Annotated in this window: 50 protein-coding genes (2 of these 50 running past the window's edge); 21 read left to right on the forward strand and 29 right to left on the reverse strand. The window is 64.5% G+C overall.

Annotated elements, in window-relative coordinates; translation table 11 throughout:
* From J2X57_RS00530 to J2X57_RS00540, 3 genes are all read right to left on the reverse strand, one after another.
* On the reverse strand, positions 1 to 755 hold the 5' portion of the coding sequence (locus J2X57_RS00530; protein WP_309862524.1) for a M56 family metallopeptidase. The gene continues 364 nt to the left of window position 1, outside the view; 755 of the gene's 1119 nt are visible here — the first part of the coding sequence; its start codon is at positions 753 to 755; its stop codon lies off the left edge, out of view.
* On the reverse strand, positions 752 to 1120 hold the full coding sequence (locus J2X57_RS00535; RefSeq protein WP_043694347.1) for a BlaI/MecI/CopY family transcriptional regulator: 369 nt from the start codon (positions 1118 to 1120) through the stop codon (positions 752 to 754). Before J2X57_RS00535 ends, J2X57_RS00530 begins: the two co-directional genes overlap by 4 nt.
* A 93-nt stretch (positions 1121 to 1213) precedes the next feature.
* Entirely contained in the window at positions 1214 to 2005 is a 792-nt protein-coding gene (locus J2X57_RS00540; protein ID WP_043694345.1) for an SDR family oxidoreductase, read from the reverse strand.
* 622 nt (positions 2006 to 2627) lie between these two features.
* Here J2X57_RS00540 and J2X57_RS00545 point away from each other — a divergent pair.
* Both J2X57_RS00545 and tehA read left to right on the forward strand, forming a co-directional pair.
* Positions 2628 to 2900, forward strand: a complete 273-nt coding sequence (locus J2X57_RS00545) for a hypothetical protein (protein WP_036112750.1) — start codon at positions 2628 to 2630, stop codon at positions 2898 to 2900.
* A gap of 113 nt (positions 2901 to 3013) precedes the next feature.
* A complete protein-coding gene (gene tehA / locus J2X57_RS00550) occupies positions 3014 to 3994 on the forward strand; it encodes a dicarboxylate transporter/tellurite-resistance protein TehA (RefSeq protein WP_309862529.1) in 981 nt (326 codons plus the stop codon).
* A gap of 82 nt (positions 3995 to 4076) precedes the next feature.
* Here the strand turns inward: tehA and J2X57_RS00555 are convergent, their stop codons facing one another.
* Positions 4077 to 4436 (reverse strand): helix-turn-helix domain-containing protein, encoded by a 360-nt coding sequence (locus J2X57_RS00555; RefSeq protein ID WP_081907451.1) that lies wholly within the window; start codon positions 4434 to 4436, stop codon positions 4077 to 4079.
* 380 nt (positions 4437 to 4816) lie between these two features.
* Here J2X57_RS00555 and J2X57_RS00560 point away from each other — a divergent pair, with 380 nt between their 5' ends.
* The gene (locus J2X57_RS00560; RefSeq protein ID WP_309862534.1) at positions 4817 to 10675 is read left to right on the forward strand and encodes a DUF3320 domain-containing protein; all 5859 of its coding nucleotides are present in this window, start codon (positions 4817 to 4819) and stop codon (positions 10673 to 10675) included.
* An 81-nt stretch (positions 10676 to 10756) separates the two neighbouring features.
* Complete coding sequence (locus J2X57_RS00565; RefSeq protein WP_309862536.1) at positions 10757 to 12739, forward strand: AAA family ATPase; 1983 nt, start codon at positions 10757 to 10759, stop codon at positions 12737 to 12739.
* Here J2X57_RS00565 and J2X57_RS00570 read toward each other — a convergent pair.
* Positions 12732 to 13451: an AraC family transcriptional regulator gene (locus J2X57_RS00570; RefSeq protein WP_309862538.1), complete on the reverse strand. Its 720-nt coding sequence runs from the start codon at positions 13449 to 13451 to the stop codon at positions 12732 to 12734. The genes J2X57_RS00565 and J2X57_RS00570 overlap by 8 nt on opposite strands.
* A 152-nt stretch (positions 13452 to 13603) precedes the next feature.
* Here J2X57_RS00570 and J2X57_RS00575 point away from each other — a divergent pair, with 152 nt between their 5' ends.
* From J2X57_RS00575 to J2X57_RS00585, 3 genes are all read left to right on the forward strand, one after another.
* Positions 13604 to 14434, forward strand: coding sequence for an NAD(P)-dependent oxidoreductase (locus tag J2X57_RS00575; protein ID WP_309862541.1), 831 nt, complete (start codon positions 13604 to 13606; stop codon positions 14432 to 14434).
* A 200-nt stretch (positions 14435 to 14634) separates the two neighbouring features.
* Complete coding sequence (locus J2X57_RS00580; protein ID WP_051943584.1) at positions 14635 to 16074, forward strand: HWE histidine kinase domain-containing protein; 1440 nt, start codon at positions 14635 to 14637, stop codon at positions 16072 to 16074.
* Positions 16075 to 16105: 31 nt separating this feature from the next.
* Complete coding sequence (locus J2X57_RS00585; RefSeq protein WP_239709161.1) at positions 16106 to 16489, forward strand: response regulator; 384 nt, start codon at positions 16106 to 16108, stop codon at positions 16487 to 16489.
* 92 nt (positions 16490 to 16581) lie between these two features.
* Here J2X57_RS00585 and J2X57_RS00590 read toward each other — a convergent pair whose 3' ends face one another.
* The 3 genes from J2X57_RS00590 to J2X57_RS00600 form a co-directional block, all read right to left on the reverse strand.
* A complete protein-coding gene (locus J2X57_RS00590; protein ID WP_043697861.1) occupies positions 16582 to 17064 on the reverse strand; it encodes a GNAT family N-acetyltransferase in 483 nt (160 codons plus the stop codon).
* 33 nt (positions 17065 to 17097) lie between these two features.
* Positions 17098 to 17895: a thioesterase family protein gene (locus J2X57_RS00595; protein ID WP_036112768.1), complete on the reverse strand. Its 798-nt coding sequence runs from the start codon at positions 17893 to 17895 to the stop codon at positions 17098 to 17100.
* A gap of 98 nt (positions 17896 to 17993) precedes the next feature.
* Entirely contained in the window at positions 17994 to 18809 is an 816-nt protein-coding gene (locus J2X57_RS00600; RefSeq protein ID WP_309862550.1) for a DUF72 domain-containing protein, read from the reverse strand.
* 116 nt (positions 18810 to 18925) lie between these two features.
* On the opposite strand from J2X57_RS00600, the gene J2X57_RS00605 reads away from it, so the two are divergent.
* The 6 genes from J2X57_RS00605 (at position 18926) to J2X57_RS00630 (ending at position 29180) form a co-directional block, all read left to right on the forward strand.
* Positions 18926 to 19120 carry a hypothetical protein gene (locus J2X57_RS00605; RefSeq protein WP_308846857.1) on the forward strand — a complete coding sequence of 65 codons (195 nt, stop codon included), beginning with the start codon at positions 18926 to 18928 and terminating at the stop codon, positions 19118 to 19120.
* A gap of 126 nt (positions 19121 to 19246) precedes the next feature.
* Positions 19247 to 20386 carry a hypothetical protein gene (locus J2X57_RS00610; RefSeq protein ID WP_197062398.1) on the forward strand — a complete coding sequence of 380 codons (1140 nt, stop codon included), beginning with the start codon at positions 19247 to 19249 and terminating at the stop codon, positions 20384 to 20386.
* Entirely contained in the window at positions 20386 to 21597 is a 1212-nt protein-coding gene (locus tag J2X57_RS00615) for an efflux RND transporter periplasmic adaptor subunit (RefSeq protein ID WP_309862558.1), read from the forward strand. The genes J2X57_RS00610 and J2X57_RS00615 overlap by 1 nt, the downstream gene beginning before the upstream one ends.
* On the forward strand, positions 21594 to 24683 hold the full coding sequence (locus J2X57_RS00620) for an efflux RND transporter permease subunit (protein ID WP_309862561.1): 3090 nt from the start codon (positions 21594 to 21596) through the stop codon (positions 24681 to 24683). Before J2X57_RS00615 ends, J2X57_RS00620 begins: the two co-directional genes overlap by 4 nt.
* Positions 24684 to 24693: 10 nt before the next feature.
* Entirely contained in the window at positions 24694 to 27810 is a 3117-nt protein-coding gene (locus J2X57_RS00625) for an efflux RND transporter permease subunit (protein ID WP_309862562.1), read from the forward strand.
* An 8-nt stretch (positions 27811 to 27818) separates the two neighbouring features.
* Entirely contained in the window at positions 27819 to 29180 is a 1362-nt protein-coding gene (locus J2X57_RS00630; RefSeq protein ID WP_309862565.1) for an efflux transporter outer membrane subunit, read from the forward strand.
* On the opposite strand, the gene J2X57_RS00635 is transcribed toward J2X57_RS00630, so the two are convergent.
* The 8 genes from J2X57_RS00635 to J2X57_RS00670 all read right to left on the reverse strand — a co-directional run bounded on the left by J2X57_RS00635 (position 29177) and on the right by J2X57_RS00670 (position 37137).
* Entirely contained in the window at positions 29177 to 30019 is an 843-nt protein-coding gene (locus J2X57_RS00635) for a hypothetical protein (RefSeq protein WP_309862568.1), read from the reverse strand. The two genes, J2X57_RS00630 and J2X57_RS00635, sit on opposite strands and share 4 nt — an antisense overlap.
* Complete coding sequence (locus J2X57_RS00640) at positions 30016 to 31353, reverse strand: lipopolysaccharide biosynthesis protein (protein ID WP_036112775.1); 1338 nt, start codon at positions 31351 to 31353, stop codon at positions 30016 to 30018. Before J2X57_RS00640 ends, J2X57_RS00635 begins: the two co-directional genes overlap by 4 nt.
* Positions 31350 to 32534, reverse strand: coding sequence for an aminotransferase class I/II-fold pyridoxal phosphate-dependent enzyme (locus tag J2X57_RS00645; protein WP_309862573.1), 1185 nt, complete (start codon positions 32532 to 32534; stop codon positions 31350 to 31352). Before J2X57_RS00645 ends, J2X57_RS00640 begins: the two co-directional genes overlap by 4 nt.
* Positions 32531 to 32782, reverse strand: coding sequence for an acyl carrier protein (locus tag J2X57_RS00650; protein WP_309862576.1), 252 nt, complete (start codon positions 32780 to 32782; stop codon positions 32531 to 32533). Before J2X57_RS00650 ends, J2X57_RS00645 begins: the two co-directional genes overlap by 4 nt.
* 13 nt (positions 32783 to 32795) lie before the next feature.
* Complete coding sequence (locus tag J2X57_RS00655; protein ID WP_309862579.1) at positions 32796 to 33761, reverse strand: NAD-dependent epimerase/dehydratase family protein; 966 nt, start codon at positions 33759 to 33761, stop codon at positions 32796 to 32798.
* A gap of 2 nt (positions 33762 to 33763) precedes the next feature.
* Complete coding sequence (locus J2X57_RS00660; protein ID WP_309862580.1) at positions 33764 to 35521, reverse strand: fatty acyl-AMP ligase; 1758 nt, start codon at positions 35519 to 35521, stop codon at positions 33764 to 33766.
* Between the two features lie 177 nt (positions 35522 to 35698).
* Entirely contained in the window at positions 35699 to 36415 is a 717-nt protein-coding gene (locus J2X57_RS00665; protein ID WP_309862583.1) for a hypothetical protein, read from the reverse strand.
* Complete coding sequence (locus J2X57_RS00670) at positions 36412 to 37137, reverse strand: hypothetical protein (RefSeq protein ID WP_036112788.1); 726 nt, start codon at positions 37135 to 37137, stop codon at positions 36412 to 36414. The genes J2X57_RS00665 and J2X57_RS00670 overlap by 4 nt, the downstream gene beginning before the upstream one ends.
* 145 nt (positions 37138 to 37282) lie before the next feature.
* Here J2X57_RS00670 and J2X57_RS00675 point away from each other — a divergent pair, with 145 nt between their 5' ends.
* Positions 37283 to 37987 carry a hypothetical protein gene (locus tag J2X57_RS00675; protein WP_309862589.1) on the forward strand — a complete coding sequence of 235 codons (705 nt, stop codon included), beginning with the start codon at positions 37283 to 37285 and terminating at the stop codon, positions 37985 to 37987.
* Between the two features lie 26 nt (positions 37988 to 38013).
* Here J2X57_RS00675 and J2X57_RS00680 read toward each other — a convergent pair whose 3' ends face one another.
* Positions 38014 to 38277: a hypothetical protein gene (locus tag J2X57_RS00680; RefSeq protein WP_309862593.1), complete on the reverse strand. Its 264-nt coding sequence runs from the start codon at positions 38275 to 38277 to the stop codon at positions 38014 to 38016.
* 43 nt (positions 38278 to 38320) lie between these two features.
* Complete coding sequence (locus tag J2X57_RS00685) at positions 38321 to 39484, reverse strand: zinc-dependent alcohol dehydrogenase (RefSeq protein ID WP_308846846.1); 1164 nt, start codon at positions 39482 to 39484, stop codon at positions 38321 to 38323.
* Positions 39485 to 39726: 242 nt separating this feature from the next.
* On the opposite strand from J2X57_RS00685, the gene J2X57_RS00690 reads away from it, so the two are divergent.
* Entirely contained in the window at positions 39727 to 40053 is a 327-nt protein-coding gene (locus J2X57_RS00690; protein ID WP_036112794.1) for a hypothetical protein, read from the forward strand.
* A 5-nt stretch (positions 40054 to 40058) separates the two neighbouring features.
* On the opposite strand, the gene J2X57_RS00695 is transcribed toward J2X57_RS00690, so the two are convergent.
* Genes J2X57_RS00695 through J2X57_RS00710 form a run of 4 tightly spaced genes read right to left on the reverse strand, consistent with a single transcriptional unit; the run spans position 40059 to position 43640 of the window.
* Positions 40059 to 40643, reverse strand: a complete 585-nt coding sequence (locus J2X57_RS00695; RefSeq protein ID WP_309862597.1) for an SAM-dependent methyltransferase — start codon at positions 40641 to 40643, stop codon at positions 40059 to 40061.
* On the reverse strand, positions 40628 to 41365 hold the full coding sequence (locus J2X57_RS00700) for a PIG-L deacetylase family protein (protein ID WP_309862600.1): 738 nt from the start codon (positions 41363 to 41365) through the stop codon (positions 40628 to 40630). Before J2X57_RS00700 ends, J2X57_RS00695 begins: the two co-directional genes overlap by 16 nt.
* Positions 41362 to 42510, reverse strand: a complete 1149-nt coding sequence (locus J2X57_RS00705) for an acyl-CoA dehydrogenase family protein (RefSeq protein ID WP_309862602.1) — start codon at positions 42508 to 42510, stop codon at positions 41362 to 41364. Before J2X57_RS00705 ends, J2X57_RS00700 begins: the two co-directional genes overlap by 4 nt.
* The gene (locus J2X57_RS00710) at positions 42507 to 43640 is read right to left on the reverse strand and encodes a glycosyltransferase (RefSeq protein ID WP_309862605.1); all 1134 of its coding nucleotides are present in this window, start codon (positions 43638 to 43640) and stop codon (positions 42507 to 42509) included. The genes J2X57_RS00705 and J2X57_RS00710 overlap by 4 nt, the downstream gene beginning before the upstream one ends.
* 125 nt (positions 43641 to 43765) lie before the next feature.
* Between J2X57_RS00710 and J2X57_RS00715 the strand changes: the two genes are divergently transcribed.
* The gene (locus tag J2X57_RS00715; protein ID WP_309862608.1) at positions 43766 to 44518 is read left to right on the forward strand and encodes an EAL domain-containing protein; all 753 of its coding nucleotides are present in this window, start codon (positions 43766 to 43768) and stop codon (positions 44516 to 44518) included.
* Here the strand turns inward: J2X57_RS00715 and J2X57_RS00720 are convergent.
* The 5 genes from J2X57_RS00720 to J2X57_RS00740 form a co-directional block, all read right to left on the reverse strand.
* Entirely contained in the window at positions 44502 to 44768 is a 267-nt protein-coding gene (locus tag J2X57_RS00720; protein WP_309862611.1) for a DUF3253 domain-containing protein, read from the reverse strand. The two genes, J2X57_RS00715 and J2X57_RS00720, sit on opposite strands and share 17 nt — an antisense overlap.
* Before the next feature lie 43 nt (positions 44769 to 44811).
* The gene (locus J2X57_RS00725) at positions 44812 to 46017 is read right to left on the reverse strand and encodes a GAF domain-containing sensor histidine kinase (protein ID WP_309862614.1); all 1206 of its coding nucleotides are present in this window, start codon (positions 46015 to 46017) and stop codon (positions 44812 to 44814) included.
* 117 nt (positions 46018 to 46134) lie between these two features.
* Positions 46135 to 48072 (reverse strand): glycoside hydrolase family 76 protein, encoded by a 1938-nt coding sequence (locus J2X57_RS00730; protein ID WP_309864334.1) that lies wholly within the window; start codon positions 48070 to 48072, stop codon positions 46135 to 46137.
* Positions 48073 to 48304: 232 nt separating this feature from the next.
* Complete coding sequence (locus J2X57_RS00735) at positions 48305 to 49045, reverse strand: alpha/beta hydrolase (protein ID WP_309862618.1); 741 nt, start codon at positions 49043 to 49045, stop codon at positions 48305 to 48307.
* Between the two features lie 76 nt (positions 49046 to 49121).
* Positions 49122 to 49682 (reverse strand): TetR/AcrR family transcriptional regulator, encoded by a 561-nt coding sequence (locus J2X57_RS00740; RefSeq protein ID WP_309862622.1) that lies wholly within the window; start codon positions 49680 to 49682, stop codon positions 49122 to 49124.
* Positions 49683 to 49765: 83 nt separating this feature from the next.
* Between J2X57_RS00740 and J2X57_RS00745 the strand changes: the two genes are divergently transcribed.
* Positions 49766 to 50500: an SDR family oxidoreductase gene (locus J2X57_RS00745; protein WP_036112804.1), complete on the forward strand. Its 735-nt coding sequence runs from the start codon at positions 49766 to 49768 to the stop codon at positions 50498 to 50500.
* 22 nt (positions 50501 to 50522) lie between these two features.
* Here J2X57_RS00745 and J2X57_RS00750 read toward each other — a convergent pair whose 3' ends face one another.
* Positions 50523 to 50888 (reverse strand): hypothetical protein, encoded by a 366-nt coding sequence (locus J2X57_RS00750; protein ID WP_309862625.1) that lies wholly within the window; start codon positions 50886 to 50888, stop codon positions 50523 to 50525.
* A gap of 194 nt (positions 50889 to 51082) precedes the next feature.
* On the opposite strand from J2X57_RS00750, the gene J2X57_RS00755 reads away from it, so the two are divergent.
* The 4 genes from J2X57_RS00755 to J2X57_RS00770 all read left to right on the forward strand — a co-directional run bounded on the left by J2X57_RS00755 (position 51083) and on the right by J2X57_RS00770 (position 57196).
* Positions 51083 to 52366, forward strand: a complete 1284-nt coding sequence (locus J2X57_RS00755; protein ID WP_308846834.1) for a hypothetical protein — start codon at positions 51083 to 51085, stop codon at positions 52364 to 52366.
* 50 nt (positions 52367 to 52416) lie between these two features.
* Positions 52417 to 53484, forward strand: coding sequence for a metallophosphoesterase (locus tag J2X57_RS00760; RefSeq protein ID WP_309862630.1), 1068 nt, complete (start codon positions 52417 to 52419; stop codon positions 53482 to 53484).
* Positions 53485 to 53661: 177 nt separating this feature from the next.
* Positions 53662 to 55158: an ATPase domain-containing protein gene (locus tag J2X57_RS00765; RefSeq protein ID WP_036112810.1), complete on the forward strand. Its 1497-nt coding sequence runs from the start codon at positions 53662 to 53664 to the stop codon at positions 55156 to 55158.
* Positions 55145 to 57196, forward strand: a complete 2052-nt coding sequence (locus J2X57_RS00770) for a PAS domain-containing sensor histidine kinase (RefSeq protein ID WP_239709050.1) — start codon at positions 55145 to 55147, stop codon at positions 57194 to 57196. The genes J2X57_RS00765 and J2X57_RS00770 overlap by 14 nt, the downstream gene beginning before the upstream one ends.
* Here J2X57_RS00770 and J2X57_RS00775 read toward each other — a convergent pair.
* A protein-coding gene (locus J2X57_RS00775) for a cryptochrome/photolyase family protein (RefSeq protein WP_043694268.1) crosses the window boundary here: on the reverse strand, positions 57144 to 57336 show its end. Its footprint extends 1352 nt past the window's final position; 193 of the gene's 1545 nt are visible here — the last part of the coding sequence; its start codon lies beyond the right edge, outside the window — the gene reads right to left on this strand; the stop codon is at positions 57144 to 57146. The two genes, J2X57_RS00770 and J2X57_RS00775, sit on opposite strands and share 53 nt — an antisense overlap.

The following is a 57336-nucleotide window of genomic DNA, read 5'->3' on the forward strand; positions in this document are numbered from 1 at the left end:
CCCATTGCGGTCGGGATCTTCGACTGCCGCAGAGCATCGATCAGCGCCTGGCCGTATCCGCGTCGCGTCGCGTCGTCGGTACCGAGCAGAGCGGCCTCGTCGCATAACTCTTCCCGCGCGGCCAGCAAAGCTTGATGCAGAGAACGCAGTGGTAGGCACCAGGGCATCAGCGCCATGGCCCACGATTCGAGCAGGAGATGCCAGTTGTCGCGCCTGTCCGCATGGGCGCGCTCGTGGCGAACGAGCGCCGCGATCACCGCCGGTGGGTATGCGAGCACCGATGCGGGAACGATCACGGCGGGATCGCGGTAACCGATCAGGAGTGGAGAAGGCACTTCCGCCACCAACACCGGAATATCGTCCTGCATCGACGGTACGGCTGCCCGCCTGAGCGTCCGTGTCCTACGCAGGGCACGGACGAGATGCGCGATGGCGCGCATTCCCCACAGTGACGACGCGATCAGCAGGCCGTTGGCAACCCACAGCAACCAGGTCTGTGCCGGCAGTGCGTCCGGCAGGAGCGCGGTGAGGTAACTCATCGCCTGCGTACTCAACTGCTCCGCCATGGTTCCTGGAAAGCCGCTCACGATGAGCAGCGCCGCAGGCAGCACCGCCGTCAGCCAGAAGGCTACGGTCGTCAGGCGGTAACGCGTTGCCGCTTGCAAGCCATCCTGGACGCACCTCAACGCCACGAGCATGCCGGCTCCCGCCAGCAGCGATGCCGAGAAGGCGATCACCGTCGTAATCGGATTCACGACTTGCGCTTGCGCCCGTTGAGCATGCGGTCGAGCTCGGCGAGTTCGTCCGCGTTGAGGATGGCACTACCCGTCAACGCCGAGACAGGCAGACTGCCGGGAACTTCAAGCACGTGACGGAAGAGATGCGACAGCGAATTTCCCAGTACTTCGACCTTGGTCGTCGCCGGGGTGAAGACGGCAAGACCGTGCGCCTCGCTTCGTGTGACCAGCTCCTTTGCGCGCATACGCTCGAGCACGGTGCGCGTCGTCGACACGGCCCACCCGGTACGGGCGGCGAGTTCGTCGTGAAGCTCTCGGGCGCTCAAGGGATTCTTTTCCCACAAGGCTTTGAGGACTTCCAGTTCGCTATCGGAAAGTTGCATGGGCGTTCACACGGGCGGGAAAGGCATGCTACACATGTAGCGTCCAGCCATGCAACCGTGACATCGCGGTGCTGACGCTTGGTAAATGTCCCGTCAGGTTCGGTAGCGCGTCGCAATGATGCCTTCCCGTCCCGCATCCTCCCGCAACTGGGTGAAAGCCTCGGCGAGGGTCTGGAAAGACGACGCATCCTCAAGCGTGGGAATGGTGACCTCTTCCCCAAGATCGAGTCCGCGTAGCGCGGCGTCGACGAGCTGTTCCGAGGTAATAAACGAACCCGCCGGAAACAGGGAGTCGTCGACACCCGCTGCGGCAAAGAACTCCGTTTTTACCGGACCAGGCAGTACGCATTGAAACCGTACGTTCGTTCCTCGGGTTTCCAGATTCAGCGAGCGGGTGAAGTTCAGCACAAACGCCTTCGAACCGCTGTAAGCCGCTCCACCGGCGACGGCGCGAAACGCACTGATCGAGCACATGTTCACGACGGTACCGCTCCCCCGTTTCGTGAATGCCTGCATGGCGGCGAGGGACAGGCGCGAAAGGGCGAGAACGTTGACGTTGATCAGGGTGGCCAGGTCGTCCACCTTCGTGTCGGAGAGGGCGCCAAGTTTGCCCATGCCTGCGTTGTTGACGAGAAAATCGACGCTCGCGTCATCGGCGATGACTTGCTCGACACTGCGGCACCCTGTCTCCGTGGAGAGGTCTGCCGTGAGGGTGGTGACTTTGATCCCATGGTCACGGGTGAGCTCAGCGGCAAGTTGCTCGAGGCGGTCCGTGCGGCGTGCGACCAGCACGAGATCGAAGCCGCGCCTGGCGAGTCGGTCGGCATAGGTCAATCCGATACCGGATGACGCGCCCGTTACCAATGCGGTTCGATGTTGACTCATGGTGCGATGCTCTTCGAGGGATTGTCGTGATGCCCTTATTCGACAACGGCGGCGGGTGCGCTTGGATGCGTGTGTTACGGCACTTCACCCCAAGTGGCGAAAGGCACAGATCAGCTACCCCTACAGACAACTGCAAGTTGATTTGCTACGGTTTGTCCCGTTGCCTGCGTCGATGCTCTCGAAGCCTCGCAGGCAACCATCGCTCAAAGCGGTGAGAAGCGCGGGCCAAGGGTGGTGAGACACCCTCGACCCGCTGACCAATCCAACTAAGAGACAGTTGAAATGGCTACCCCCGATCATACGGTACTCGCTCGCCCGCCGGATCCCCCCGGCGACAACCCCACCGGTCACCGGGACGTCTGCCGACCTCGCAGACACGGTTGAAGAACCGCGGCAGCGGCCGTTTAACTGAGTTTGTTCTCAGCCGTACCATCCGGCGCGTACGCGGCCGGATCGGCAAAACGCGCTGACGCCGCCACACACTTCGTCAATCACGCCGCCCCGGCGCCTGGTCACAGGCAGCCGATGAACCCGCGAATCCGTTTGATCCGCGGCACGCCTTGCTTACGCCCGGCGTGCCGCACCTGGATGCGCGGGGTGGGTTGCTACCAAGGAGAGTTTCATGAATACGTCCCAGCGCCAGTCGATGGACGATGGCCTCAGTTACCACGCGGACCCCGGAGCCACGCCGCATGACCTCATGAACGAAGCAACGGAGTGGCTGCAATATGCGCGCGGGCTGAATGGCTTGCTAGCCGACCTGATCCACGAGTCGGACGCGATGGATTGCCAGCGCGTCGCGCTGGGGATGGAAGCGATCGGCGCATTGATGCGCATGGGCATCCATTGCATGGCGCAGGCACACGTACGGATGTGCTGGGGGCAAGCGGACTGATCGCCTTTCGCGGCGAACCCATCGGAGCGGACTGTCATTACGTTCAATTTGGGAGCGTTCTTCCTAGACGTCACGGCAGGCGACCCGGATGCTGAGCAAAAAGGACCCTGTTCATGTCATCCCGTGCAACTATTCCGGCATCGTTCTTCGGTATCGTCCTCGGCCTCGTAGGGCTAGGAGGGAACTGGCGGGTTGCCGCGTCTCTCTGGGGACTGCCGGCGATCGTGGGTGAAGCGGTGATGTTCCTTGCGCTCGTCGTGTGGGGAACGCTCATCGTGGCTTACGCGTACAAGTGGTGCTTCGACCGTGCGGCGGCTGCAGAGGAAGCGCGGCATCCGGTGCAATGCTGTTTTATCGGCCTCGCGCCTTCGTCGACCGTGCTGATGGCGCTGGTGATTCACCCGTACGCGTACCACGCTGCCGTCGGCGCGCTGGTTGTCGGCGGGGTGGGGCAGGTGACGTTCTGGCTCTGGCGATTCGGGGCCATGCTGCAGGGCGAACGCGACGTCGTCACGACGACACCCATTATCTATCTGCCGTCTGTGGCCGGAAACTTCATCATCGCTATAGGATGCGGTGTCCTCGGGTTTTCTTCGTGGGGGATCCTGTTCGCCGGCGGGGGCCTGTTGAGCTGGTTCGCGCTGGAATCCATCATCATTTTCCGACTCTTCCATGCGAGCGCACTTGCCGTGCCTCTGCGCCCCACGCTCGGCATTCAGCTCGCGCCTCCCGTCGTCGCCGTGGCCGCTTGGCTTGCCAACACGAAGGGTCCTCCCGATCTCGTACTGCAGGCGATCTGGGGATACGGTCTGTTGCAGGCGCTTCTATTGATCCGGCTGCTACCGTGGATTTTGAAGCAGGCTTTCGCACCGGCTTACTGGGCCTTCAGCTTCGGCGTCACCGCACTCTCCGGCGATGCGCTTCAGATGACTGCGCGTGGACTCACGGGCGCTGTCGCCGACATGGCGCCGGTGTTGTTCGTCATCACCAACGCGGTCATGGCTGTCCTGATGGTGGGAACCGTGGTTCGGCTCGCACAGAACAAACTGATTCCGCGACCCGCACCGGTCGCGCCATTCGGACGTGCACCCTGAGGTGAACTACCGGCCTGAAGCAACGCGGTGGAAACGTCAGCGAGATGTCCGTTGATCGTCGCTATCGACAGGCATCGCGTTCCTACGCTTTGGGGCGGACACGCTTTTTCGCCAGGGCAGGCGAGGCGGTTGGCTTCATCTCGAAGAAACGAGCTTGCGCGTCGAGATCAGGGTAGTGAGGCGCGTCGAGCATCTTAATGACGTCGGAGCCATGTCCCAGTGCGAGTAACAGCCGCAGGAGATTCTCCGAAGAAACGGGGGACCCTTTCTCCGCAGCTTTGATCGTGCTTTCGGAAACGCCAGCGCGCCTGGCGAGATCGGCCTGTCGCCACGCGAACGCCATCCGCTGCCGCCGAATCCGGATTCCGACCTCGCGTGGGAAGTCTTCCGGGGAGGGCGCGGGAGGCCGCTTATTGGCAAGCAATTCCGCCAGTGATTTCATGTACTTATGATAGGTTGGCTGCTAAGAGGTTTCAATCAGCCCCTTAATAAGAGGTGTTATCAAACCTCTTAGACGAAATCTATGGCAAATAAAAACCCGCGGAGGGGACCGCGGGTTTGGGAAACATCCGTCATTGCAAAAGGCAGCAGGGGAACTGCCCGGATATGCTGGGACCGGTGCCTCTCGGCAACCTTGGGAATAAATATACTTCGCAGTACATGAATCGTACGTGAGCCCGGACCTGCGGCCAGGCAACCTTTTTGAAAAATCGTAAAACGCTTGTCCCCCAACGGCCTTGACGACCGGACGGTACCTGCGCGCGCGTTCAATGTATCGCCTAAAATGGCCAGATTAACGGTACGCGAGGAGTGTTCCCCCTAATGGACATCAGGATAGAAGCCGTCGTCGCATCGAAGACGGGCTTTGCCGCTCACCAGAACGCCGTGCCGCTCCTTCGGGACCTCTCGGTCATCCATACAGGCACGGAGGTCTTCGACAATCTCACCCTGGAACTTACGACTGATCTGCCGTTCGTGGAGCCGAAATCCTGGCGACTCGACCATCTGGGCGCGGGTGACACGCTGCGCATCGCTGATCGGGATATCCGGCTGGTGGCCGCGTTCCTGCACGACATCGCCGAGAGCATCACCAGTGAGCTCTCGATACGCCTGATCCACGGCGAGGCGCTGCTTGCGCGCGCGAACTTTCCCGTTGAGCTTCTGCCGAAGAACCAATGGGGTGGGGCTGCCTCCATGCCCGACCTGCTTGCCGCCTTCGTCATGCCGAACGACCAGGCGGTGGACCGTATATTGAAGGGGGCATCCGACGTCCTGCGCCGAGCCGGCAAGAAGGACGCGATTGATGGGTACGAGGCGCGTTCCCGCACACGCAGTTGGGAACTGGTGTCGGCTATCTGGTCGGCCGTCTGTGGGCTCAAGCTCAGCTACGCGCTCCCTCCGGCGAGCTTCGAAAGTCAGGGCCAGAAAATTCGCACCCCGACCATCGCGCTTTCCGGCGGTGTCGCGACTTGCCTGGACACGGCGTTGCTGTTCGCCGCTGCGATTGAGCAGGCTGGAATGAATCCGCTGGTTATCCTGACCAGGGGGCACGCTTTCGTCGGCGCGTGGCTGCAGCCGCAAGAGTTTTCCAGTCTGATCACGGACGAGGCGTCATCCGTCCGCAAGCGCATCGAGTTGAAGGAGCTGGTGGCCTTCGAAACCACCCTTTCCACGAATGCTCACGCGCCAGGCTTCAGCGTCGCGGTGGAGCAGGCTACCCGTCAGCTCAATGACGATGATTTTGTGATGGCCGTCGATGTGCGTCGCGCACGCATGCAGCGAATCAGGCCGCTCGCGCTGGGGTCGGGCTCACAACCGGATACCGAGGCCGCGACACCTGCCGAGTCCGCCAGCTTCGATGCGCTTGAGAACGCACCGCAGCTGCCCGCGTTCGATGTCGAAGTTCCCGCCGAGCCGGATACCCCCGCCGGAAAGCTGGAACTGTGGCAGCGGAAGCTGCTGGATCTGACAACACGCAACCGTCTGCTTCATGTGCCGGAAAGCGCAAAGGCCATCCGCCTCATCTGCCCGGACCCTGCACTGCTCGAGGATCGGCTGGCCGAAGGCAAGCGTATTCGCATCGTTTCCATGCCGGATCTGACGGCCAGTGGCCGCGATCCCGCTCTTTACGAGCAGCAAAATCGCGAGAACCTTCGTGACGAGTACGCGCGCAGCGCGCTGGAGCGATCAGAAGTCCTGGCAACCCTGGAGAAGTCGAAGCTGGAGGCTTCGCTGGTCGACATGTATCGCAAGGCGCGCAGCGATCTGGACGAAGGCGGTGCGAACACGCTGTACCTCGCACTTGGCTTCCTTAAGTGGAAGAAAGCTGCGGAAGATCCGAAGACGTACTCCGCGCCGCTCATTCTCGTGCCGGTCAAGCTCGAACGAAAGAGCGCGCTCTCCGGTGTCGTCATGACCATGATCGATGAGGAACCGCGGTTCAACCTCACGTTGCTGGAGTTGCTTCGTCACGATTTCGAATTGGTGATTCCCGGCCTCGGTGGCGACCTTCCCACGGACGAAAGCGGCATCGATGTCAACGGTATCTGGAATCGGGTACGTCACGCGGTTCGGGACGTTCCTGAATTTGAAGTGGTACCCGATCTGGTTCTGGGGACGTTCTCATTCTCCAAATACCTCATGTGGAAGGACTTGTCCGACCGTTCGGAGCAATTGCTCGAAAGCCCGATGGTGAAGCACCTTCTGGGAGATCGAACTGAAGCCGGTGTGTTCTCAAACACGGGGGAGTTTCCGCGGCCGGAAACCCTGGATCAGGTCACCGATCCGGCCAACCTGTTCATCCCTTTGCCAGCGGACTCATCGCAGTTGGCCGCGGTTGTGGCTTCCGCCGCGGGGCATAGCTTTGTTCTCGACGGGCCTCCAGGAACGGGCAAGTCGCAGACGATCGCCAACATGATCGCGCATAACTTGGCCTTGGGCCGGCGGGTACTGTTCGTAGCAGAGAAAATGGCCGCTCTGGACGTCGTGAAGCGTCGACTCGATGAGCGAGGGCTGGGCGAATTCTGTCTGGAACTGCACTCGAGCAAGGCGTCCAAGGCCGAAGTCCTGAAGCAGCTGGAGCGTGCCTGGGATACGCGCGATCTGCTCTCCGCCGACGAATGGCGCGAAGAGGCGGCAAAGGTCAAGATGATTCGTGACCGCCTCAATGGTTTGGTGGGCGTGCTTCATCGTCGCTGGCCGAACGGTCTGACGATTCATACGGCTATCGGCCGTGCGGTGCGCGACGTCACTCCGGCGACCCCCCGTCTGGCCTGGCCCGCTACGACGCGGCACAGCGCCGAGGAGATTGCCCAGCTGCGTTCAGTCGCCGAACGTGTCGATCTCAATCGGCAGGTGCTGTCGCAAGCGAGCGGACTCAATGTGGTTCGTACAGGCGAATGGTCGAACGGATGGCAGGAAGCCCTGGTCGGTAGTGCTCGTACACTGGCCGCCGCCATCGACGCCTGCCGGTCGGACGTACACCGCACAATTGAGGCAACCCGACTGCCTCTCAACGAGACGGATCACGCGGGCGTCGGTCTGCTCATCGCCTTCACACGGTTACTGGCCGCCGCCTATGACGTGGACCTGCGCTTCGTCTTCGCGCCAACGTTCAGTGCGGTTCAGGCCGCAGTTGGGACGGTGCTCGAACAGATTCAGTCTTACCGGGACGTCGAGAAAACTTTGTCGGTAGCGTATGCCCCGGAGGCCGTCCGTCGAATCGAACTGGCACGGTTCAACGCGGAGTGGGTGGCAGCAGGTGAGAAATTCTGGTTCCTAGCGACGCTGGCGAAGAAGCGGGTCAGCAAGGCACTTGCCCTGGCCGGTGCGACGGGAAGCGTGCCTGATGTACAAGCTGACCTGCCGAGGCTGGCTGAGATGCACCAGTTGCTGGGCAAGATTGACCTCGCGGGTGGCGAACTGATTGGCGTGCCCGGCTGGAACGGGTTGTCGACAGACGTTGCCAGGGTCGCATCGGCGTTGGAGCTCGGAGCGAATATCCGTGCCTCGCTAGTCGCGCTAGCGAAGTCGCCGGAGCATCTGATCGAACTTCGGAAGGCCGCTGGCTCCCTCATTGTCGACGGTAACGAGATGTTGGGCGCGGGCGGGACCGTTGTGGGTGCGGCTACGCACCTCAAAACGACGTACGACGCATTCAAGGGCGCGCTGGCGAAGTTCGCCGAACTCACCGGGTCGGTCTTGAACCCCGATGCCGATCTCGATCACCTCTACGGGTCCTGTCAGGCGATCCTTTCACAGGAGCGCCAGATCAAGGCATGGTGCGATTGGTGTCGGGTACGCGACGAAGCGCATACGCTCGGACTGCGGACGATCATCGAGGTCGTCGAGCTTGGAGCGCCCCCATCGGACACGGCAACGGACATGTTCGAGGCGGCCTACGCAAGGTGGTTCGCCAGTGCTGCCATTGACGCCGAGCCGCTCCTGCGCGGATTTGTGGCCTCCGAACATGCGAATGACATCGAGAACTTCCGACGTCTTGATGAGAAAGTCGCCAAACTTACGGTCCGGTATATCCGAGCTAAGCTCAGTGGCGTAATCCCTGCCAAGAACGATGTTCCCAAGAATGGCGGATACGGGATCCTGAAGCACGAATTACAGAAGTCGCGCAGGCATAAGCCCGTCCGTCAACTCGCTGCGGAGATGGGTGACGCCATGGCAAGGCTGGCGCCCTGCATGCTGATGAGTCCGCTTTCGATCGCGCAATATCTCCCTGCCGATCAGGCACTCTTTGATCTTGTGATCTTCGATGAGGCATCCCAGATCGCACCGTGGGATGCGATCGGATCCATTGCGCGCGGCAAGCAGGTGGTGATTGCTGGCGATCCACGTCAGATGCCGCCGACCAGCTTCTTCAATCGCGCCGCCAGTGCGGACGACGACGATACGGCGGAGGATCTCGAGAGCATTCTCGATGAGTGCCTTGGTGCGGGCGTACCGAGTCATCGCCTCACCTGGCATTACCGGAGCCGGCACGAAAGCCTGATCGCCTTCTCCAATCACCGTTATTACGACGATGAATTGATTACGTTCCCGGCGGCGGAGACGCGCCCCAGCGCTGTCGAGTGGCGGCGCGTGGGAGGCGTGTATGCGAAGGGCAAAGGGCGCAACAATCAACGCGAGGCGGAGGCGATCGTGGCCGAGACGGTCAGGCGTCTGACCGATCCGGCTTTCATTGCGTCCGGCCAGTCGATTGGCATCATTACGCTCAACTCGGATCAGCAGAAGCTCGTCAACGACTTGCTTGATGCCGCTCGTCAGGTTCATCCGGACATCGAGCCGTATTTCCAGCCAGAGCTGGCCGAGCCCGTCATCGTGAAGAACCTTGAAACGGTGCAAGGTGATGAGCGCGACGTCATCATGCTCGGCATCGGCTATGGGCCGACGGCCTCCGACGCGAACACGATGTCGATGAACTTTGGGCCGCTTAACAAGGAAGGTGGATGGCGCCGTCTGAATGTCGCTGTGACGCGTGCCCGGCGCGAAATGCTGGCCTTCACGTCGTTCGATCCATCGATGATCGACCTCAATCGAACATCCGCCAGAGCGGTGGCCGATTTGAGGCACTTCATTGAATTTGCGCAGCGCGGGCCCCGGGCGCTGGCGGAAGCCGTGCGGGGGTCGGTGGGTAGCTATGACTCGCCTTTTGAACGTTATGTCGCCGACGGCCTTCGGGCTAAGGGGTGGGACGTAGTGCCTCAGATTGGCGTATCACGATTTCGTATCGATCTGGGTATCGTGCATCCGGACCGGCCCGGTGACTATCTGGTTGGCGTCGAATGCGATGGTGCGACGTATCACAGCGCTGCTACAGCTCGTGACCGTGACAAAGTTCGCAGCGCCATCCTGCAGGGGCTCGGGTGGAAACTGCTCAGGGTATGGTCGACAGAATGGTGGGTGGACAAGGAAGGCGCACTGGGCCGTCTGCACCTTGCTATTGTCGATTTACTCGAGCGATCTCGCGCAACCTCTCCGGCGAAGGCGCCTGCCGTGAAGGCCACCGACCCGACGACATCGGAACGTCTGCTGCCCAAGGACGTTCCTGAGGTCGTCGTCGCCGAGCCTGAGGAGGTTGTCCAAGCCGAGAAGTCCTCAGGCCGCGTTGAGACAACAACCGTCTCGCAGGATGTCATTATCGCTCGTCGCGTAGACACGGTGGATGCACGCCGTGCGAAGTACGTTGTGGCGGATCTCGGTGACCTCGCCGGTTCGGTCGATCCGGCACGTTTCTATCTCCCTGAATATGACGAGGCGTTGCGGATCATTATTCGCCGGGTGCTTGAGCAAGAATCGCCCATGTCGGATACGCTGCTGGTGCAGCGCGTCGCAAGGGCTCATGGATTCTCGCGGGCAGGGCGACTGATCAGGGAGCGCGTGCTCGAACTCGTCGACCGTTACCATCACGTGGAGCCTGATCCGCTCGAGGGCGCTTTCGTCTGGGTTGATGCCGATGCGGTAAATATGTGGACCACTTATCGTGAGCCGTCTGGGCCAGGGGACGTTCGGTCAATCGAGGAGGTGTCGATGCACGAGCTCGTTGCCTCAGCGCGCTCCGTGAGCGGCGCGGATCCAGTGGTCGAGATCGGCCGAGTCTTCGGCGTCAGGCGGCTGAGTGCGCAGGCGCGGGTAAGGATTGAGCATGCACTGTCACTCGGTTCGTGAGCGCTACAAATGCCGCTTAGAGGAGATCAACGATGGTTAGCTTGACTCTCGGCATACCGTCCATCGATACCGGGAAGGTGCATGCACGCTCGCGTTGACGCCTGGTACCTTCCGGTGACCGAATTCGCCGCCTCGGCCTTCATCACCCACGGCGCGGTCCCGGAGGCATCGATCGAGCGCGCGGCGCTGCTGGCCATGATGCTGGCGACGCAGCGCCCGCTGGGGCGCGGGGACCTCTATCGCCTGGTGGACGAGGCGCGCGAACTCTTCGATGGCCAGCCGCTGGCGGACGGCGAGCGCGATCTCCTGGCGCAGCGTGTCGTCCTCGCGGACATGGGATTTGGTGAGGTCGCAGGCTTGCTTGGCGATCAGGGCGTCGCTTTCGCCGATGTCGAGGTCATGGCGGCCGAGGCGTGGCTCGGCGAGGACGGCGAGTTCTCGCACGGGTTTCAGGCGGCCTGTCGTGAAACCTTCATGGAGGTGAGCGTTCGACTCGAAGAAGACCTCGGGGCGGACGACGAGGACGGCGACGTCGAACGACCGATGGCGGGCGATCAGGTCGTCGAAGTGGTCCGTCCCACGTTCCACCTTCGTGGAACGACGGATCAGGTCCGCGCGGTAAGGGCCATCGCGGCATCCTCGAGCGAGCATTACGCGATCACCGCATTTGCCGGAACCGGCAAGACGCACCTCATGTTCGCCCTCGCGACCAGCGGTCGTCGTTTCACGCACCTCGCGCCGACCCATGCGCACCAGCACGCCTTCAACGAGCGCGTAGGGACTCGTGCGGTCTCCAGCGTGGTGCTTCGCACGCTCGCCAATGACATGGCCACCGCGCACGTCCAGGGCAACAGCATTCGCTGGGTGCGCGCGCCGACGGTGCGCGAAGCCAGTATGCCGCTCGAAGCACGGTTGCAGGCCGCAGGCATCGTGTCGATTGCCGGCGATAGTCCGGCCAGGGTGCTTGCGGCGGTCGATCGCATCATCAACCGGTGGTGCTACTCGGATGCGCCTCAGATCGGCCCGGAGCACGTGCGCTTCAACGACGGCCTCTCGGTGGACGAGCGCGCGGCCTACGTGGCGATGGCACGCCGCGTGTGGGAGCTGATGCTGCAACCGCTCGGGAGCAAGACCGAGCGTCCGTTCACCGTTCGCGCGTATCACCTGTTCAAATGGCTCGACGTCGAGGGCGCCTCGTTGCCACCGATGGGCACGCTGCTCATCGACGAGGCCCACGATCTGCCCGCGCCGCTGCTCGCCCTCATTCGTCGCTACCCCGATGGTTGCGTGACCATGGGCGATCCCTATCAGAAGTTGAGCGGGGTCATGGCCAACTACGGGTCGGGCAAGGCGTTGACGCTGACCCGGTCGGTACGCGCCGGTGGTCAGGCGGTCGGACTCATCCGGTCGGTGCTCGACATGCACAGTACGGAGCTGGTCGTCGAGTCGCTCGAGGGTTCGCGCGAGCACTACACGCGACGGTATTTCTATCAGTCGACCGACACGCTGCCACTCGCAGGGCTTCGCGTCTATGGCAGCGTGTGGTCCATTCTGGAGGACGCACTAAGGCTGAAGAGCCAGGGCGTGCCGTTCCGGTTGTTGCCCGCCACGGAGAGCGACCTGGCACGCGCCACCGAAGATGCGATCGGCATGCGACGTGGGGACCATGTGACGCGGTACTACGGCAACCGGGAGTACACGTCCTGGAGCGCGCTGGCAGGGCACCTGGAGAGGATCGGCTACAGCAGGGTCGTGCGGCTGTTCGAACGGGATTTCGGCAGCACGGATATGCAGTCGCTGCTCGGCGCCCAGAAGGACGCGGAAGCGGAAGGGCTGACCCTGGGCCTGCTGGAGCATTGCAAGAGCCTGGAGTTCAGCCAGGTGACCTTGTGGCCGTGTTGCTTCGACACGCTGTCGGGAGCGCTCGAGCGACGTCGCGCTGACGAGCGCGTGCGCGCCGTCTATCTCGCGATGAGCCGTGCGACGGACGAACTGTGGTTGCCAGGCGATGCGCTCGACATCCTTGCCGACAGGGTGTCGCGGGGACGCGGCCAGTTCACCTGAACGCGATCAGCCTGCGCTGGTCGCGAACCTCCGCCAGGAACTTCTGCGGGGTGGTACCGGCGATGACATGAAAGTCCGCGATGAGATGGGCCTGGTCGTAATAGCCCGCATCCACCGCGACGCTCGACCAGTTCGATTCGCCGTTATTCAGCGCGCTGCTTACGGCGCGGTCGAACCGTTTCAGCCGGGCGAACGTCTTGGGATTGAGGCCCGTCACCTCCTGAAAGACGCGACGCAGATGACGATCGCTGATTCCCAGTTGCGTTGAGACATCGCCGACGTTGGCGTGTTCCAGCAGTCCGGCTGCCCGGCGCACAAAGCCATGCCTGGCATCCATCGGCGTCGACGCGACACGCAGGGCGATCACATCTTCCAGCACGGAGGCAGCGGTGGCGGAATCACGGGCATCGGACAGCTTCCCGATCAGATCCTCCGCAGCGCTTCTGCTCCAGATCGCCTCGATCGGAATCGTCCGACCCACCAGCGCGCTCGCCGGCACGCCGAACACGGCCTGGTGAGTCTCATAAGGAACACGGACAAAGGCGGCGCGGTGACCGCGGTAAATCCGCTTTCGATGAACGCGCTGACGTGCACCGAGTGCATGAACGTCCAGTCCGCCGGGAATTGACGGGCCGTAGCGCGCGACCAGATACATATTGGCGCTTGGGCTTGCGACGAGGTCGAGGTGAGTCGCGGATGCCGGAAAGGGCATGCTCAACGGGTCGTGATAACGGTGCATCTCTGTGCGCATGGGGTCAGTCTGAAGACAAACCGGACGGCTAACAAGCCTTGTCCGGTTTATCCAATTCTCCGGAAATCCCGCGAGTACGCTGACCGTCCATTCTTTCGGAAAGGCGGTGTCGTATGAAGGTCCTGGTTACCGGAGCGACGGGTAAGGTGGGTTCACGTCTCGTGAAGCGCCTGATCGAGCATGGCGAGCAGGTGAGGGCGTTGGTGCGCGACGAGAAGCGCGCCCGGGACATGCTGGGCGATCAGGTGGAACTGGTCCAGGGCGATCTGCTCGAGCCTGATTCCTTGCCTGAGGCGGTGGAGGGTGTGGACGCGGTGGTTCATTGCGCCGCGTTTTTTCGTGGCGCGACCGATGAACAGGCGCATGCGACGAACGACCTGGGAACGCGGCATCTGGCGGAGGCGAGCAAGAACGCCTCGGTAGGGCGCTTCGTTTTCACGAGTACGGGCCTGGTGTACGGCCCCAAGGGTGGAGCGCAGACCGGCGAAGAGGATAGCTGTGCGCCGGTAGATGCGTACCCGGTGAGCAAGCTTGCCGCCGAGAAGATGCTGTTGTCGATGGACGGGCTGGATGTCCGGGTGCTTCGTCTTCCCTTCGTTTATGGCGCGGGTGATCCGCACATCAACGAGGTCCTGCCGTTCATGCGTAAGTTCCCCGCCGACATGCGGATGTCGCTCGGGCATCATGACGACATCGCTCAGGCGGTCGTTCGCATGCTTCATGCGAAAGCGCCGAAGCACCGTATCTACAACGTAGTCGACGACGAAGATCCCGATCTGGCGACGTTGTTCAGGGCGGTCGACGAGCTGCCTCCGGATGGTTCGGACGCTGAGCGAGCCAGGATCTTCAATGTGCGCATGGACGGTCGCCGCATTCGCGAAGATCTGGGCTTCGCACCGGTCTTTCCGCGTCTGCGGGATGCTGTGGAGGCGGGGGCTCTCTAGGCCGCGAGACGGCTCAAAAGTCTTCCACCAAGCCACAATGCTCACGATGGCCGGTTACGGGGTGTCCGCGGAGACATGGCTTCGGACATGTCGGACAGCATGGGCGCGGGCTCCGCGCGGGAAGAGGATGACAAAGTCGGGATCCGGGCTCATCGCAGCCCGTTGACGCGGCTTTGTCGCCCCGTCCCCGACCATGCCCCATGCCCGCCGATTCCCTCACATACACCCGTTCCCTTCGAGTCAACGAACTGCGCCGCAGCGGCCTGCTGGACCGGCCGGGGAGCGCCCAGTTCGGGCACCTCACCGAACTTGTCCGGAACGTTCTGAGCGTTCCCGTCGCCATCGTGTCCATCGTCGACGAAACCCGCCAGGTGTTCGCTGGTCACTCCGGCCTGCCCGAGCCGTGGGCGTCGATGGGCGAAACCCCGATCACTCATTCGTTCTGCCAGTACGTCGTCGAGCGGGGTGAAGTGTTCGACGTACCGGATGCGCGCGCCGAGCCGCTGGTAAAGAACAACCTCGCCATTCCCGATCTCGGCGTAGAGGCGTACCTTGGCGTGCCGATCCACTCGCTCGACGGTTCACTGATTGGGGCCCTGGCCGCGATCGACACGAAGCCGCGAGCATGGACGGCGCACGATCGCAGCGTGCTCGAGATGATCGCGATCATCGTCGACAAGGAAATCCGCGTCGGTTCGTCGGAGCGAAAATTCCGTACGCTTTTCGGGGAGATGCGTGAGGGCTTCTACGTCGGTCAGCTCATTCGCTCGGCCGATGGCGCCGCCGTCGACTTCCGTTTCGAAGAGGTCAATCCATCTTTCGGCAGACTCACCGGTCTCGACCCGGCGGCGACGACCGGTGCGATGCTGGGCGATGTCGCGCCGCTGGCCATCGATGAATTGCTTCCGGTGTTCGAGGGCGTATTGAAGGATCGCTCGGCGGTCGTGCATGTCGGTCGTTCGACGCTGGTCGACGGCCGCTGGTTCGAGACCCGTCTGACGCCGCTCGACGGCGACCGGCTGATCGGCTTCTTTACTGACGTCACCGAGCGTCGCAGAAACGAAGAACTGCAGGATGTGCTCAACCATGAGATGAGCCATCGTCTGAAAAATACGCTCATGATGGTTCAGGCGCTGGCCGTGCAGACCTTGCGCGGCGTGACCGAGCGGGACGCGGTCGATGCACTGGAAAAGCGCATTCACGCTCTGAGTTCGGCGCACGACATTCTCTTCCGGGAGAACTGGCACGGCGCGCCCGTGCTCGCCATCGCGCAGTCGTCCTTCGGGCGTTTCTGCCTGGAAAGCCGTGTGGATTTCATCGGCACGGCGTTCGAACTCGGACCGAAAGCCACGCTTTCCCTGTCGCTCCTGCTTCACGAGCTGACGACCAACGCGGTGAAGTACGGCGCTCTTTCGAATGCCGAGGGAAGGATACGACTCAGTTGGTCAACCGACAGCGAACAGTTCTATCTGAAGTGGCAGGAAGTGGGTGGGCCGCTTGTGAGCGAGCCCGAACGCAAGGGCTTCGGCTCTCGTCTGATCAGGATGGGCATGGGGTCGGGCGATGTTCGTACGGAGTACCACCCTAAGGGGTTCGTACTGACGCTCTCCGCACCGCTTTCGCATCTACAGCAGGTATGACCCAGTGGGCCAGGCATCTCCCTTGAAACCCGTGGTTCTCATCGTCGAAGACGAACCGTTGCTGCGCCTCATGGCGGAAGAGCTGATCGAGGACGGTGGCTTTGACGTCGTCTCTGTGCCGGATGCCGCGTCGGCCGTGCGGATTCTGGAAACCCGGCTCGACATCCGCATCGTGTTTACCGACATCGATATGCCCGGTGGCATGGACGGCATTCGCCTTGCCGCGATGATCCGCGACCGCTGGCCGCCGATCGAGATCGTGGTTACGTCCAGTCATGTCAGTATCGCGAACCACGAGATGCCAGCGCGCGGAGTCTTCCTTTCCAAGCCGTATGACGCGCAGCAACTCGTGGGCCTGCTTCGGAGCATGGCGGAGCGGAGGCCGGATGTGCCGGATCCTGCGCGCCCGAGGTGAGCTGAGCTGAGGTGCATCGACCTTATTCATCTGTTTGGCCGCGGAAGCGCGCCCGGCAACGCCCTGAACGCGAACAGTGACCTCGCCATCGCTTACAGATCGCGTCGGTAGAAGCGCGTGTCCACCGCCATTCGGGGAAACATGGCCGGTAGCCTCTCTGGATCGACCACTGTAAACCCGTGTTTCTCATAGAAACGATGTGCGGCAAGAAAGCGGGCGGTGGTGCCGAGGTAGAGCGATCCAAATCCACGCTTCCTCGCGGTTTGCTCCAGGACGTCCAGCAGCCCTGCGGCCACGGACGGCCTGATCCCACGCCAGTCGCGATGGACGAACATCTTTCTAAGCGCGCCGATCCCGCCGCCGATGTCCTTCAGCGCGATGGTCCCCACGATCCGGCCACGCTGTCGGGCGACCCAGAAGTCACCCTGGCCGGTACGATAGTAGCCGTCGATGTCGGCCAGATCCGGTTGATCGTCCCGGGTGATCGGGAGGCCGAATTCCTCCCTTTGTATGGACACGATGAGATCTGCGATGGCGTCGGTATCGGCGTGGGTCGCCGGGTCGAACGTGAGCATGCTATCTCCGCAGCGAATGGCCAGCGTAGTGCTCTAGACGGCCGCCTTCGGGCGGACGGTCAACGACTGACTGATGACAGCGACGGGACCGCGCTCGTCGTATACCGTGCTATGAGTCACCCCGAGCCCTGCCGGTCCGAACGACGCGTGGCTTGCCAGCCCCAGCCAGCCGCTCTCGGGAGAGCGCAGGATGTGCGCGGTCAGATCCACATTGGGAAACGCCACGTCACCGGGCAGCCGCCTCGGGCAAAGGCCATTCGCGACGTCGACGACACCGAGCATCCTTGCGAGAGGGCTGGTGGCGGCATCGGCGATCAGCGGAAACCCCGGTCGCACCCAGCTGGTCGCCTGACCGGTATCGACCTTGATCTGACGCGTTTCCACACTTCGTACGAAGCCGCCCGGCCACAGGGATGAGAAGTCCCACGGCGGGGTGTCCGCCAACGGAGGCATAGACGGGAATCCGTCCCCTGCGATCGTCGACGTGTCGGATGTCGCCAGCAGCCATGCGCGCAGTGTGATCGCGATGCGTCCCTGACAGGTGAGGGTGGCCTCGACGAGCTCGATGGTGCGGCCCGGGCGGATCACGTCGACCGATATATCGAACGCGTCCATGGGAAGCACGCCATGGATGTCGTAGGTGGCACGGCTGATGGTCAGAACGTCGGTCCGACGCGACGCATGGTGCGTTTCGATTTCGCGGGCGAGCAGGCCCATGACCGGCGCGATGTGCTGTTCGTCGGGATTCCAGCCCCCGCCGACGTGGTCGGTGGGACGATAGCGCCCGGGTGCGATCTGAACGAAGTAGGCGTCGGCAACGGGCGTGCTCATCAAAGCTTTTTTCTGCGCAGGGAAACGGCGAGGTTAGCCGAACTGGCCGATCGACCTCAACGCGCCCGACAACGCAGGTATGTCAACGAGTTTCAGCATCAATCCGGCTGCTCGGCATCGAGCATGGCCTTCAGCGTCAGGGCATTGGGAACGGCCTCTCCGCGTGCCGTGTTGTCAAAAATGCACCACGCATCGCGTCCGTCGCCGGCTGACAACCTCATCCTTGTGGCGACGCTGTCGATGAACGTGCGGTCGTATGCGGAATAGTAGATCTCGGGGGCGCCGTGCAACCGAATGTAAAGAAGCTCGGGGTGAAGTATTGGCTCGACACCGGCGACCGGCGACGGATGGGCCTGGACGATCGATATGCCCGCTTCTCGTAACAACGCATCCGCCTTCGCCGTAAACCAGGAAGCGTGTCGCGGTTCGCACACGACGGGGGTGGATGTGACCTTCCGCAGAAGGCGAAAAAACGCTCTGGCCGTTTTTGAATCCAGCGCGAGGCTCGGGGGAAGCTGGATCAGGATGCAACCGAGCTTGGCCTTCAGTCCCGACACCTCACGCAGAAATGCGGCGAGCGGCGCTTCACAGTGCTGCAGGCGAAGCTCGTGCGTGATCGTTCGAGGCATCTTCACGCTGAAGCGAAAGCTTTCAGGAACGCTTTCCCCCCAGCGAAGGTAGGTCTTCTCCTGGTGCGACCGATAGAAGGACGAGTTGATCTCGACGCAGGAAAACACCCGCGCATACCGCTCCAGATGAGTGCCCTCGGTGCCGAACGACGAGGCGACCTTCGACGCAAGCGACCAGCCCGCGCAGCCCACTCGCAGGGCGGGCGATTCGGAAGCGTGAATGGTTCGGTTCATGCGGGCAGTCTTGGTCAGACGGCGTGAACGCACGGTGGCCTGACCGGACAACGTCGCATGAGGTCTTCACCGGGCCTCCTGACTCGGTCACGCAATGAACACCGCCGACACGCTCTTTCGTCACGGAGGTGGGGCAACGATTCGTTCTTCTGAGAGGAGAGAACACCATGAGCGACCGCGACAGCGTGCAGCATTCCTCCATCGGCGTCGGTGGGTCGAACAATCCAGCGGCCAACCCCGGCCAGGACAAGCCGGCGAACGAGCCCTCGGACCAGGTCGGTCAGACCCGGCCGGACGATGTGGCGACCGACGGCGCGGATCAGAAGGGACAGCGGGATCCGGGCAAGAGCGGTCAGCGATAGGGTAGGGAGGCACGCTTTTGAATTACTAGCCTCGCGGGTATATCAAATTGGGATTCGCAAGATTAAAATCATGTTTCGCCGATATGGCAAACACATGTCTTAATCCGCTTTTCAGGGATCCCAGAATTGAGCAACTCCGCCTCGCTGCGCATCGTTCCCCTTGATAGCAAGGCCGATCTGGACCGGTTCATCAAGGTACCGGGCGCGATCCTGGGATCCGATCCCGCATGGATCGCGCCTTTATTTCTTGAACGAAAACTCCACCTCGGTGCAAAAACCAACCCATGGTTCGAGCATGCCCGGTGGAAGGGCTGGATCGCCTATCGCGGTGATCGCCCGGTCGGCAGGATCAGTGCCCAGATAGATTCTCTGCACCTGCAGCGCCACGCCGACGGTGCGGGCTTCTTCGGCATGCTCGACGCCGAGGACAACCCGGAGACCTTCGCCGCGTTGCTCCGGACGGCGGAAGACTGGCTCCGCGGCGAGGGTATCGAACGCATACGCGGGCCGCTCAGTCTGTCGATCAACGATGAGGTGGGCCTTCTCATCGACGGCTTCGATACGTCGCCCTATTTCATGATGGGGCATACGCGACCGTATTACGGCTCGCACATCGAGCAGGCAGGCTACGCGAAAGCCAAGGACATGTTGGCCTATGTCGTCGCGCCGGACTTTCCCGAGCCTAAAGTGATGAACCGTTTGCTCGGCAAGTCGAAGCAGCGCATCCGCGTGCGCCCGCTCGACCGCAGCCGTTTCGATGAAGAACTGGCCACGCTGCGCGATATTTTCAACGATGCCTGGGCCGATAACTGGGGCTTCGTGCCGTTCACCGAAGCCGAATTCAAAGATCTCGGTCACACCCTGAAGGTCTTGATCGCCTCGGAGCTGATCCAGATCGCCGAGGTGGACGGCGAACCGGCCGCGTTCATCGTCGCCTTGCCCAACGTCAACGAAGTGATCAGGGACTTCGACGGCAAGCTGCTGCCGTTCAACTGGGTCAAGTTGCTGTGGCGGCTCAAGAAGCGCTTCCCGAAGTCGTCGCGCGTGCCGCTCATGGGCGTGCGTCGCAGCTTTCATAACACGCCGCTCGGTCCCGGACTGGCATTTCTGGTGATCGATGCCGTCCGACATCATCTGGTGGCGCGTGGCGTCGAGGAGGTCGAGTTGTCCTGGATCCTCGAAGACAACGCCGGCATGCGCAACATCATCGAAGCGATCGGCGGTCGTGACTACAAGCGCTATCGCGTCTACGAAAGGCAGCTCTGATGGCGAAGCAATCCTCGCGTGGAACCGTGGCGGTCGTCGGCATCGTCGCGGTCGCCGCGATCGTATGGTGGGTCGGACACGGCAAAAAAGACGGTGCCTCGGTAGCCGATCAGGCGGTGCCGGTCGTCACGGCCACCGTCCGGCAAGGCGGATTCGTCGTCTATCGCGTGCAGCCGGGAACGGTCACCCCGTTCAACAGCGTGCTGGTGCGGAGCCAGGTGGATGGAGTGCTCACGCGCGTCGCCTTCAGCGGCGGGCAGCAGGTCAGGAAGGGCGATCTGCTGGCCGAGATCGATCCGCGAGCCTCGCAGGCACAGCTCCAGCTCGCGACCGGCGATCTGGGCCGCAGTCAGGCGCAGCTGGCCAATGCGGAAGAAACGCTCAAGCACTATGAGGCGCTCCTCGCGCAGGATTCCATCTCGCGTCAGCGGGTCGCCGATCAGCGCTCGCTGGTACGGCAGTACGCCGCCGAGGTGAAATCCGAGCAGGGCCGTATCGGCAGCGCCAACCTCCAGGTGTCCAACGCGCGGATCGTCTCGCCGATCTCGGGAATGGTGGGCCTGCGGCGCGTCGACCCGGGCAATCTGGTGGGCCCGTCGGACGCTCGTGGCATCGTCACCGTCACGCAGTCGCAGCCCAGCAAGGTCCTCTTCTCCGTACCGGTCAACGTGGTTCCGCGCGTACTCGCGCGCCTGAACGGCGGTGCCTGTATCCCGGTCGATGCTTACGGCGACGGCCCTGACGACAAGCTGGGTACCGGCCATCTTCTCGCGGCGAACAATCAGGTGGACCCCACGACCGGCACGGTGAAGTTCGAAGCCGAGTTCGCCAATGCCGACGGCGCGCTGCTGCCGAACCAGTTCGTGACCGCGAAGCTCCCCGTCGATGTGTTGCCGCAGGCGATCCTGGTGCCATCCGCAGCGATCCAGCAGGGCGCGCAGGGGCCCTTCGTCTACGCGATCAAGGACGACAAGACCGCTGCCGTCGTGCCGGTCAAACTCGGTGCTCAGGACGCTTCCACCACCGTCATCGCCTCCGGTATCGCAGCGGGGGCGAAGGTCGTCGTCGAAGGCGCGGACCGGCTGCGCGCCGGAACGAAAGTGCAGGCCACGGCAGCAGCCGAGCCTGCGCCGCCCCCCGCGGCGGACGCGCCTTCCTGTCATCGCGACGAGGCGAGCGCCTCAGCGCGGACGTCGACCGCGCGCTCGTGAACCCGTCCCGTCCGTTTATCCTCCGGCCGGTCGCGACCGCGCTGCTCGCCGTCGCGATCCTGCTGGTCGGCCTGTTCGGGTATCGCTTTCTGCCGCTCTCGGCGCTGCCGGAAGTGGACTTCCCGACCATCGAGGTCGTCACCGCGTATCCGGGGGCCGGACCGCAGGTGGTGGGGGCGACCATCACGGCGCCGCTCGAACGGCAGTTCGGCCAGATGCCAGGGCTGAGCCAGATGTCGTCGACGAGTTCGGCGGGCGCCTCGACGATCACCCTGCGCTTCAATCTCGATCTGCCGCTCGACGTGGCGGAGCAGGAAGTACAGGCTTCGATCAACGCGGTGTTACCGTCACTGCCTGCCGATATCTCGCAGCCGCCGATCTACCGCAAGGTCAATCCGGCCGATGCGCCGGTGATGACGCTGGCGCTGACGTCCCCGACGTTGCCGCTCCGGACGCTGCGCGAACTGGCGGATACCCGGCTCGTGCCCAAGTTGTCTCAGGTGACCGGCGTCGGCCTGGTCAGCCTCGGCGGAGGCCAGCAACCGGCCATCCTGGTACAGGCCGATCCGGCGAAACTGCGCTCGCGTGGCATGACGCTGGAGGACCTGCGCGGTTCTATTCGCGAGGCCAATTCGAACGTGGCCAAGGGCACGCTGGACGGCGCGGTGCGTTCGTCCAACATCGCCATCGCGGATCCGCTGGACAGCGCGGAAGCCTTCGCGAATCTGACCGTGGGCCATCGCGAAGGCGCGGTGGTTCGCCTGCGCGATGTAGCGAGCGTGAGCGATGGTGCGGAAAACGCACGTCTTGCCGCCTGGTCGGGCGAGCGGCCCGCCATCATCCTGCAGATCCGCAGGCAGCCGGGCGCCAACGTGGTCGAGGTCGTGGATCGCGTCCGGCAGGTGCTGCCGCAACTGCAGGCGACACTGCCCGCGGCCGCCGATGTCACGACACTGGCCGATCGCACGGAGTCGGTGCGTGCCGCCGTGCACGACGTACAGATGGAGCTGGTATTCGCCGTGGTCCTGGTGGTCCTGGTGATCTTCCTGTTCCTCGGCGGTGGCGCCGCGACGCTTATCCCCGGTGTGGTCGTGCCGCTGTCGCTGATCGGCACGTTCGCGGTCATGTACCTGGCCGGCTTCTCGATCAACAACCTGACGCTGATGGCACTGATCGTGGCGACGGGTTTCATGGTGGACGATGCGATCGTCATGATCGAGAACATCGCACGCTATGTCGAAGCGGGCGAAGAGCCATTCGCCGCCGCGCTGAAGGGCTCGCGCCAGATCGCATTCACCGTGGTCTCGCTGACCTTGTCGCTGCTGGCGGTTCTGATCCCGCTGTTGTTCATGGGCGGGGTGGTGGGGCGCCTTTTCCGCGAGTTCGCGGTCACCCTCGCGGTCGCCATTCTGATCTCCGGCGTGGTGTCGCTGACACTGACACCGATGATGTGCGCACGGATGCTCCGGCGCACGCCCGTGCGCGAGGGCAAAGCGTGGCATGCCCGCGTACTCGCGCGTTACGAGGCCGGTCTGAGCTGGGTCCTGGCACGGCAGACCGCGACACTCGTCACGGTCGGCGCGATGGCGCTACTTGCGGTCGCGCTGTATCTCGTCGTGCCGCGCGGTCTGTTTCCCGCCCAGGACAGCGGCGACATCCAGGGCGTCACCATCGCGCCGGCGACCGTATCGTTCGCCGCCATGAGCCAGCGGCAGCAGGCGTTGACGCATGCGATCCTGCGCGATCCGGCCGTGGCCAGCGTCGCATCGTTCGTCGGTGTGGGTGACGGTGCGCCGTCCCTCAACAGCGGGCGACTGCTCATCCACCTCAAGCCGCTGTCGCACCGCGACCGCGCGCCCGCGGTCATGAAGCGACTCGCGGACGCGGCGTCCGGCGTCGCCGGCATTACGCTCTACATGCAGCCGGTGCCCGACCTGACGATCGACGACCGCCTCAGTCCGGGTCAGTACCAGTTCTCGGTCGAAAACGCGGACTCCACCCAGCTTGCGGCCTGGCTGCCGCGGGTGCTGGAGCCCTTGCGGAACGACCGGCACCTGGCCCATGCCACCAGCGATCAGCAGGTCGACGGTCTCGAGGCTTACGTCCATGTCGATCGCGAGCTCGCCAGCCGCTACGGGATCACGTCGGCGGCCGTGGGTGACGCGCTGTACAACAGCTTCGGCCAGCGTCAGGTCGGCACCTTGCTCACCCTCGCCAGCCAGCGTCGCGTCATCCTCGAGGCCTTGCCCGCCGCGGGCGGTACGGCGAGCGCGATGGAGGGTGTCTATCTCTCCGGCCAGGGCGGGGCAGGCGACGCCGGTGCCGACCCGGCGGATCCGGCGGCGTCGCTGATTCCCCTCGCATCCATCGCGAAGGTGACGGAGCGGACCGCGCCGCTGGTGGTCACCCGAATCGACCAGCTGCCCGCGGCCACGGTGTCGTTCAATCTCGCTTCGGGCGTGTCGCTGGACGGTGCAATGGAAGCCGTGGATTCGGCGTGGCATCGACTGAAACCGCCGGCCGGCATGCAGATGCGCTGGCAGGGCGCCGCGCAGGCCTTCGAAGCATCGCGCGGCGGACAGCCGTGGTTGCTGCTGGCCACGCTGCTCAGTGTCTACATCGTGCTCGGCGTACTTTACGAGAGCTACATCCACCCGTTGACGATTCTTTCGACGCTTCCCTCAGCCGGCATCGGTGCCTTGTTGGCGCTCATCATCGGCGGCTTCGAGCTCGACGTGATCTCGCTCATCGGCGTGATCCTGCTGATCGGCATCGTGCAGAAGAACGCGATCATGCTGATCGACTTCGCGATCGATGCGAAGCGCGAGCAGGGCCTTCTCCCGCGCGATGCCATCGTGCAGGCGTGTCTCCTTCGTTTCCGTCCGATCATCATGACCACGCTGGCCGCGATGCTGGGCGCGTTGCCGCTGATGCTGGGCGGCGGTATGGGCGCGGAACTGCGTCACCCCCTGGGTGTGGGCATCTTCTGGGGGCTGTTGGTCAGCCAGTTGCTGACGCTGTTCACCACGCCGGTGATCTACCTGGCGTTCGAGCGTGTGCTGCAGCGGAGCGGGCGTCGCTCGTGAGTGAGACGGCATGAATCTGTCGCGTCTCTTCATCGACCGGCCGGTAGCGACCTCGCTGCTCTGCCTCGGGCTGGTGGTCGCAGGGGCGCTTGCCTGGCGGCTGCTGCCGATCGCGTCGTTGCCCGAGGTGAACGTGCCGACCATCAAGGTGTCGGCCGAATTGCCCGGTGCCAGTCCGGCGACGATGGTCTCGGCCGTGGCGACGCCGCTCGAGCGCGCGCTCGGGCGCATCGCCGGGCTCACCGAGATGACCTCCGTCAGTACGACGGGAGGCACCGACGTGCGACTCACCTTCGACCTGTCACGCAACGTGGTCGGGGCGTCGCGCGACGTGCAGGCGGCGATCAATGCCGCGCGTGCGGATCTGCCGTCCGATATGCCCGCCGCACCGAGCTATCGCGAGGTCAGTTCCGCCGACGCGCCAGTGCTGGTGCTCGGCCTCACCTCCCGGCATGCGACGCCGAGTCAGATGTATGGCGTCGCGTCGACCACCTTCAGCCAGACGCTGGCGCAGGTGGATGGGGTGGGCGAGGTCGAACTGGTCGGAAGTTCCGTTCCCGCCGTGCGTGTGGCCCTGAATCCGCAGGCGATGAACCAGCGGGGTGTCGGCTTCGAGCAGGTGCGCCATGCGGTGTCGGCTGCCGTGTCGAATGCCGCCGGCGGCGCGATCGAGACCGGTGACCGTTACCTGCAGGTCGCTACCAACGGTCAGTTCGACAAGGCCAGCGCGTTTCGCTCGGTCGTCGTGGCGGGACGCGATGGTACGGCCGTGCCGCTCGGTGACATCGCCCGCGTCATCGAGACCGAGCGCGACCCGCATCAGGCGGCGCTCGCCAATGGCGAGCCGGCCGTGCTGGCCCTGGTCCGCCACAAGCCCGGCTCCAACACCATCGATGTCATCGACGGGGTGATGAAACGGCTGTCCGCGCTCCAGGCTTCGCTGCCTGGCGACATGAAGGTGAGCGTCATCGTCGATCGTGCCACCTCGGTCCGCGGCTCGCTGCGCGCGGCCGAACATACCCTCGCGCTGGCCGTCGTGCTGGTCGTCCTGGTCATGCTGGTCTTCCTGCGCGACCTGCGCGCGGCCCTGATCGCCAGCGCCGTGGCGCCGATCTCGCTGCTCGGTGCGATGACCGCGATGTACCTGCTGGGGTACAGCCTCGACATCCTCTCGCTGATGGCACTCACCATCGCGGTGGGCTTTACCGTGGACGACGCGGTCGTCGTCGTCGAAAACATCGCGCGCCATATTGAAGAAGGGGTACCGCCGCGCGAGGCGGCGCGTGTGGGTGCCGGTGAGGTCGGTCTCACGGTGGTGAGCATGAGCGCGGTCCTCATCGCGGTGTTCATTCCCTTGTTGCTTATGGGCGGCTACGTCGGTCTGTTCGTGCGCGAATTCTCCGTCACGCTCGCCGTCGTGATCGCGATCTCGCTGGTGGTTTCGCTTACTGTCGTACCCATGCTGTGCGCGTTGTGGTTGCAACCGGCAGACGCCCGTCGCGCACCAGGGCGGATGCTGCGCTGGAGCGAACGTGCGTTCAGTCGCCTGCAAGCCGCTTACGACGACAGCCTGGTCTGGGCGCTCCGCCGCGCGCCGCTGACCATGCTCTCCCTGCTGGCCGTGCTTTGCCTGAGCGTTTTCCTCTACATCACCGTGCCGAAGGGGTTTTTTCCACGGCAGGATACCGGTGAGCTCACCGGCGATTTCGACACCGACGCGGATGCCTCCTTTCCGGTGGCGCGCGCCAAGCTGGCGAGCTATCTCGAGGTGGTGCGTGCGGATCCGGCCATAGCGAGTGTCGCGGGTTATGTCGAACACGATTCGGGATCGCTGTTCGCCACGCTGAAGCCGCTTTCGCAGCGCGACGCGACGGCGGACGAAGTGGCCGCGCGTATCAATGCCAGGCTGGCGAAGCTTTCGGGCGGCACGTTTACCGTGACGTCGGTGCAGAACATCCGCACGGGTGGACGTCGCAGCCGCGCTTCCAACGAATACACGATCCAGGCCGACTCGTCGGTGCTGCTGGCGACATGGGTGCCGCGTATCGCGGAGGCCATGGCAAGGTTGCCGGAGTTGTCCAACGTGCACGGCAGCGGGAGCGGGACGGGCGTCGCGACGGCGCTGCACGTCGACCGGGATGCCGCGGCGCAGTTCGGTGTCAGCTACGCACGGATAGACGGCGTGCTGCGTGACGCGTTCGCCGGCCGCCGGGTCACGACGATGTTTTCTCCGTCGAGCCAGACGCCGGTGCTGATGGGAATCGCGCCCGAGTACGCCACGTCTCCCGACGTGTTCAACCACATCGAGGTTCCCGCGGCGAACGGTGCCAGCGTGCCGTTACCCGTGCTCGCCCACGTCCGTCAGCACGACATGCCGCTGACGATCGCGCATTTCGCTCAGTCCGTGGCGACGACGATTTCGTTCGACAGGGCGCCTGGTGTCTCCCTTTCTCAGGCAACGCTTGCTATCAGGAAGGCCGTGGATGGGATGGCCGTACCGACGTCCGTCCGCGGCAGCCTGCAGGGGTCGGCGGGCGCGGCTCGCCAGGTGGCGGACAGCGAGCCGGCCCTCATTCTTGGCGCGTTCCTCACCCTGTTCATCGTGCTGGGTATTCTCTATGAGAGCTGCGTGCACCCGCTGACGATTCTGTCGACGTTGCCGTCGGCTGCCGTGGGTGCCGTCTTTGCGCTGATGCTCTTCCGGACCGACCTGGACGTCATCGCACTGGTCGGGATCTTCGCGCTGGTCGGTATCGTGATGAAGAATGCGATCATGATGGTGGACTTCGCCCTGGCCGCGCAGCGCGGGTCGGCGCTGACGCCAGCGGAAGCCATCCAGCTGGCATGCCGGCTGCGCTTTCGCCCCATCCTGATGACGTCTCTCGCCGTCATGGTCGCCGCGGTGCCGCTGGCGGTCGCGCGCGGCGACGGTGCCGAGATGCACCGGCCGCTCGGCATCGCGATGGGCGGCGGCCTCGTGGTCAGTCAGCTCTTGACCCTTTACACGACTCCGGTTGTGTACCTTTACCTCGATCGATTCAGCAAGTGGGCAGGCAGATGGATGCAGAAACTCGGCAGGCGCGACGACGCGGGTTGGTCAACCGGCCGCGAGGATCCGCTGCCGTGAGTGTGCGCATGCCTCCCCGTGCATGGCGCGTCGCCCTCGTCACCCTGGGTGTGACCTTCATCGGCGCCTGCGCTCCGGTGGGACCGGACTATGTGCGCCCTTCCGCGCCGGTACCCGCCGCTTACAAGGAAGCGGGCGCGCATGCGTCGTCGGGTGCGCAAGCCGCCATTTCAGCCAGGTGGTGGGAGATTTACGGTGACCCGGCGCTCGATGCGCTGGTGTCGCAGGTCGCGGTGAGCAACCAGTCGCTGGCCGCCGCGGCGGCGCGCGTACGCGAGGCGCAGGCGCTGGTGCAGGTCGCCAGTGGTGCCTCGGTACCGGCGGTCAGTGCGGGAACGCTGAAATCCGGCCGCAAGAACGAGAACGACTTCGGCCTGGGTGTCAGCTGGGAGCTGGATCTGTGGGGGCGGATCCGCCGTGACGTCGAAGCCCATCGGGCAGCCGCCGACGCCAGCGCCGACGATCTGGCCGCCGCAACCCTTTCGATGCAGGCGCAGCTGGTGCAAAGCTACTTCGCGCTGCGTCAGGACGATGCGCTCATCGTACTGCTCCAGCAGAGCGCCGAGGCCAGCGATCAGTGGCATCGCATGGTGGGCAACCAGTACGCCCAGGGACAGGCTTCGAGCGCGAACGTCGCCGAGGCGCTGATGCGGGCGAGCACGGCGCAGATGCAACTGGCGGATACCAGGAGTGCGCGGGCCCAGCTCGAGCACGCGATCGCGGTGATGCTCGGCAAGGCGCCGGCGGACTTTGCGATCGCCCCTGCGGCGTTCGATGTGCAGGTGCCGGCGATTCCCGCGGGCGTACCTGCCACGTTGCTCGAACGTCGGCCTGACGTCGCCGCCAGCGAGCGTCGTATGGCGGCGGCCAGCGCGCGCATCGGCGTGGCCAGGGCGGAAGCGTTGCCGACGATCAACCTCGCGGCCGGCATCGGCATCCTCCGCGGTCCCACGGGGACGGCCGATGTGCGCGCACCGTTATTCACGGGTGGACGGCTGCAGGCACAGGCCGCCAACGCCAGCGAGGCCTATAACGAGGCTGTCGCCAATTACCGCCAGACGGTGCTCGATGCTTTCCGCGAAGTGGAAGACGGTCTCGTGATCACGAGCACGCTGTCCGGTGCGGCGGAGCTGCAGGACAGGGCCGCCGCGGCGGCCACCGAGTCCGACCGGGTCACGCGAAACCAGTACAGGGAAGGTGTCGCCGACTATTCCGCCGTCGTGGAGGCGGCGAATGCTTCCCTCGATGCGGGCCGTGGGGAACTCCAGCTCCGCGTTCGCCGGCTGGACGCCAGCGTCAACCTGATCATGGCACTGGGCGGCGGGTGGTCTTCTCCGTCGCCGCCCGTCCCTGAGCACCGATCACCTTAAGCGGGGTAGCGGGCGATCAGCGTTTCGAGGCGTGAACGAATCTCGTTGGCCAGCGGAGCCGGCGTGCGGTAGTGACGTCGGCCGGAGAGGGCCTCGGCCACCATTTCGTCATGGCGCGAACCCATCAGGCCATTGATGGCCGCGAGAAATCTCGACATGCGCAAGGCATGCTCGTCGGGACCGAGCGAGCGCAGGGTGTCGTAGTAGGACACCTGCATGCTGACGATCTTGCGCACGGTGTGGAACTCGTGGCCCGCGAAGTGCGTGCGCGACACCGCTCTGGCCAGACGCCGCATTTCGGCCCGCTGCAATGCGATCAGCCCGGCTTCGGTATCGATGCGCGTGCGTTCCATGGTCCGCCGCACCATCGTCCACACGGGCCTGGACAGCAGCACGCGGAGCCTCAGCCCGTGACGGACGATGCCGCCGCGCCTGCCGCTGCGGAATGCGTCCTGCAAGTGGCCGAGCACGCGTGTCGTCAGGTCGAAAAGATAGCTGGAGGTGTGACCTTCGCTGTACAGACGCTGCGCAAAACGGAGATGTTTGTATCGCGCGCGGATGTGCTTGAACTGCAGGCGCTCGTCCGCGCTCAGACCCTCGTTGCGGAGCAGCTTTCCGACGAGTCCCAGGAGTTCTTTTCGCCGCACGCCTTCTTCCCAGAACTGCAGGCACAGCGCGTAGCAGTCGCGCATCGTGCCCTCGGGGCAGCTCAGAACGATGGGGTCGGGCAGGGCGACATGCGCATCGACGATATCGTCGACATCGACGGCGTCGAACAGACGTCGGAGCGCTTCGGCCGGAAAGGTCGGCCATGCGGGGTCACGGCGGCGGCGGATCATGTCTGCGCTTCCTCGGGCTTGTAGAACGAAAGCGTGTGTCGCTTGCGATACGCGCCGATCGTCGGAATCAGCGAGAAGAAGGCCTCCAGGCACTGTCCGCCGAAGTAGGCGATGGCGGCGCCCATGATGCCGAGATAATGCGACAGTCCGACCAGCAACAGGGCGTAAAGAAGGGCGGCCAGCGCCTGGGCGACCAGCGCGGCACGCTGACGGCTGGCGATGTACAGCAGCGATTCGAGCGGGAAGCCGGCCATCGAGACCACCAGGGCGGCGGACATGACCTGGAGCAGGTTGTACGACTCGAGGTACTGCGCTCCGAACACCGTCGAGATCAGCGGCTTGCCGACGACGATGACCAGTAAGGCGACCAGAACACCGACGCCGCCGGCGAGCATGGCCGAGCGCAGCCCAAGCTTCCACGGACGTGTGCTGGCCGGATCCATGCGCATGATTTCCGGATAGAAGCTTTTCTGCATCAGCGACGCCGGTGTGCCGGCGGCGTCGAAGAAGGTCAGCGCGACCTTGAACAAGCCGGCTGCGGTCGGTCCCAGGATGATGCCGACGAGCACGTTGGTACCGGCGTTGCGGGCGGACCAGATCGAGTGCGCGATGTTGGTCGTCCAGACGAAATCCCAGGCGCCCTTGATACGGCGCGCGGGACCGAACAGGCCCGGGCGCAGCGCATGATCGATCCGCTGGCGGCGAAGTTCGCGGACGGCGAAAAGCCACAGCACGCCGTCTCCGACCAGGCTCGAGACATACCAGGTGGCGATGAAGCCCGGAAATCCGAGATGGCCAAAGTACGCGATGACACTGCCGGCCGCGCGCAGCAGCGGGGTAATGGCTTGCTGAACAGCGATCAGGTCGAAGCGATCGATCGAACGCAGGATGCCGGTCGGCGTCGCCGCGGTCATCGTCGGAATCAGGGTGCAATAGGCCAGTGCCCACCAAAAGTCCGCGGGCGAGATGCCGACGGCGTGGCCGAGCAGGGGGAGCAGCACCATGCCGCCGACCAGGGCGACCGCGCCGCTCGCCAGGTCCAGTCCGAAGGATAGTCCCGTGACATCGCGAAAGCGCGCCACGTCCTGATGGGCCAGCGCGGGGGTGCCGAACTGCACGACGAATTGCCAGGTCTGGAACTTGACGAAATCACTGACGCTCTTCGCGTAGGCCTGAACGACCACCAGCGTGCCGAACAGCTCCGGCGTCATGCCACGTCCCGCGCACGCGAGCGACAACAGTCCGAGCAACGCACTGGCGACGTTGCTGGATGCCAGATAGGACGCGTTGCGCACGATGGCGCGGAAAGCGCCATCGGAGAACCAGTGCTTCATGCTTTGGCGCCAGTCCAGCTGGCGAACGCGGCACAGATGGCGTCGATCTGCTCGGGCGTGTGAGCGGCGCTGACGCTGCAGCGGAGCAGCGATTCGCCCCCGGGCGTGGCCGGCGGCACCATGAGATTCACATAGACACCGTGTTTGAGCAGATGGTCCCAGAAGCGCAGCGCCTCGAGTTTGTCGCCGACCAGTACCGCGACGACGGCGTTCGCCGGGGCGCCAAGCCGGAAGCCAAGCGCGCCCAGGCCCGCGTGCAGACGCTCCGCATTGTTCTGCAGGCGCAGCCGCAGGTCGTCGGCGGCCGCGAGCGTGCGCAGCGCCTGCCGGGTGGCGGCGATGGTCGCGGGCGGCAGTGACGCGGTGAAAACATAGGGTCGGCTGGCATAGCGCAGCACCTCCAGGTCCGGCGAGTCGCTGACGCAGAAACCGCCCGTGTTTCCGAGGCTCTTGCTGAAGGTGCCGACGACGTAGTCGACGTCGGCGAGCACACCCTGCTCATCGGCCAGACCGCGCCCTTTGCTGCCAAGCACGCCCATGGAGTGTGCTTCGTCCACCATCAGCGTGGCACCGAACTCCTGCTTCACGCGGGCGAAATCGCGCAACGGCGCGCGGTCGCCGAGCATGCTGTAGACCCCTTCGACGACGATCAGCGCGTTGGCCGCGTCGTCGCCAAGACGGCGCATGCGCTTGGCCAGATCGGCAGCGTCGTTGTGGCGAAAACGAATGACGTTGGCGCCGCTCAGCCGGCAGCCATCGTAGATGCTGGCGTGGCTGTCGGCGTCGATCATGACGACGTCGCCGGTGCCCACCAGCGCGGAGATCATGCCGAGGTTGGCCTGGTAGCCGGTGGAGAAGACGATGGCGTCGCGTTTGCCGTAGAACGCCGCCAGATCCACTTCCAGCTCGCGATGTCCCGCGTAGCTGCCGTTGGCCATGCGCGAGCCCGTGGTGCCCGTGCCGGCCGCCTCGAGCGCGTCGCGCGCCGCGGCGATCGTGCCGGGATCGAACGTCAGGCCGAGGTAGTTGTTCGTGCCCGCCAGGATCGTGCGGCGGCCGTGGATCAGGCCTTCCGTGGGCGAGAGGATGCGGTCGATCTGCACGCCGAACGGATCGATCCCCAGGGTGGCGAGCTCCTGCCGGACGGCTTGTACCGCCTGAAGCCTGGGATTCTCTCTCATGCGTTTGCGCTCAGCGTCGTTTCGATCTGCGCCGCGAGGTCGCCGACGGTCTTGATTTCGGCGAGCGCGTTGATGGGGATCGAGATGTCGAATTCGTCTTCAACCGCCAGCACGAGGTCCATGACCCGCAGTGAATCGAGGGCCAGTTCGCCGGTGAGCTCCGTGTTCTCGCCGATAGACGCGACGCGGCCCTCCGCGAGTGGCTCGAGGATGTCGACAAGCTTTGCAACGATGTCTTGATGGTTCATCAGGGTATTCCGTTCAGTGCGTCACGGTGTTGCCGAGCGTGGCGGCAAGACCACGTTCAAACCCGATCTCGGGCGTCCAACCGGTGGCGCGGGTAAAGGCGCGGCCGTCGCATACCCAGTCGGCATGCGTCAGCTCGCGGACCTTGCCGGGGGTCAGCATGGGGGCGTAACCGAACACGCGCGCCGCGGTGCGGTTCGCTCCGGCGATCGCGCGTAATAACGGCGTGGGGATGAGGAGGCGACGGATCGGCGCGTTGTCACGCAGGACGCGTGACGCCGCGCTCAGGACGGTGTCCCAGTCGTAGCCGCCCGCGTGACCGTCGTCGAGTTCGAAAGTCTGCCCCGACTGTGTGTCCGAGCGCAGCCAGGCCACGATAGCCGAGGCGAGATCGCTCACATGGATCAGGGAAAAGCGACCGTCGCCGCTGCCGGGTATCGGCGCGATGCCGCGCGCCATGCTCTGGAAGAGCGGAAGCATCTCGCGATCGCCTGGCCCGTAGACCGCCGGCGGCCGCAGCGCGGCCCACACGAGGTCGCCGGCATGGGCTGCCAGGGCGCGTTCACCGAGCCACTTGCTGCGTGAGTAGTCGGACAGCTGCGGCTCGCGGGCCGCCAGCGACGACACCAGCAGGAACCGGTGGCAATGGCTTTCTTCCCGCGCCGCACGCACGATGTCGATGACACCGGCTTCATTGACCACGTCGAAATCGGCGGCGCGCGCGCCGCGCACGTTGCCGGCGCAGTGCACGACCGCGTCCGCGCCTTTCACAAGCGCGGCGAGGGCGTCGCGATCGTTGAGGTCGCCGGCGATCCACTTCACGCCGGGCGCGTTCTCCAGAACTCGCCCGGGACGAGGGCGATAGAGCGCCCGCACGCGGTATCCGGCGGCCACCAGCCGTTCGCGCAGCGCGGTGCCAATGAAACCCGTCGCCCCCGTCAATGCAATGACGGGATGCCCTGAGTCGGCGAGGTCGTTCATCGCTACGCCGCGGCTCCGGTCGCTTCCCGCATCGACTGACGCTCGAGGTATCCGGCACGCGTCGCCGAGCGTGACAGCTTCCCGGAAGAGGTGCGCGGCAGTGTATGGCGGGGCACCAACTCGATGATGCAGGCGATGCCGAGTTCTTCGAGCACGTCACGCCGCACGCGCCGCACCAGGGCCGCGCGGACATCCGGATCCAGCGAATTGCACTGTACGACCACCGCGGCGATTTCCGCGCCCCCGGGGCCGGGAATGCCGAACGCCGACGCATCCTGCGAGCGCAGTTCCGGTTGGCGTTCGACGATGCGTTCGATGTCCTGAGGCAGGATGTTGCGCCCGTTGACGATGATCATGTCCTTGTGCCGGCCGGTGATCACCACTTCGCCATCGACCACGTAACCGATGTCGCCGGTGTCGAGCCAGCCGTCATCACCCATCACCTGCGCGTTGAGTTCCGGCTGGCGGAAGTACCCCGACATCAGGCTGGGACCGCGCACGAGGATCCGGCCGACGTGGCGTTCCGGCAGGCGACGGCCGGCGTTGTCGCGCACGTCGAGGTCATGGCCGGGCAACGGTCCGCCGCAACGGACGAAACCGCTGCCGGTGCCTTCGGCGACCGGCGTGGCGCGCAGGTTCTCCGCGAGGTCCACGGGATCGAGCCACTCGACCACGATGCCGGTGTCCAGCGGTGCGAAACTGACGGCAAGCGATGCTTCGGCCATGCCATAGGAGGGCACGAACGCCTTCGCGTCGAAGCCGGCGGGTGCCAGCATCTCGGCGAAGCGCGCCGGTACTTCCGGAAGGATGGGCTCCGCGCCGATACCCGCGGCACGCCAGTGCGACAGATCGTATGACTCGATATCCGACGGGCGGACGCGTCGTGCGCACATTTCGTAACCGAACGGCGGACTGTAGGAGATGGTGGCCTTCGATTCGGTCATCAGCTCGAGCCAGCGACGGGGACGCATCGCGAACTCACGCGTGTCCAGGTAATCGATCGAGCGCTGGCTCGCCACGACGGTCAGCAGGCAGCCGACCAGACCCATGTCGTGATAGAACGGCAGCCACGATGCGAAGCGGTCGCTGTCGCGCAGGTCGAGGCCGTCGTTGATCGATCCGCGGGCGTTGGCAAGCAGCGCTTCCTGGGTGATCACGGCGGCTTTCGGGGTGCCGGTGCTGCCTGAGGTGAACTGCAGATAGGCCACTTCGTGCGGGCCGATGGGCTTCAGTTCGACGTCATGGCGGGGCAGGGCGTCGAATGCCTGCGGCTCGCCCCACATGACGATGCCCAGGCCACTCACGGCTTCCCCGAGGAAACCCTGGAACGCGGGCGAGGCGACGGCGATCACCGCCTCGCAGGCCTGCAACATGCCGCGCAGCTTGTGGACGTAAGCGTCGTGTCCGCCCAGGTTCACCGAGGAAGGCAGCGCGACAGGTACGAGGCCCGCGTACTGGCAGGCGAAGAAGAAACGCAGGAAATCCGGCGTCGTCTCCGCGACGATCGCCAGGCATGCGCCGCGTTCGAGGCCGAGGCTGGCCAGCTTCTTCGCGAGGTCGCGCGCCTGCGCTCGCAAGGTTCGATAAGGCAGCGCGGTGTCGAGCTTGCCGCCAGCGTAGAAATTTGCACCTGTTACGCCGCATGCCGCGTAGTCGAGCGCCTCGGCCAGACTGGCAAAGTCGCCGCGTCGCATGGGCACCGTATTCGTGGTCGGCGTCGCCAGGCCGGCCTGCATCGCAATGTTTCCGTCTGCGCTCATAGTCTTAGTCGCGTCTCAACAAGTCCCATGCCACCGGGGCCAACCCCCAGTGTTACTGGTCTGTTACTGGGTTATTGCCGTGCTTTTACTGTACCCAAGGGTACCATAATCCCAGGATTTGTTAAGAAAAACCTCAAGCCGGCGTAAGATTGCGCTAGGCCGCCCATCAGGCGGCGCTCAGGCGCCGTGACCCGGCAGATCATCGATGGCGGCCATGGCCGCCGCGAACACGTCGGCGTATGGGGCACGGGTGTCCAGATCGAAGAGGCGGGCGCCGTTGAAGCGCAGCCGTGACATCACGGCGATCTTGTCGTTCAGCTCTTCCGGGCCGTGGTCCGGTTTGCGCGCATGTGCCGTGGCGAAGTCGATATCGAGCTTGATGACGAGCGAAGGGCGATACGTCGCCATGCGTTCGTACAAGCGCTGCTCGCGCACGGCAAGCTTGCGCACGAGCCAGTGTTCGCTGCGCGCGAGGCCCAGGCCGGGACCGTCATAACGAAAGCCCGCAATCTCAGCCTGGGGATAGCGGTCCGTGATGATCAGTGTGCCGCGCTCCGCGAGCCGGCATACCCGGCGCAGGTGAGCGGCACGCCAGACGGATAACCCGTACATGACGAGCGACCCGAGCACGCCGGGCACCTTGTTGCGCATGTCCTGAGCGCTGGCGGCTTTGGCCGCCAGACGCCTTTCCAGTCGGGGGCCGATCAGCGGCAGGCGCTTGATCTTGTCGCCGGTTTCGCCGGATATCAGCCCGAGGTACCGGCGCTGCACGCTGCGCGTCTGCTTCAGCGTCCTGACGATATCGTGGGTCAGCGTCGATTTGCCGGTCCCGTCGCATCCCACGACGGCGATGAGCCGCGCGATCGGCGGCCGGAGGGTTTCAGTCGTCGTCATGTCGACAGCAACGGTAGCGCCGTGCTCACGGCGCGCAACGAACGGTCGAGAATGGCACCCTGATCGTCACGGCCATCGAGGTCGAGGATCCGCGCCCCGTTGAACCGGAGCGTCGGCAAGGTAGCGACCTTCTGGCGAAGCGATGCCATCTTGTGGTCGGGTTTGCGCGCATGCGCCGTCTCGGCATCGACGTTGAGACGGATGACGAGCGCTGGCACGCTCGACGCCATCCATTGGTAGAGGCGTTGCTCGCTCGCACGGAGACGGCGGATCCACCAGTTGCCTCCTTCGGTCTTCGCCAGCTGCGGGCCGTCGCAGTAGAACCCGGGAATTTCCGCCTGCGGGTAACGATCCGTGACCACCAGGACGCCGCGCCGGCACATGGCGAGCATGCGGCGGAACTTGTGCGCGCGCCAACGCGACAGCATGTAGATCACCAATGCCGCGACGTTGCCGGGCGGCATCGACGGTTTGTCGTGCACCTGGTCGGATTTGCGCAGCAGATACGCGTTGAAGCGTGGCCCGATCAGGGGCAGCGTGCGGATCCACTCGGCGATCCGGCCGGACGACTGACCGAGGTACAGGGCCTCCGTGGGGCGTTGTTCGCGCAGGTGGGCGACGAGTTTCGCCGCCAGGGTGGACTTGCCGGAGCCATCGCAACCGGTAAGCGCGATCACCCCCACCGTCGGGTGGAAGTCATCGGAATCAGAGAGGAGAGGCACACCAGATAGCCGGTAGCGCAGGATGAATACAATTTTATTACATGGCATATTCTTGCGTCTACGGTCGTCTGACCGCGCGCATCAGCGAGATTTAATGAACCATTTTTTCAGTCCGGTAGCGGTATCCGGGGCAAAGGACGGCGCCATGGCGCCACTGATCGCGGTCATCGGCTGCGACGGTTCCGGCAAGTCGACGGTCAGCGAACATATCCTCGCCTGGATAGGACGTTACGGTCCCGCGGCCAGCGTTCACCTCGGCAAGCAGGCCGGCAACGTCGGCCGCGCGGTAGCGCAGTGGCCCCTGGTGGGAGGCGCGCTGGGTCGGGTGATCCGGCGCAAGTCCGATGACGTGAACAACCGGATGAAGGAGGCGAAGCAGCCCAGCCTGCTGCCCGCTCTGGTCATCAGCGCCTTCACGCTGCGCCGCCGGCGCCGCTTCCGGCGCATGCTCGCCCTCAGGCGCCGCGGGCTGATCGTGGTCACCGATCGCTTCCCGCAGCTGGAAATTCCCGGCGCGTACGATGGCCCGGGATTTCCCGCCGTCGAAGGGGGCTCGCGTTTCGTGCTCGGTCTGGCTCGACGCGAGTACGCCATGTTCGAATGGATGGCCAGCCACCGACCCGATATCGTTCTCCGGCTGAATGTCGACCTGGACATCGCGTGCGCACGGAAGCCGGACCATCGGCGCGAAGCGTTGGCGCGGAAGATCGCCGTGACACCGCAGCTCGCGTTCAGTGGTGCGACGGTGATCGACATCGACGCCAACCAGCCGCTCGAGCGAGTTCTCGACGATGCGAAAGCAGCCGTGGCACGGGTCATGGCTGAGCGCGGGTATACCGCGCGCCCATGAGGCGCAAGGGCGCCGTAACGAACGGCTTACTCGCTGCCCGCCGCGACCGGCTCGGCCAGCGCATCGCTGGTGAGCCAGACACCCGCATCGTCTTCGATCCGTAGCCGGATCGGGACGGCGCGGGTTTCGCGGATCACACGCGCCCTGGCAAGCGCGAACTGAAGCGATTCCTCGCGAGTGGGAAACCCGCCGAGATGCTGGCGGTCCTGGAAAACCGCAAAGGCCTCGGCGCCAGCGTTTCCCTGGGGCAAATAAAAGGTGATCGTGTCACCGAGGTCGCGAGCTTCCATCGTGTTCGTTCCGTTATTTCAGCCGGTCATCGTGGGCAAGGCATCATGGAGTAAGCACGACCTTCCGACAATCTTCCTCCTTCTTATCGAAGATTTCGTAGCCGCGGGCCGCGTCGGCCAGCTTCATGCGGTGCGAGATGATGATGTCGGGCTGCAGCTTGCCGTCTTCGATGAATTCGAGCAGTTCCGGCAGGTACTTCTGGACGTGCGTCTGACCCATGGCCAGCGTGAGTCCCTTGTCGAAGGCGTCGCCGATCAGGAAGGCATGGATGAATCCGGCATAGACACCCGGAATGCTTACCACGCCGCCACGCCGCGTAGCGGTGATGCACTGGCGGAGCACCTCGCCCGAACTCGTTTCGATCTTCAGTGTGCTCAGCACCGTCTCCGTCGTGCTGCCTTTCGCTTCGAAACCGACGGCATCGATGGATGCGTCGACACCATGGCCCGCCGTCTGCTCGAGGATGAACTCGGACGGATCGAGTGCACCGAAATCGACGGGGATCACGTCGAACGCCGAGACGGCGAAATCCAGCCGGTACTTTTCGGAGTCGACCATAAAGATGCGCTCCGCGCCCAGCATGCGCGCGCAGGCGGCGGCCATCAGGCCTACCGGGCCCGCGCCAAAAATGGCCACGGTCGAACCGCGCTCGATCTTTGCGTTGAGTACGGCCTGATAGCCGGTGGGAAGGATGTCGGAGAGAAAGAGCACACGCTCATCCGACAGGCTGCCGGGAACCTTGAAAGGCCCGACGTTGGCTTTCGGGACACGAACGAATTCCGCCTGACCACCGGGAACGCCGCCGTAGAGGTGCGAATAGCCGAAGAGGGCAGCCGGCGGCGTCATTTTCGCTCTCTTTCTGAGGGACGCACCCTGATCGGGGTTCGTCGTCTCGCAGGCGGCGAACAGGTCATTCTCGCAGAAGAAACACTTTCCGCAGGCGATGACGAAGGGGATGACCACGCGGTCGCCGACAGCGACGTTGGTGACATCGGCGCCGGCTTCTTCGACGACTCCCATGAACTCGTGCCCGAAGATATCGCCGTGCTTCGTTTCAGGGATCTTGCCGTGGTAGAGATGCAGGTCCGAGCCGCAGATGGCGGTGGCTGTGACCCGGAGAACGACATCGTCGGCGGCCAGGATCGTCGGGTCGGGCATCGTTTCGACGCGTACGTCCTTGGAGCCGTGGTAGGTAAGAGCCTTCATGCTGTTTCTCCCGTCAAAGCCCGATCCTCGTCCTGCCGTGTTGAAGGGGAGGTGTTGGTCGCAAGCGGTTTCGCAGCCGCCACATCGACAAATGCCAATGGCCGACGCTCGGCCAGCCGCACGCGAAGCACTCCTTCACGCCGCGTTACGGTCGCTGTTACACCCCGCGAGGCACGGTCAGGAAATCATTGTCTCCGCGGCAGGTGCGTGACGATGAATCCCATGGCTGAGAGGGTGTAACGATGGCTTATCGAAATCAAAAGGCGCTGAATTTCGTCGTCGCCGGCTTGCTCTTGCTGCCGCTGGGGGCGCTTGCCCAGACAAAGGCCGACGAATCCGCTCAGGTCAAGACGCAGACGGTGGCAGGTCATCCGCAGAAGGTCGTCGAAACACCGAAGACGAAGCGGGCTGAGGCGGCGCAGGAACTGACCGATCCGGTAAATACAAAAAAAGGCTCAGGCGATCCGCGTCGCCGGGACGCTTTTGGCACACCGGTGCCCGAGCCGCTAAAGGGCCAGGGTACGAACGTGAGCTCGGACGCTGTGCGGGCGGCGGACAAGAAAAAGTAACGTGCCTAAGCCGCGACAGGGCAGGTGACGTCCAACCTGTAACCCGTTCGACGTGAGGTCAGCCATCGACGCTGCGGGAAGGCGCGTATGAACTGCTCCGACGCGTCGTCTCCCGTCATCGGGTAGTTGGTATCTCCGGTCCAGTGAACCAGTACGATGTCCGCCGTGGTCGCCAGCCGCGACATGCGCTGCGTCATGACGGCGAGTTCCTCGCTGCTGAGGTAATACAGCACTTCGGAGATGACCAGCGCATCCGCGTCGGCTTGCGTCGCCCATTCCCCCTGCGGAAGCTGCGCCTGCTCGAACGCGACGTGCGGCAGACCTGCGCACCGTTTCCGTGCGGCGGTTATGGCGACATCCGATGTATCTACACCGGTGAGACGCTCGGCGCGCGCTCCAAGAAGAACACTCAGTTCGCCGATGGACGAACCCAGTTCGATGATGTGCTCATACCGGTCGCGCGGTAACGCGGCGAGGGTCTCGGTGTACTTCCGGCGTTCGTACTCGCTCGTTCTGAAGTGCCACGGGTCGATGTCCTGCCGGTACAGCGTGTTGAAGTAGTCGGTGTCGAAGGTCACCTTGTCGGCCATACCAGTGTCTCCGTCGGGTGATCGAACATGGCGAGGAAGCTCGCTTCGAGCTCGAAAGCGTGTTCGGCATCTGTAATGACGCCGCCGTGCTGTGAGCGGTGGGCCGCGATCGCCCGTCGCTTCGCGAGGAGTGCTGTCGTTATGTCGACACGGTATCCGGTCGCCGCTTGTGTCGGCAGGCCGGTCTCGTCCGCCAGCCATGTCCAGACCGGATATTCCATGACGGCGACACCTTCCGGCCAGTCGATGTCGTTCACGATCGAGCTTGCGGCGCGGTGGTCGCCGTGCGGGTCCGTCCGTGCGGTGACGCACACCAGGGCGGGTGACGGCACACAGGCCCGCAGCGCGTTCATCGCCGCCTCGCGCGTCGTCGCAGACAGCGCATCGAGGCGCGCGTCCCCAAGGGCAAGAAATCGCGCACTGGTCGGAGGGATGCCGAGCGCGAAGAGCGCATCGGTCGCTTCCGCTCGCCGCCATCGCGCCAGCGTCTCCGGTGGAAAGGAAGGCGAGCCGACGTGTGAGCCCTCACCATCGGTCAGGAACACGACGGTAACCGGGGTGCCCATGGACTGCGCCGAAGCGAGCAGCCCTCCCATGCCCAGACTCTCATCGTCCGGATGGGGCGCGATGACGACCAGCGCGCGCCCGGCGAGCAGGTGCTCCGGCGACGTGAGAGGCAGCCGCCTGAGCGATGCGATGTATTCGCCGTCACCGTCCGTCACGACGGCCACCTGTCCAGCGCGGCTCCCTGGTACGCGGCGGCACTGGCCCCGGCGGCATCGCGTATGGCGTCGGGCACCGGCTGTTTCAGATACGTCGCGAGATCCCGGCAAATGCGCTCGACGGGGTGGTCCTGGTGCAAGGCGCGGAGCCCGATCGACCGCTGAGCCAGCTGGATGACGTCCGTGGCCACCTCTTCGACGACCAGACGGGCCATGCCCACGTATGAAACGACATCGGCAGGCGTCGCCGCCGGATCGTCGGCCATGCGTGCGGCGGCCTGAGTCCACAAACGCCCCGTCTCCACACGCATGACGGCCTCGGCGAGCCGTGCTCTCTGATGCGGGTCCGCGTCACGTCTCGCATCGACGAGATTCTGCTTCATGAGGTCCGCCAGCGCACCGGCGGCACCCAGCTGCGCGGCGACGAAGCGCCACGCGCCCCCTGAAAAAACAGGCTGCCGATGATAATCCTGATCGGCACCGAAGACCTGTCCCGGCTCGACGACAACGCCATCGAGCTTCACGGTACCTGTCGCGGTCGCGCGCATGCCGTGGACACGCCATCCGGACAGATCGACGACGGCACGACCCACGTCGCACCAGATCATCAACAGCTTTCCGTCCTCCGTCGTGGCGGTGAGCAGAGGCCGCTGGATGATGCCGGCGCCCGATGCGTAGATCTTGCTGCCTGAAAGGCGGAAGTGCTCCCCGTCCGCGAGCAGACGCAAGGGAGCCTCCGGCGCGGGTGCGTTCCACACGCCGGTCAGACCGCCGTCGCGTACGTAGCGCATCAGCCGCTGTCGTTGCGTCGTGGAGCCGTGGTGCCACAGGAGCGCGAATGCGTTGACGTGTCCTTCGAACAGGCGGGCCAGGGACAGGTGAGCGGCACCCAGCCGTGTCAGCACGTGGTAGAGCGTCATGCTGGCCTGGCGGTCGATGCCCAGGCCGGCGCCGCCCTCGTCGACAGGGAGCACGGCGCCGAGCAGGCCGATGGCCCTGAGTCGGGCCAGGGCCTCGGTTGGAAAAGTCCCCGGGACATCGTCGCTCCGTGCCAGGAGCGACAGATCGTCCATGCATGCGTTCAGGGCGCCGAGGAGCCTCTCCCGCGCGTTCTGCCCATCGGCGTACAGCGCGTGCACCGTCATGCCGGGATCTCCCTCAGGGCAACGTTGAGCCGTTTCGCGAGCCATGCCTTCGCCTTGGTTATCTCACGGGGCAGATCGCCGGGTGACAAGGGCACGCGCGCCAGGGAAGGGGAGCACCGTTCCAGCCACTGCCACGTGTCCCCGAAGTGCAGGGACGGGGCGCCTGAGATCTGATGGGCGGGCACGCCGAGTGAGTGTGCAAGAGCGGCGTCCGGTACGCCTGGCATGAACGTCCGTCGTGCGCGAGCCCGCTGCGTCGCGCGATAGACGTGCGTCGAGCAGGCCTCGATCATGGCGTCGCAAGGGAGGTCGTGCTGTCGCGACCTGTCGCTGAGCGTATCCGCCATGCCGCCGCTTGCCCGACCGGTCAGTCGGGACGACGTTTCGACCCGCGGCGAGGGGGCATGTCGGACCGACAGATCCCGGGCAAGGCAGGCGTCCACGAGAGCCCGGTCCTCACCGTACGGCGGCGCGGGTAGTGCGCGCAGTTCGCGAAGGGCGTCGGCGCGAAAGGCAAGATTGGCACCGGAGCATCGTCGATGCCGCGGCCAGGGATTGTGGGGGACAGGATCGCAAAGCGCGTCGATTTCATCGAGCAGACTCGCGTATTCCGCCTCGATCCGATGCCGCGACCGCAAAGACTCCGGCCAGACCGCGGCGGTCTCATCGACCGTGATCTCGCCAGCGACAGCATCCGCACCGCCGTCGATCATCGCCTGGATCTGGACCATCCATTCGCGAGGCACCCGGCTATCCGCGTCGGTGGTCAGGATGGTGCCGCCGCGCCGCTCACCCAGTGCCGTCAGTGCGAGCGAGAGTGCCGCCGCGCGCGCGCCGCCAGCGTGATTCAGGGCCGGGTCGAGGGCCACCTCGATGAGTCTGAGGGGCAGGCGTGTGCTGCCCCGCCAGGCGGACGCAGTTTCCCAGCTGGTGTCCGAACAGCCATTGAAAACGAGGATGACGGCGAGAAGCTGGATGCCGCGGCGATCCATACGGGCGAGCGCGTCAAGGCATCCAGCGATATTTTCAGCCTCATTACGTACCGGGATAGCCACGACGACGGGCGGCGTGTCGGTTTCCATCGACGGCCCGGTCCACCGGTTGGTCCGCAATGTGGTGAATCCTGTCATTCGTCAATCCCCTGCGCAGTGGACGAGAAGAGCGCAACAGGCGTGAATGGTCCGCATCGGAACGGTGGTACCTTCAGAATCGCGGATGCCGGCCGATAAACGGGGACTTGAGGAACACCGAAACGATGGACAGCCAATTGACCTGCGGGGCCTGCCGCGACAGCGATTCACTTGCCGCCGGAATTACGATGGCGTTTCAGCCCATCGTGGACGTCGCCGCACGTACCGTCTTCGCGCACGAAGCACTGGTACGCGGCATCCATGGCGAGGGAGCCGCTGAAGTACTCAGCGGCATCGACGAATCGAATCGTTACGGTTTCGATCAGGCGTGCCGGGTGCGCGCGCTGGAATGTGCGAAGGATGCCGCGCTTCCCGCGCTGGTCTCCATCAATTTCCTCCCCAACGCCGTCTACAATCCGGAGCATTGCCTACGGGCGACCCTGGCGGCAGCGGAACGGGTGAACTGGCCGCTGACCGACATCATCTTCGAAGTGACCGAGCACGAAGAGATCACGGACCACGCGCACCTGCTCTCCATCCTCGCGGCTTACCGGGCGCGCGGATTCAAGACCGCGATCGACGACTTCGGGGCGGGATACGCAGGACTGAATCTGCTGGCCGACTTTCAGCCGGACCTGCTCAAGCTGGACATCGGCCTGATCCGAAACGTCCACGAAGACGTGGTGCGCCAGCGCATCGTGAAACACATGGTCCGGTTATGTGAGGAGATCGGCGTCCGCGTCATCGCCGAGGGCGTCGAGCTCGCGGAGGAGGCGAAGGCGCTGTTCGACCTGGGTATCTCGTTGCAACAGGGCTTTTTCTTTGCGCGTCCGGCGCTGGCCCCGCTGCCGGACATCCGTTTTATTTCTGTGCCTTAGACCAGCCTGGGCCGCGGCGAAGACGGACAGGTCCCCGATCGACATCCTCCGGGGATAGTCGCTCCGCTCCCTGAGTGACGACGACGCGCCCGCTACGCGCGAGCGCGGCGGCGACTTCGCGTACCTGTGGCATGAGTGCCCGCCAGGCGGCTTCGTCGGCGGCGAGCGCCCGCGCGACATCCGACGGACAAATCGACGCCTCGGGAGCTCGTCGACCCAGAAGCTGGATGATTGTCGCCTCTATGTCCATGCTCGCTCCCGCCGGTGAGGCCTAAGCCGAAGGCGCTTCGCCCTCAAGCGGCGACCCGCACTCGCGGCACGCTGAGGGTGAAACGCGTGCCTTCGTTGGCGTTCGAGTCCACCCGAAGGGTTCCGCCGTGGCCTCGGGCGATCTCGGACGCGATGTAAAGGCCAAGACCCAGCCCGGGCTGGGAGCGTGGCGATTCCGGCCGGAAGAACGGCTCGAACAGGCGTGGCAGGAAGTGGGCGGGAATGGGCTCGCCGGCGTTGGCGACACAGACCTCGATGCCGTCTCCGGACTGTGCATAACTCACGACGATCGGCTGGGTGGGATCGCCGTGGGCCACGGCGTTGTTCAGCAGGTTGGCCATCAGCTGCCGGATGCGCCGGTCGTCGAAGCGTACGCCACAGTCGATCTCACCTTCGGTCACGATCTGGCACGTGGGGTTGCCCAGGCGAACCTCTTCCGCGACACCATCGAGAACCATCTGCAGATCGGGGCCTTCCTCGAGGTCGAGTTCCAGTCGTCCGGCGAGTCGGCCGCGGACCAGATCCATCACGTCGGCGATGAGTCCCGTCATGCGGTTGAGGCTCTGCGTCAGATTGCGGGTCAGGCGCCTGGCGCGCTCGCCTTCCTGCAACGGTTCGAGGAGTTCAGCGGCCAGCTTAGCGGCCTGCAAGGGGCTGCGCAGGTCGTGACCGACGACGGCGAGGAACTGTTCGCGCAGCGCGCCTGTCTCCGCCTCGACTTTAAGGGCGTTTTCGGCGGCTATCGTGCGGTCGTGGAGGGCGAGATGGGAGGCGACGAGTTCGGCGAACATCGTGAGACTCGCGAGGATCGTCCCTTCGTCGAAGTCGCGCGGCGCGCTGTCGATCGCACACAAGGTGCCGAAGAACTTGCCGCCTTCGGTCAGGATGGGCACCGAGACGTAGCTTTCCAGCCCGTAGATCCGGGGCGTGTGGTGCGCCGAAAAAACAGGATGATGGCTGGCATGACCGAAGATGACCGACTGGCGATGCTCGCGGATTTCGTCGCAGATGGTGCTGTTGAGGACGAGGTCGCCGCCCGGAAGCAGTCCGAAGTTCAGGTGGTCGAGTACGGCGCAGGCGGTCCAGCGATCGTCGGTGACGCGGGCAATGGCGGCGAAGCGCATTCCCGTAACCTTGCAGACCGCTTCCAGGACCTTGGGCACGATCGACAGCCGCTGGATGGCCTCAACGGAGGCCTCGACGCTCAGGGGTGTCAGGGATTCGGTCATCGGCCAAGCATAGCCGGGAAACCGGCGCGCCGCTGGATCATCGGCACGGCGGTCCATGATCCCGACGGTGGCGGGAACCTCCGTCCCGTCCCGTGACGAGGACGGAGGCCCTTCAGCCTACTGGAGTATGTTCGCCGTCACGTGGTAGACGCGACCGCCCCAGCCGTCGTCGGGGAAGGCATCGGACACTTTCAGGTACACGGGCTTCGACCCGTCTGCCGCCGCGCCGAGGTACGGGGTGAGGTCGATGGTGCGGTCCGCCTTGTTCGAGCCATCCGTGACCGGCTGCGACTCCTGAAGCACCGTGGTCCAATGCGCGTTGTCCTGGCTGACCTGCACGAGGAATTCGGCATCGATGGTCAGCGTGACATGCGCGGCGGAGGTGTCCGCCGGGAACGGGAAGCGATACGTGAAGTGGGCATGGCCATCGGCGAAGCGGTTCTGCACGCCGTTGCTCTGCGACCCGCCCGCGTCGAACAACCAGGGGTTCTCGTCGACCGTGCCGGTATCGAAGTCGATCGCATGGGCAACGAGCACGTCGGCCTGCGTCGTGAAGCGTAAGCCCGCCGCTTTCAGATACACCGTCACCATGTGGTGTCCATCCGCCGCTTTGCCAGGCACGGTGACGTTCAACGGCAGCTTGCCGCTGACCGGCGCCGAGATGCCGTGAGGCTGAAGGGCAAGCAGATTCGCACGTGGCGTCGCGTTCCATCCCGAAGGTACGTCGACCGAGGCGAGAGCGAGCACGGGGAGGAAGCCGGTGGCCGAAACGCCGAGGTCGACGGGAATCTTCGTCGTGCCGGATGCCGACGGCATGATGACCGGTTGTGCCGGAGACAGCGTCGCCGCCAGCGACTCAAGCGGTGTCGCGGCGGGCACATCGCCAATCAGCGCGCTGAGCGCGCTAGCCTGCGTACGCCAGTCGAAGACGTTGGGATGATCGTTATCCGTCGCTCCGGACCAGCGGGTGCCGAGTCGTCCCGCCGCGTCGCGATCGTTCGCCCAGACGCTTTGCGCCTGGTGGTCCAGGAAGGTGGCATAACGGGGGTCATGCGTGGTGTCGACCAGATCGGTCCAGTAGCGCGTGAAGATGCCCTTGAACTGCTTGCCATTGTCGTCGCAGGTCTGATCGGCTGCGTCGCAGCTCTCGGTGAGGATGCCATTGGTCGCTAACGCGTCCGGTCCGATCGCCGCGTCCGCAAGGCGCTTCACTGCCGCCAGGATCTGTGCATCCCCGGTCGCGCGATACAGCTCCAGGCCCCCGCCCATGGCGAGCCCCTGGTTGTAACTCCAGACGGTCTGGCCGTTATTGGTGCATGCGTTGGTCAGTCCGTCGTTGACCAGTCCGTCGGCATTGACCATGCCGCTGCCCTGGAACCAGGTCCATGCCGTCTTCGAACGGCCCAGCCACAACGTGTCGCCGGGAATGCGGTTATGCAGTTCGGCGGTGAGGCGGATCCACAAACCGTTGGTGATGGCATTCTTGTACGTGCGCTCGCCGTCCCACCAGACGCCACCACCACAGGTGCCGGTGTCCCAGTAGCCGTTGACGTAGTTGGCGATGGTGACCGCCATGGCAAGGTACTTGGGATCCTTTGTCAGGTCATAGGCCTGCAGCCAGGTCAGGGCCCACCATTCCGAATCGTCGATCGCCCGGCTGGTGAAGTTGCCCAGCAGCGGATCGCCCGACAACACGCCGGCGGGAAAGGCGCCCTTGTCCTTCTCGAACGTGTTGTCCAGCTGACCGAGGTAGCGGCGGTCGCCGGTGCGCTGCATGTAGTCACCGATGGTCTGCAAGGCGACGGCGGAGTTCCACCAGCTGGAGGGGAACCAGGCCTTCACGGGATCGTAGGTGGCCATCAGCACGTCGGCTGCCACACGCGCACGCGCAACGGCGGTCGGACCGTCGACTTGCGGCCCGGTCAATGGCGCGTGTTCCGCGGCGGCAGCAGGCAAAGCCGCTGCCATGGTCGCAAGGCTTGCTATGGCCAGCAGCGATTTGAAACGGGCACGCGTCGGCACCAGCCGATGCGCGATCGGCTTGAACTTGATCATCGGATTCACTCACCGCTCCTCAGGGATACCCACAACCCATCTGTCCGTCACCGGACCGTGGGTGGTCATCCAGTGGGGAAACGTGCACGCAGGGCGCCGTTTTCGACAGGTCTGAAGAGGCGTCGGCTCGTGCGAGTCGGCGAAGTGTCGCAGAGGTGGTTCGTTGAAAATGAGAACCAGGTCAAGGCAGCGCGGTGCTTTCAACGGTAACCAATTTAATCCCGGCTCGCGATCAGCTGAGTTCCTTGATGATGGCGACGACGGCGGCGGCGACGGCCTCGGGTGCTTCCAGAACCATGAGGTGCCCGGCGCCTGGAATGGTGATCGTTCCTGCGGCCATGGCGACGAGACGCGGCGGCACACCGAGCGCACCCACCGACTTTGCGCCCTGGATGAGATAGGTGGGAACCGATGCCATGACGCTCGCGACGGCCATGGCGTACCCGGGATGCACGGTCTCGACGAGCAGGGCACGCGCCATGGCATGTATCGCTTCGGCGGACTGGTGAGCGAGCCAGTCTTCGAGACGTGCCAGCTGTTCGGTGTCGAACGCCATCCGCTCCTGCGCGACGAACGCGGCCGGGTTGGCGCGAGCTTTCTCCAGCCACGCACGTATCGCATCGCCCGACATGGGGGCCAGGCGCGAGGAGAGGAATGCGTCGCTTGGCGCGAGGTTTCCTTCCGCACTGACCAGACCTGCGACACGCCCGGGCCAGGCCTGGGCAAAGCGCACGCACACGGCCGCCCCGCCCGAGTGGCCCACCAGCAGCACCGGCGTGTCGCCGAATCGCTCGGAAATCTGACGTTCCAGGTGCTCGACCTGGTCGGCCACGGACTGCGGAAGGCGATGCGCGAACTCACCGAAGCCAAGAAGATCGGGGCTGATGACCCGCGACGGATCGAGTCCCGCGCGCAATTCCGGAAAACGCAGATGGCCGATGAAACCTTGGACGTAGACGACGGGCAGAGGCATTCGGCGGTCCTTGCAAGGAGATGCAAAAACTTATCACGCACGCCGCCCAAAAGGGTTCGTGTCAGCGGCCTCGGCGTTACGGCGAGCGAGGCCTCGCGGTCAGCAGGGCATCGGCAATGACGTCGAACAAATGCGCCGCTTTCGGGGCAAACGAGGGCTGGTCATTGAGCCAACCCAGCGCCGCGATGAGTGACAGCAGATCCGCCCCGTCGATGTCCTTGCGGGCCAGTCCCGCGTCCTGGGCACGCAGCAACAGTCGGGCACCGTCCGCGCGAACCTTCGTGCACGAGGCATGTAGCGCGGAGTTTTCATCGTCCATCGCGGTAGCCATCAGGTCGACGACGCCGCGGAAGGTGTGGGTGAACGCGACCGCCAGCCGTGACCATGTCAACAGCGCCTCGTCGGGAGCGCAGGTGGCTTCGATGTCGGTCGCCTTCCGTGTCAGCTCGTCCATGGTGGTGCGCAACAAGACTTCGAGTAATGCCTCGCGTGTGGGGAAATGGCGGTACAGCGTCCCGAGACCGACCTCCGCCCGCCGCGCGATATCGCGGAGTGACGCATCCGCGCCCTGTTCGGCGACGACCTCGGCGGCGACGGCCAGTACCTGATCGTAATTTTTCTTCGCGTCGGCTCGCATGGGCTTCCATTGACAAGTGGAGCGGTGCTCCATATATTGAATCGGAGCACTGCTCCATTAAATATAACTCAAGAGGAAAGGCCATGGGTAAGCTGGACGGTAAGGTCGCGGTCATCACGGGTGGCAGCAGCGGTATGGCGCTGGCCACCGCGCAACGGTTCGTGGAAGAAGGGGCGTATGTGTTCATTACCGGGCGCACCAAAGCGACGCTCGATGAGGCCGTGAAGCTGATCGGTCGCAACGTGACCGGCGTGCAGGGCGATGCGGCCAATCTTGACGATCTGGACCGCCTTTACGACACGGTGAAGCGCGAGAAGGGCAAGGTCGACATCATTTTCGCCAGCGCTGGCACGGGCGAGTCGGCCATGCTCGGTGACATCACCGAAGAACATTTCGACAACGTCTTCGGCCTGAATACGCGCGGCACGCTTTTCACGGTGCAGAAGGCTCTGCCGTTGCTGACCGAGGGCGCATCGATCGTGCTGAACGGATCGATGGTCGTGGTCAAAGGATTCCCGTCGTTCGGCGTGTATTCGGCAAGCAAGGCCGCGTTGCACGCGTTTGCGCGCACATGGCTGAATGAGCTCAAGGACCGCCGGATCCGCGTCAACGTGCTGCATCCCGGACAGGTGCGCACGCCGATTCAGGAAAAGCTGTTCGATGAAGCGACGATCCGTCAGTTCGAGTCGATGATCCCGCGGGGCCAGATGGGCACGTCGGAAGAGATCGCGAAAGCGGCTCTCTTCCTGGCATCGGACGATTCGACCTACGTCAACGGGGTTCAGCTCTTCGTCGACGGCGGGACGTCGGCGATCTGATTTCAGGCGCCTTGCGGCCTGGTCACGGAGCCGCGTGGCGGCTGAGCAGGCCGTAAGGCGTGATGGCATCGCGCAGGGATGCCGAGGTCATCGCGCCGTAGGGCAGAACGGTCTCCGCGGAGGACATCGCTTCGTGGCTCACCGCGCCGTAGGGAAGCACCGTCTGCGGCGCTGCGTGCACGTCGTGTCCGACGGCTCCGTACGGGAGCAAGGTATTTGCCCCGTTCGGCACATACAACACGGCAGGCGCCGTGTCCGTATTCGCGGGAGCCATCTGCTGCGATGCCTTGCGGACCTGCGGCGCGACGACAAGGAGGCCAGCGGCAAAAACCAGTGCGGCCAGGGGGAGCGCACGCGACGGCGTGCGGGCGAGGGCGGTAGTGTTCATGGTGTTTTCGACTTGGGGCGTTCGCCCCCGGTTGCTTCTGTGAGCGTAGAGCGTGCGCGGCAAGCGCGTTCCAATCCAATCGTTACTTGCTATGGGGGCGATAGCGAAGACAAATGAGCCTTCGCACGTCACCCAGTCTTGTAAGACGGCCGCCTATGGATAGACTAGGGGTTCACCAGGGGAAGGGAACAGGGATGTACTGGCATAAGCGTGTGTTTATCGCGTTCGTCTGCGTGCTGTCGGCAACTGCGCTTGCGCAGGACGGTCCTGCGCGTCAAAGCAGTTCGGCGGGCGCCGCCGCTACCCGTCCAGGCGGGTTACTGCACCATACGACCGACGCCGAGAAAGCGGTCATCGGGGACATGGCGCGCTTCGATGCCGAACCCGATCGTCTTGCCCGCTGCCTGCATTACCCGGATCCGCGGGACGTGCACTGGGATCACCGCGAAGTCGACTTGCTGTGCCACTTCCAGTTCGACCCCTTGATGTCGCTCGGGCAACTTCAGCAGGCCTTCGATGCGAAGGGCCCCAGGGCTCTGGAGCGATATTTCGACGGTTTGCTGAGAGATCAGGCTCGCATCGAGACCTCGTGGAAGCTGGACGAGGCTTTCCTGCGTACCTTCTCGTGCGCGTGCAAGGAAGCGCGCGATCTTGCCGATGCCTGGCTCGCGCGTTCGCCCGATAACGTCTGGGCGCACGTTGCCAGCGGTCTGCAGCATGTAGCCGCGGCCGGTGAGGCGCGCGGGGGCGCCTTCAGCCAGGACACCTCGGACGAGCGGTTTGCGCGGATGGCACAGCTTGACGCGAGAGGCGCTGAAGACCTGCAGCGAGCCCTCACCGCTGTACCCCATCTGACGCCAGCCACGTACGGCATGCTCTGGGTCGAAGCGCGCGAGGGCGAACGGCTGGAAGCGAGGGAGCGCCTCGAAAAGGCTCTGCACGAACATCCCGACAATTTCATGTTGCATGAGGAAGCGGCCAGGCTTCTTCAGCGTAAATGGGTGGGCTCGGACGCCGATCTCCTCGCCGAGCAGGAACGTGCACGGGCGGCCGGCGCGATCAATCCGTTGCTGATCCTCATCGTGAGCCAGATCGAGTGGACGCGACGCTCGTGCGGCGACGAATGCGCATGGAGCACGGCCGACCTGGAGGCGATGAACCAGATCGGTCCGAGCCTGCCCGTCATGCGACAGATCGCACAGCGGCGCGCACGCGCCGGCGGCCCGGCGGACGCGGCGATCTACGCCACCGAGGTGCTTCGCATGTCACCCACCTCCGAAGTAGCGAGCCGGACCGAGCGCGGCCTCGCCCGCCTGTCGATGAATGATGTGAAAGGCGCCGAATCCGATGCGGAAGCCGCACTCGCGGCGAAGCCCGATTTCGAGCGGGCGCTCCAGCTGATGCAACTGATCACGATGCGGCACCGGTTCGACAGCGGACAAGGCCCCGACAGACTGCGTAAGCAGCCCACCATCTGAGCGGCCACTGCCGGTAAACTCGTCGTTTGACAGACGGGCAGGGAGCGGCCATGACGCGCATCGCAGCACTTTTCGACGGCCCGCTTGACCTGATCGGCGACGTCCACGGTGAGATCGACGCGCTGAGGGATCTGCTGTACCGGCTTGGCTATGGTCCGGACGGCACGCACCCCGAGGGGCGTCGGCTGGTCTTTGTCGGCGACCTCTGCGACCGCGGTCCCGACAGTCCCGCCGTGCTCGACCTGGTCAGCGGGCTGGTGGAGAGCGGACACGCGCAGTGCGTGCTCGGCAACCACGAACTGAACATTCTCTGCGGCGCCATCAGAGAGGGCAACGGATGGTTCTTCGAGCACGACCACGATCGTGCGGAGGGGAAGTTTCACACGTCCGCGGCTGTCGACCCGACCATGCGTTCACGGTATCTCGCTTTCCTGGAAGGGCTGCCGCTGGCCCTCGAGGGACCTGGACTTCGCGTGGTGCACGCCTGCTGGCACGCGGATTCGGTCGGAAGGGTGCGGGCGGCTTCCGTCACTGGTACCACCGCCATGTTCGACCAGTGGGAAGAGGAACTCGAAGCGAAACTGGAGGCCGACGGTGCATTCGTCGGTGCCCGTGACGAGCGGTTGGCGTTCGGCGAACTCATGCATGATCCGAACGCCCTGATGCCCATGTTGCCCAACACGGCGGTCTTGGACGAGACGCGCCAGATGGCCAACCCCATCCGGGTGCTGACCTCCGGGGTCGAGCGTGTCGGTACCGCGCCGTTTTACAGCAGCGGAAAATGGCGCATGGTCGAGCGCGTCGCCTGGTGGAACGAATACGCCGACGATGTGCCGGTCGTGATCGGTCACTACTGGCGCTGGCCGTATCCGGTCGATCGCGCCGCGTTCGGCAAGGGTGGTCCGGACCTCTTCGGCGGCGCCTCCTTTGACGAACCGTTGGGAGCGCGAAAGAACGTCTACTGCATAGACTATTCGGTCGGTCGGCGGTTTCAGGAGCGGCTGCGGGGCACGGACTTCCAGACGCGACTCGGCGCCCTGCGCTGGCCCGAGCGAGAGGTTGTCTTCGATGACCTGGCCACCGCTGGAGTCGCAGGATCGGTCGCGCGCCGCGGTTAGCGCGACGCGAAAACGTCTTCACCATCGGTTCGGTCGATCGCACACAAATGTGAAGACGTGTCGATTATTCGGCTGCCGCATTTGCCGTCGAGAAAGTGGGGAATTCGGTTACCATGGCCTCTGAACAGGTGCGCCGCCCAGGCTGCGGACCCCCGTCCGTCCCGACCTGGTTCCCCCATGCCTCTTCCCCGTATGACGACCGGTACCGCCGGGCTGGACACGATCCTCAAGGGCGGGTTGCCCGTCGACCGCGTCTACCTGCTGGAAGGCCAGCCGGGCTCTGGCAAGACGACCCTTGCCCTGCAGTTTCTCCGCGAGGGCGTGCGGAACGGCGAGCGCTGTCTTTATGTCACCCTCTCGGAAACCACGGACGAACTGACCGAAGTGGCGGCCTCGCACGGCTGGTCGCTGGATGGGATCGACCTTTTCGAACTGGCCTCCGCCGAGGCCGTTCTGGGCGACGGTCGTCAGCAATCGATCCTGCACCCGTGGGAGATGGAGCTCGACGGCACGGTCCGACTGATCCAGGCGGAGGTCGAACGCTTCAACCCGAGCCGCATCGTCTTCGATTCGCTGTCCGAACTTCGCCTGCTGGCCCAGGATGCGCTGCGTTACCGTCGTCAGGTGCTGTCGCTCAAGCAGTTTTTCGCGCCACGCAACATCACCGTGATCCTGGTCGACGACCTGACCGGTGAGGGCGGCGAGCGTGATGCGCACCTGCACAGCCTTTGCCACGGCGTGCTTTCGCTGGAGCGCCTGACCCTCGATTTCGGCGCGGCGCGTCGACGCATGCAGGTGCAGAAGCTGCGCGGTGTGGATTTCATCGCGGGTTACCACGATCTGTCGATCGAGACGGGTGGCATGCGCGTTTATCCGAGGCTGGTTGCTTCGGATCATCACAGGCCTTTTGTCGGCGACGCGGTGCCCAGCGATATCGCCGAACTCGACGATCTGCTGGGAGGCGGCCCGCTGCGAGGTACCAGCACGCTGCTGACGGGGCCCGCAGGGTCGGGGAAAACCAACGTCGCCCTGCAGTTCGTCGCCGCCGCCTGCCAGCGCGGTGAGCATTGCTGCATTTTCGAATTCGACGAGCGTACCGGGACGTTGCTGACCCGGGCCGACGCGCTCGGCTTCGACCTGCGGCCGCATATCGAAAGCGGTCTGCTCGAGCTGCGCCAGATGGACCCCGCGGAAATCTCACCCGGTGAGTTTGCCTGGAGTGTCCGCGAATCCGTGCAGGACAAGAATTGCCGGGTTCTGGTCATCGACAGCCTCAACGGATACCTCGCATCGATGCCGCAGGAAAAGCAGCTGATGCTGCAGATGCATGAACTGCTTTCCTTCCTCAACCAGGCAGGCGTACTGACCTTGCTGATCAACCCCCAGCACGGTCTGGTCGGCACGATGTCGACGGGTAACCTCAACGTCAGCTACATGGCGGACACGGTCATCCTGTTCCGTTTCTTCGAAGCCCAGGGGCGTATTCGCAAGGCGTTGTCGGTCATCAAGAACCGCAGCGGCGCGCACGAAGACACCATTCGCGAATTGCGCATCGACAGTCAGGGTTTGCGTCTGAGCGCGCCGCTGTCCGATTTCCGTGGCGTGCTCACGGGTACGCCCGAATTCCTGGGAAGCCCGGCGCCCTTGCTGGATGAGCTCAGTGCCGTTCAGTAAGACGGTCCTGCTGCTGGCGCCTTACGGACGCGACGCGGAGAGCCTGGCGTCCATCATCGGCGAGAACGGCTATCGATCGGCGATTGCCTCCTCGCTCGAAGACCTCGCGCAGCGCCTCGACGACTCGGTGGGCGCTGTGCTGCTCACGGAGGAAGCGATCGCCGGTGACCCGGCGGCGCTCGTCTCGGCACTGCGCCATCAGGAATCGTGGTCCGACATTCCCTTCGTGCTGCTTCGTGCGCCGCGTTCCGCAGGTCCCGGTAAGCGTGCGGCGCTGCCGGACGAAGCCCTGAACGTCGTCGAGCTCGAGCGCCCGCTGAGCGCCGCTTCGCTGGTCAGCGCCGTCACCTCGGCGCTGCGCGCGCGGCATAAGCAGTTCATCATTCGCGACCAGATGGTGCGGCTCGAGGAAAGCCAGGCGCTGCAAGCCGAGAGCGAAGCGGAGCTGCGCCTGATTGCCGATTCGATCCCCGTATTGATCGGGTTCGTCGATACGAACCTGGTTTACCGTTTTGCCAACCTCGCTTACGAGGAATGGTTCGGCGTGCCCGTGAAGGAGATCCTCGGTCGGCGCATGCCGGATGTACTGGGACCCTTGACGTGGGCTGAGCGAGGCGAAGCGATCGACCGTGCGCTGCATGGACGTCCCGTGCGCATGGAGGTCAACTGGCCGCGCCGTGACGGTCGCCGGCGCGACGCCGAAATCCGTTATCTGCCTCGGTTCGATGCCGATGGCCGTGTCGACGGATTCCACATCTTCGCCACCGATGTCACGGTGCGCAAGGTCGCACTCGAAGCGACGCAGCAGCAGGCGGCTCTGCTCGAGTCGCGGGTCGCGGAGCGCACGGCCGAGCTGAAAGCCGAAATGGCCGCGCGCGAAAGCAGCGAGGAAGCCTTGCGGCAGGCGCAGAAGATGGAGGCGGTCGGCCAGTTGACTGGAGGCATCGCGCATGACTTCAACAATATGCTCACCGGCATCCTGGCCGCGATGGAGCTGATGCGCATGCGCCTGGATGCGAAGCGCTACGAGGGCCTCGATCGTTTTCTGGATATCGCCTCGACATCGGCCCAGCGGGCCGCGGGGCTCACGCAGCGGCTGCTGGCGTTTTCCCGCCGTCAGTCACTGGACCCGCGCCCGGTCGATGTGGAAGTCCTGGTGCGCTCGATGGAAGATCTGCTGACGCGGACGCTCGGCGAGCGCGTGCAGCTGCATATCGACCTGGGGCATGTGCCGCATGCGATGGTCGACCACAACCAGCTCGAGAGTGCGCTGCTCAATCTGGCGATCAATGCGCGGGACGCGATGCCCGAGGGTGGTTCGCTGTGCGTCAGGACGACGGTCGAAACGCTTCCCGACACGTCGGACGACACGGTGTACGTGGTCATGTCCGTCACCGATACCGGCACCGGCATGGACGCGGGCACGCTGGACAAGGTATTCGAACCGTTCTTCACGACCAAGCCGATCGGACAGGGCACGGGGTTGGGCATGTCGATGATCTACGGCTTTGTCCGGCAGTCGCATGGACATGTCCGCATTACCTCCGCCTTGCGGCAGGGTACGACGGTACGGCTTTATCTGCCGATGGCGACCGGGACCGAGGTTGCACCCGAGCAGGGTCGCGCTGTCGTGTTGCAAGGTGGCGGTCAGCGCATCCTCGTCGTGGAAGACGATGTGCAGGTACGCTCACTCGTCACCGAGCTGCTGGAACAGCTGGGTTACGACGTGGAGGCCGTGGAGTCCGCGGATGCCGCGCTTCCCCTGCTTGCCTCCGCACGTCCTCTGGACCTGCTGGTCACCGATGTGGGGCTGCCTGGACTGAACGGCCGCCAGCTTGCCGAGATCGCCCGCCAGTCGAGGCCTGAATTGCCTGTGCTGTTCATGACAGGCTACGCGGCGACCACCGCGACGCAGGGGGAGTACCTCGATGTCGGCATGACGCTCATCACCAAGCCTTTCAGCCTGAGTGCGCTGAGTTCGGCGGTCAGCGCGATTCTGGGGAGTACTCGATCCGCAGTTGCCGCGCACGGGACCTGATGGCTTCGCGCTGATCTTCGCTCAGTCGTTCGAGCGAGCGCCACTGCAGAGCCGCGCGTGGATGATTCCAGAATCGCGCCCGGTGGCGGTCGAGGAAATCCCAGTAGAGCGTCGTGAACGGGCAGGCGTTATCGCCGACC

The organism is Luteibacter sp. 1214, assembly GCF_031455395.1.
GTDB lineage: Bacteria > Pseudomonadota > Gammaproteobacteria > Xanthomonadales > Rhodanobacteraceae > Luteibacter > Luteibacter mycovicinus.

Excerpts from the sequence above, each read along its gene's own strand:
- J2X57_RS00645 (WP_309862573.1), bottom strand. The coding sequence starts at position 32,534 with ATGAGAGAGAATCCCAGGCTTCAGGCGGTACAAGCCGTCCGGCAGGAG.
- J2X57_RS00750 (WP_309862625.1), bottom strand. The coding sequence starts at position 50,888 with ATGAACACTACCGCCCTCGCCCGCACGCCGTCGCGTGCGCTCCCCCTG.
- J2X57_RS00615 (WP_309862558.1), top strand. The coding sequence starts at position 20,386 with ATGGCGAAGCAATCCTCGCGTGGAACCGTGGCGGTCGTCGGCATCGTC.
- J2X57_RS00765 (WP_036112810.1), top strand. The coding sequence starts at position 53,662 with ATGCCTCTTCCCCGTATGACGACCGGTACCGCCGGGCTGGACACGATC.
- J2X57_RS00685 (WP_308846846.1), bottom strand. The coding sequence starts at position 39,484 with ATGAAGGCTCTTACCTACCACGGCTCCAAGGACGTACGCGTCGAAACG.
- J2X57_RS00660 (WP_309862580.1), bottom strand. The coding sequence starts at position 35,521 with ATGAGCGCAGACGGAAACATTGCGATGCAGGCCGGCCTGGCGACGCCG.
- J2X57_RS00595 (WP_036112768.1), bottom strand. The coding sequence starts at position 17,895 with ATGAGCACGCCCGTTGCCGACGCCTACTTCGTTCAGATCGCACCCGGG.
- J2X57_RS00650 (WP_309862576.1), bottom strand. The coding sequence starts at position 32,782 with ATGAACCATCAAGACATCGTTGCAAAGCTTGTCGACATCCTCGAGCCA.
- J2X57_RS00675 (WP_309862589.1), top strand. The coding sequence starts at position 37,283 with ATGGCGCCACTGATCGCGGTCATCGGCTGCGACGGTTCCGGCAAGTCG.
- J2X57_RS00565 (WP_309862536.1), top strand. The coding sequence starts at position 10,757 with ATGCACGCTCGCGTTGACGCCTGGTACCTTCCGGTGACCGAATTCGCC.
- J2X57_RS00570 (WP_309862538.1), bottom strand. The coding sequence starts at position 13,451 with ATGCCCTTTCCGGCATCCGCGACTCACCTCGACCTCGTCGCAAGCCCA.
- J2X57_RS00690 (WP_036112794.1), top strand. The coding sequence starts at position 39,727 with ATGGCTTATCGAAATCAAAAGGCGCTGAATTTCGTCGTCGCCGGCTTG.
- J2X57_RS00720 (WP_309862611.1), bottom strand. The coding sequence starts at position 44,768 with ATGGACATAGAGGCGACAATCATCCAGCTTCTGGGTCGACGAGCTCCC.
- J2X57_RS00560 (WP_309862534.1), top strand. The coding sequence starts at position 4,817 with ATGGACATCAGGATAGAAGCCGTCGTCGCATCGAAGACGGGCTTTGCC.
- J2X57_RS00715 (WP_309862608.1), top strand. The coding sequence starts at position 43,766 with ATGGACAGCCAATTGACCTGCGGGGCCTGCCGCGACAGCGATTCACTT.
- J2X57_RS00730 (WP_309864334.1), bottom strand. The coding sequence starts at position 48,072 with ATGATCAAGTTCAAGCCGATCGCGCATCGGCTGGTGCCGACGCGTGCC.
- J2X57_RS00635 (WP_309862568.1), bottom strand. The coding sequence starts at position 30,019 with ATGATCCGCCGCCGCCGTGACCCCGCATGGCCGACCTTTCCGGCCGAA.
- J2X57_RS00545 (WP_036112750.1), top strand. The coding sequence starts at position 2,628 with ATGAATACGTCCCAGCGCCAGTCGATGGACGATGGCCTCAGTTACCAC.
- J2X57_RS00680 (WP_309862593.1), bottom strand. The coding sequence starts at position 38,277 with ATGGAAGCTCGCGACCTCGGTGACACGATCACCTTTTATTTGCCCCAG.
- J2X57_RS00540 (WP_043694345.1), bottom strand. The coding sequence starts at position 2,005 with ATGAGTCAACATCGAACCGCATTGGTAACGGGCGCGTCATCCGGTATC.
- J2X57_RS00630 (WP_309862565.1), top strand. The coding sequence starts at position 27,819 with ATGCCTCCCCGTGCATGGCGCGTCGCCCTCGTCACCCTGGGTGTGACC.
- J2X57_RS00745 (WP_036112804.1), top strand. The coding sequence starts at position 49,766 with ATGGGTAAGCTGGACGGTAAGGTCGCGGTCATCACGGGTGGCAGCAGC.
- J2X57_RS00535 (WP_043694347.1), bottom strand. The coding sequence starts at position 1,120 with ATGCAACTTTCCGATAGCGAACTGGAAGTCCTCAAAGCCTTGTGGGAA.
- J2X57_RS00735 (WP_309862618.1), bottom strand. The coding sequence starts at position 49,045 with ATGCCTCTGCCCGTCGTCTACGTCCAAGGTTTCATCGGCCATCTGCGT.
- J2X57_RS00605 (WP_308846857.1), top strand. The coding sequence starts at position 18,926 with ATGAGCGACCGCGACAGCGTGCAGCATTCCTCCATCGGCGTCGGTGGG.
- J2X57_RS00725 (WP_309862614.1), bottom strand. The coding sequence starts at position 46,017 with ATGACCGAATCCCTGACACCCCTGAGCGTCGAGGCCTCCGTTGAGGCC.
- J2X57_RS00640 (WP_036112775.1), bottom strand. The coding sequence starts at position 31,353 with ATGAAGCACTGGTTCTCCGATGGCGCTTTCCGCGCCATCGTGCGCAAC.
- J2X57_RS00655 (WP_309862579.1), bottom strand. The coding sequence starts at position 33,761 with ATGAACGACCTCGCCGACTCAGGGCATCCCGTCATTGCATTGACGGGG.
- J2X57_RS00590 (WP_043697861.1), bottom strand. The coding sequence starts at position 17,064 with ATGCTCACGTTCGACCCGGCGACCCACGCCGATACCGACGCCATCGCA.
- J2X57_RS00665 (WP_309862583.1), bottom strand. The coding sequence starts at position 36,415 with ATGACGACGACTGAAACCCTCCGGCCGCCGATCGCGCGGCTCATCGCC.
- tehA (WP_309862529.1), top strand. The coding sequence starts at position 3,014 with ATGTCATCCCGTGCAACTATTCCGGCATCGTTCTTCGGTATCGTCCTC.
- J2X57_RS00760 (WP_309862630.1), top strand. The coding sequence starts at position 52,417 with ATGACGCGCATCGCAGCACTTTTCGACGGCCCGCTTGACCTGATCGGC.
- J2X57_RS00710 (WP_309862605.1), bottom strand. The coding sequence starts at position 43,640 with ATGACAGGATTCACCACATTGCGGACCAACCGGTGGACCGGGCCGTCG.
- J2X57_RS00705 (WP_309862602.1), bottom strand. The coding sequence starts at position 42,510 with ATGACGGTGCACGCGCTGTACGCCGATGGGCAGAACGCGCGGGAGAGG.
- J2X57_RS00755 (WP_308846834.1), top strand. The coding sequence starts at position 51,083 with ATGTACTGGCATAAGCGTGTGTTTATCGCGTTCGTCTGCGTGCTGTCG.
- J2X57_RS00740 (WP_309862622.1), bottom strand. The coding sequence starts at position 49,682 with ATGCGAGCCGACGCGAAGAAAAATTACGATCAGGTACTGGCCGTCGCC.
- J2X57_RS00695 (WP_309862597.1), bottom strand. The coding sequence starts at position 40,643 with ATGGCCGACAAGGTGACCTTCGACACCGACTACTTCAACACGCTGTAC.
- J2X57_RS00575 (WP_309862541.1), top strand. The coding sequence starts at position 13,604 with ATGAAGGTCCTGGTTACCGGAGCGACGGGTAAGGTGGGTTCACGTCTC.
- J2X57_RS00555 (WP_081907451.1), bottom strand. The coding sequence starts at position 4,436 with ATGAAATCACTGGCGGAATTGCTTGCCAATAAGCGGCCTCCCGCGCCC.
- J2X57_RS00580 (WP_051943584.1), top strand. The coding sequence starts at position 14,635 with ATGCCCGCCGATTCCCTCACATACACCCGTTCCCTTCGAGTCAACGAA.
- J2X57_RS00625 (WP_309862562.1), top strand. The coding sequence starts at position 24,694 with ATGAATCTGTCGCGTCTCTTCATCGACCGGCCGGTAGCGACCTCGCTG.